This window comes from Caproicibacterium sp. XB2, from assembly GCF_044880635.1.
Classification (GTDB): domain Bacteria; phylum Bacillota; class Clostridia; order Oscillospirales; family Acutalibacteraceae; genus Caproicibacterium; species Caproicibacterium lactatifermentans.
Genome location: NZ_CP173227.1, coordinates 171,950 through 229,293, shown reverse-complemented (window position 1 = coordinate 229,293; position 57,344 = coordinate 171,950). Strand labels below are relative to the sequence as shown.

The following is a 57,344-nucleotide window of genomic DNA, read 5'->3' as shown; positions in this document are numbered from 1 at the left end:
ACCGCGATTATATGGAACAGTACTGGAACGACGGTGCCGAAAAAGCTGCCCGCATCGCCAACCGCACCCTGCAGAAAGTCATGAAAAAAGTCGGCTTTATTCCGCCGCATCGTTCATAATTCTCAAAAAGCAGCGCTCTGTGTCCACCACGGCACAGGGTGCTTTTTATATATACATACCTTTTCTGTTTCCTGCGCAGGATAAAAAGGCAGTCTTGTATATCTGGCCGGAATGCGGTATGATTATAGAAAATTGTCTGCCGTCTGGGCAGTTCCGCGGGAGTGTCCCGCTTATTTCTTTCCCCTATTACCTCTTGATTGGAGATATTATGAAACGTTTTTTCAGGGCCCTTCGAAAACACCTTTTTACCGTCATTGTTCTGGCCGTGACCATGGCCATTCTTTTATTTTCTCTTTTTAAAGAAGAAAGCATTTCACAGCTAGGCCATATTCTCAGTACGCTGGACCCATTTTGGATTCTGCTGGCTTTCGGCACACTGGTCGTCACATGGGTACTGGAAGGCCTGTGCAACTGGCTTTTGTGCCGTCATTTGTATCCAAGCTGGACTTATGGGCGCTCCTTCATGATTGGCATTACGGGCATTTTTTACTCCGCCATCACACCATTTTCCTCTGGCGGACAACCCATGCAGATTTACTATATGTCCAAAATGGGAATGAAGCCCGGTAAAAGCGCCGCTATTATCTCCTCTAAAACGATTACACATCAAACAACGGCGCTGACTTTTTCCCTGCTGCTGGTGGCGACCAAGCTTTCTTTTTTCGTAGAAAACGTAACACATCTGACAATGTTTACAATTTTCGGGCTTGTCACAAATATTATCTTCATTGCAGCAGTGGTTCTGGTTTCCGTAAACGCTGGCTTCATCTACCGGCTTCTGCACACCTGCTTGAAAGGGCTGAACAAAATTCATATCGTAAAAAATCCGGAAGAGCTGTACCAAACCATTATTAAACAGCTGGACTCTTTCCATGCCGGATTTAAAACCATGGGGAAAAACTGTGGCCGGCTGTATGTCCTTGTCTGCTCCATCACGATTGTACAGCTGATTTTTGGCAGCTTGGACACTTACTGCATTTACCGTGCTTTCCACCTGCACGGTGCCTCCGTATGGCTGATTATCGCAGCTGAGGTTTTCGCTGCAACCGTTGTCGCATTTGTTCCGCTGCCGGGTGGCTCCGGCGGCGCGGAAATTTCCTTTAAAGCGTTCTGCACCATCTTCTTCGGCTCTCTCACCACGCCTGCTATTCTGGTTTGGCGTCTGATTACCTATTACGGAACCATTCTGTTCGGTTATATATTGGTACTGCTGGGTTCCCGCCGGTACGTCGGCACCCGACCACCGGACGAACAGCTGATTGAAAAGAAAGCAGCCTAAAAATAATTCTGCACGCTAAAAAACGGAAGCCTCTAAAGGCTTCCGTTTTTTTATGGCTCCTGCCGGTTTATCTTATTTGGCAGCATTCTCCGGCGGCGCGCCGCATGTTTTTCCTGTACGCGTTTTAGTGCTTTTTCCAATTCCACCACTGTTATCGGCACAACCGACAGCAAAAGCGTCAGCAGCCACTGCAGCGGCGAAAGCACCGCGGTGCGGAAGATGACTGCCAGTGCAGGGACTGCCACAACCACCGCCATAGCCGCACCACAGGCAACTGTAGCCGCTATCAAACTGGGATTGCGCGGACGTCCCTTCTCAAACAGGGAATGCGTGTCGCTACGCATATTAAAGGCATGGGCAAGCTGTGATAAGCTCAGCACAGCAAAACCCATGGTACGCCCAATCACGGGATTCGCCGGATTGGCGTCAAAGAATACCCGCCCAATCGTATATGCCAGCAGGGACAAAGCACCAATTAAACAGCCTTCTACCAGAATGGACCAGCCCATGCCGCCCCCAAACATACTGCTGCCGCGTCGCACCGGCTTCTGCTTCATGACATCGCGGTCCACCGGCTCTGCGCCCAGCGCCAGCGCCGGAAATGAATCGGTAACCAAATTGACCCACAGCAGCTGAATGGCCGCCAGCGGCAGCGGCAGCCGCAGCAGGAAACTGACAAACACCGCCAAGAGTTCCCCGACATTGCAGGAAAGCAAAAAATGAATGGTCCGGCGGATATTGCTGTAAATGCCGCGTCCTTCCCGAACGGCCTCTACAATCGTGGCAAAATTGTCATCCGCCAAAATCATATCTGCCGCACCCTTTGCCACATCCGTTCCACTGCGTCCCATGGCACAGCCAATGTCTGCTGCCTTCAGCGCCGGTGCATCATTGACACCATCGCCGGTCATGGCCACTACTTCGCCGCGGCTTTGCAGTGCCTGCACAATGCGCACCTTGTGTGCCGGTGTCACGCGTGCAAAAATGGTATACCGATAAATATTGCAGGCTAGTTCTTCCTGTTTCATAGCATCCAGCTCCGGACCGGACAGCACACTTCCATCCCCCAAAATGCCCAGTTCCCGCCCGACGGCCGCCGCTGTTTCCACATGGTCGCCCGTAATCATCACTGGCCGTATGCCCGCCTGCTGGCACAAAGCAACCGCATCTTTCGCCTCCGGCCGCGGTGGGTCAGACATACCGATAAGGCCAATGAACTGCAAATTGCTTTCCAGCGACTGGTCGCTGACACCAGAAAATGACGAAACCTCTTTCTGTGCCACTGCCAGTACCCGCAGCGCCCGTGTGGCCATTTCATGGTTCTGTGCCAGCGCACAGCCGCCGCGGCACAGGGGGGCAAGTACATCTGGCGCGCCCTTTGTTATCACACGAAAACGTCCGCCCGGCAGGCGAACTACTACGGTCATACGCTTGCGGGCTGAAGAAAACGGCACTTCCCGCACACGGGGAAACTGCCGGTCCAGCACCGCTTTGTTTCCGGCCGCCTCACACAAGGCCGCCTCGGTTGCTTCCCCCGAGATATGGCTGCCGTCCACTGTGCAGTTGGTGCACAGTGCGGCATCGTCCAGCAATTCCCGCCGTCGTGTACTGTGTGCCGGCAGTAACCCAGAAGCGTCCCGCAGTTCGGTCACCGTCATATGGTCCCGCGTCAGTGTGCCGGTTTTGTCACTGCAAATGACACTGGCACTGCCCAGTGTTTCCACTGCCATCATATGGCGGACGATTGCCCGGTGCTCCGCCATATGACGCATCCCAGCTGCCAGAACGATGGTAACGACCGCCGGCAGTCCTTCTGGAATGGCAGCGACCGCCAGTGAAATAGAGGTTAGAAACATTTCCAGCGGCGGCGTTCCCTGCACAAGTCCCATAATAAAGATGATGCCGCACAGAACCAAAGCGCCTGTCCCTAATACTTTCCCAGTTACTTCCAACTTTTTTTGCAACGGTGTCTGCGGTGTTTTCTGCGTTGTCAGCATATGTGCAATATGCCCAACCTGTGTGTGCATTCCCGTTTCAACCACCAACCCGCGGCCATGTCCAGCCGTCACACTGGTAGAGGAAAAACACATATTGTGTCGGTCCCCCAACGGCGCTGTTTCCGAACACAGGATGTCTGCGTCTTTGCGGACCGCCCTGCTTTCTCCGGTTAGCGTACTTTCCTGCACCTGCAGTCCGGTGGTCTGCGTCAGGCGAATATCCGCCGGCACAAGGTCACCGGTTTCCAGCAAAACAACATCGCCCGGCACAAGGTCTTCCGCCGGAATATGTACCGTTCTGCCACCCCGCACAGCTTTTGCCTGCGGTGCCGCCATCTCCTGCAATGCGGCAAGCGCCTTTTCTGCGCGGCTTTCCTGCACAACGCCAATCACTGCGTTGACATTGACCACCAGCAGAATAATAATGGAATCAATATAATCCGTGCTGCCCTGCAGCCAGGAGGTAAAAAAGGATACACCAGCTGCCAGCAGCAGAATCAGCACCATGAAATCTTGAAACTGTGCTAAAAAGCGCCGGATAAGCGGCTGCCCATGTTGTCCTGCAAGGGCATTTTTCCCCCATGTGCGCCGCCGGTCCGCGGCCTGTGCCCGATTTAACCCCTCCGGTTTGCTGTTCAGTTTTTTTTCACATACGGCCACTGTCAAGTTGTGCCAGTTTGTCATAGGAAATCCCCCCTGCTGTTTTCACTTTATGCAATTCTTTAGGAAATCAGTACAAACTGTATTTGGATAAAATGGATTATTCTCCTGCTGGTGTGAAGCCAAATTATACAAAACTCTAATCTTGTGAAATCCAAGCTTACTTCTTTGCTCTCTTATTGCCTAAAGAATAAGCCCTTTTCTTGTTTTCGGGGTAATATATGGTACTTTTTGTTCATTCCTACTAAATACTCTACTTTTGCCCTTGAAAATCTAGGCGATAAAAGGTATTATAAGAATGACTTAACAAGTAAGCCATATGGAAGATTTGCCGGGCTTTTTGTTTTTGTTGAAAAAGACGCCGGTTTCTCCTATTTTTTTTGTTTATAAAAGGAGAGATGCGTTTTTCTTGTTGGCGATAGTGTGAACGATTGTCACAGCCTGTCAAGCAACGGAGAGTATTCAATTGAAACAGCAAAGGAGAGCGGAGAAAATGCAGATACGTAAGGAATTAATTGGAAAATCTACGACTGGAAGCAGCTGCCTACAGTATTATATCTATTATGATGGGGAGAGCTACGGCGTAGAAGTCGAGCAGGTGAAAACCCAGCTTGCCAGCGGAACCGTTTCGGACAGCCGCGGGCAGGCTGTCCACCTTGCACAGTCGCTGCTGCGCAATCAGGTCTTTCCCGATAACCTAACTGAAATTCTGGACGATTATCATTTTCTCGATTAAATTTTGCCATGTGGTGGTGATTCTTCTATAATATAGCAGAATCAGTTGGAAGGAGAAAACAAAATGCAGAAATACGTCTGTAACGTCTGCGGCTATGTCTATGACCCTGCCATAGGTGACCCGGACAATGGTATCCCCGCCGGAACGCCTTTTGAAAAGCTGCCGGACGACTGGAAATGTCCTCTGTGCGGCATAGACAAAAAAGAATTTTCCCCTGAAGAAGGCTAAAATCCGCATGACAAAAGATCCCGGCAGAGAGGCTGCGCGGGGTCTTTTTTGACTGTAATGCAAAGAAAAAGGTTCTCCGTAAAGGAGAACCTTTTTTCCTTCGTGCATAATATGAATGCCAAATTCCAGTCCCATTGCGTATATCTTTTTGGCCCACGTGCAAAGTCTACCTCCGCCTGCGGCTCCGACCACTGCACATCACATACAATGTACTCCCACCCAATTTTTTTGGGTGTGTCGCCATATAGGCGGCACCATGGCGGCCTTGTTTTTTTGCAGCATTGTTGTCCCGCCTGTTTGGTTGCTCCAGTGGTTTTTCGTAATCTGACACGGCTGAAGGCCTACCCCTATCCGTTTCACCTGCGTATGTCCTACCGCATGACAGGGCCTGCTTCCCTGGAAATGCGCTTTTCCACAACTAATATCGGTGCCTAGTCCATATCGTTCGTGGTGGGCGGTCATCCAGCTTTTCAGATGCCTGTCGGACAGGCTGCAGCACCACCACAGATGAAGATAACTGCTTTGAACACAAGCGTGGTATGACCATTCTGCCACCGAACGAAACCTCTGATTTTGCTTTTACTATCACTCTGCTTTAATTCTCTGTAAAAAAGATAAAAAGGGCGCTGCCGCAGGCTGGAACTTTTCCCGCCGCGGCAACAGCAAAGGCAAAAGGCTGTACAGCAAGGTCAGCACTGCCGCAAAAGAAAGCAAATTGACCACTGGATGATAAGAGTCAAGCCTCACGCCGATTCCTTCAGAATGCCATATTTCTGCTTTAAACGGTCCAGCTTTTCAAACATCGGCTGGGACACCAGCAGCAGCGTTAAAAAGGTTGCCAGCGCGTGTACGGCATTGGCCGGAACACCCGAAAGGTAAATGGCCCCTGCGCTCGCCGGTGTAATGGTATTGGTCATTAAAAACAGGGAACAGGTGTCCTGAAGCGGCCCAACAATAGCCATGACCAGCACCGCACCAAAAATGGACAGTGGTATCCGCCGGCGGCTAATCATCCCACTGCGGCAGAAAATACCCGCCAAAAATCCGGCCATACCAAAGGCAAGCATCTGCCACGGTGTCCATGGGCCCTGCCCAAAAAAGAAGTTCGAAACAAAGGCCGCCATGGCGCCGGTCATAAAACCGGCCTGCGGGCCCAGTGCCGCGCCGACAATGATAATAATAGCAGTCATCGGCTTAAAGTGCGGCGCCCAGATAAACAGCAGCCGTGCGGCCACCGCAATGGCACATAAAACCGCCAGTGTTACCAGCTCGCGGGCCTGTGGGCGGCGGTGCTCAAAGGAAAAGAAAAACGGCACCATTGCCAGCACAATCACCAGCAGGCTGGCCCCATAGGCATGTCCGTTGCCCATCGCCTTGCCGCCAAAAACCAGCAGCATTGCAATCCCTGCTAAGCAGGCTGTCATAACTAGAATGGACTTTTTGCTGTATGTTCTCTTTACAAATGATTCTTGTGGCATAATGTAATCACATCCTTACAGGTTACTGCATTGTTAAACTCATGGCGGCTCATACGATTGGCCGCGGTGGTATAAAAGCTGTTGTTGGAAAAAAACTGCGTTGGCGGGCTGGTCGTCAGTACACTGCCGTCAAAAAAAAGCGACACTTGGTCCGCATAGCGGGCACAGAATTCAATATCATGTGAAACCATAAGGATAGTCGTCTGCCGCTGTTTCAGCCGCTCAAAAACAGCGGCCAGCTGGGCCTTAAAGCCGCTGTCAATTCCCTTGGTCGGTTCGTCCAGCAGCAAAATCCGCGGCCGGCACAGCAGCACCTTCGCCAGCGCCGCTTTCTGCTGCTCGCCGCCGGAAAGGTCGTACGGGTGCGCGTCCAGCAGCTCGGTAATGTCACATTCGGCAATCACCTGCTGCAAAAGCGCTTCTCCCTCCTCTTTTGCGAGTTTTTGTGAGGAAAGCATCTCTTCCAGATCCTCCCGCACAGTCTTTTTCAGGAAAAGGCACTGCGGATCCTGCGGCAGCATGGCGAGGCACCCGTGAAATAATCTTTCTGTCTTCCAGCGGCGGATATTTTTCTGTAAAACCAGAACGCTCCCCCGATAGGGACGGCAAATGCCGCAGGCGGCTTTCAGCATCGTGGATTTTCCCGTGCCATTGCCACCCACCACGGCGGAAAGCTTCCCTTTCGGCAGCTTGAGTGAAACGCCTTTCAGGACATCCGGCGTGTCTTTTTCATAACGAAACCAGACATCTTTCAGTTCCAGCACTGTTTCCGCGTCCTCCTCCGGCTCAGCTGGGCGATTCAGTCGGCGAACAATGTTTTCTTTTCCTGCAAGCTCCTGTGTCAGCCAGTTGCGTCCCTCCCGCACCGTGACCGGGCAGGACTGACCGCCGCCGATACTGTAGTAAACCTGCATAGGTGCCGGCAGGGACGGTACCAGTTCTGGTTTGTCCTCAAAAATGCGGCGGCCTGCCCGACGCGGCACATCGTCCGCAAAGATACTGCCATTGTCCATCACAACCACTCTGTCCGCACAGGGGATGATTTCTTCCAGCCGATGTTCCGAAATAAGAACCGTTGTGCCCAATTCCCGATTCAGCTTACATACTGTATTGAGGAAATCAGAAGCGGCAACCGGGTCCAGCTGGCTGGTTGGCTCGTCCAGAATCAGCATTTCCGGCTGCATCGCCATAATGGACGCTAGATTTAGCAGCTGCTTCTGCCCGCCGGAAAGCGTGCTGACATCCCGGTAAAACCACGACTGTATGCCAAAATAACTGGCCATTTCCGCAACCCGCAGCCGCATGGTCCGCTGGTCCGTGCCCAGGCTTTCCAGCCCAAAGGCTAGCTCGTGCCACACCTTGTCTGTCACCGTTTGATTTTCCGGATTCTGCATCACATAGCCGATTTGGCTGCTTTGTTCCCGCAGGCTGACCTGCTGCAAAGGACGTCCCTTCCATAAAATTGTACCCTGCCGGGTGCCATGTGGTACTAGCACCGTTTTTAGGTGGCTCAGCAGTGTTGTTTTGCCGCTGCCGCTTTTTCCACACAGCGCAACATATTCCCCTGAACGGATTGAAAAATTTACTTTGTGCAATGCCTCTTTCGGTGCCGCTGGATAGGAAAAGCTAAAATCTTTGACCGAAAATAATTCCATAAAATATCCTCTTTAATATGTAGGAAGCTCGGGAACAGCAAAAGTGCCGCACTCCCCCCGAACGCCAGCCAAAACGCGGTCCCTGAACAGCTCCACTGGTAGCGCGGCGAAAAGGACACGGCCGCCAGTAAAAAACAGGCACCGAAAAACACCAGCGCGCCGCAGTCCGCCGCCCGAAAAGTATAGCGTGCAAAGGAAGTTCGCCGGCCGGTGCCGTAGCCGCGACTTTTCATAGAATCCGCTGTGGTCAGGGAACCCTCCAGTGCCCAGGATGTCAGTGCTGAAAGCCTGCCCACACTGTTCCGCAGCTTCTGCCGGGTATTCCCCGTGCCGGTGCAGCCAATACCTTTTTGTACCGCCGTTATCGTTTCAGCCTTTCGCCGCAGGGCAGGCACCATCTGAAATACCATAGACAGCATCAGTGAAGCGGCTGGTGCCAGCCCGCTGAAAAGATACAGCATTTTGTCGCTGTCCATCGTTTGCTGCCAGCAGGAGGCCCACATCATCACTGAAAAGAACATTCCGCCGGCCGTCACGCCGTACAGCAGTGCTTCCAGCGTATACGGGCGGCTAAAATAAGTGAACAACACCGTGCTGCCGCTGGTATTGAACAGCGGATTTAATGCTGCAAGCAGAGCGGAAAATCCAAGTATGGACATTAGAAAGCGTAGACCGCCAGAGCGCCGTAAGAGCAGCATATACAACGTGGATGCCGCCGCGTCCAGTGCCAAAAAGCATGGGTTTGTCAAAAACACGCTCAGCAGCAGGGCTGCCGCAAAGAATATAAAACAAACACTGGGGTTGCAGGCCGCAAATGGTTCCTTCATGGGATTCCCCCTGACAATATCTGTCGGCAAAAGTCCGTACAGTATAAAAGATTTGGCAATGTTTATTGTAGCACTGCCAAATCACTTTGTCTATTTTCCTTCTTTTTGTCTGTCCCCCTTTTGGGCTACCTCAACTCTTGACATGAAGCCAGCATAAAAAATGGTGGCCTGCATTGCAACTTGGTACAATGCAGGCCACCGGATGATTGGCTAGCCCACCCAGTGCATGGAGCAAAGGATGGACTTTTGGGTTTTTCAGCGAGGCGACAAGTTCTTATCGCGTGCTTTTCTTGATCGTCGCCACAAGCAGGCGGCTGCCATTGAGATAAATGCCGGACTGTGCGCCCGGTGCGCCGATTGCCGTGATTTTGTAATAGTAATCATTGCCGTTGTGTTTTACCAGCGTTGTTTGGAACACATTTGGGGTGCCGACTGCAAAATCTGGTACCTTTCCATATGTGTTCGTAATTTTGAAAGTATAAGCGCCATCGACAACAAGATTACATCTGGTATCACTCAAAGAATAATTTGGATTTTTTCTGACCGTCGCCACAAGCAGGCGGCTGCCATTGAGATAAATGCCGGACTGTGCGCCCGGTGCGCCGATTGCCGTGATTTTGTAATAGTAATCATTGCCGTTGTGTTTTACCAGCGTTGTTTGGAACACATTTGGGGTGCCGACTGCAAAATCTGGTACCTTTCCATATGTGTTCGTAATTTTGAAAGTATAAGCGCCATCGACAACAAGATTACATCTGGTATCACTCAAAGAATAATTTGGATTTTTTCCGACCGTCGCCACAAGCAGGCGGCTGCCATTGAGGTAAATGCCGGACTGTGCGCCCGGTGCGCCGATTGCCGTGATTTTGTAATAGTAATCATTGCCGTTGTGTTTTACCAGCGTCGTGCGGAACACACTCGGTGCGCCGACTGCAAAATCTGGTACCTTTCCATATGTGTTCGTAATTTTGAAGGTATAAGCGCCATCGACAACAAGATTGCATCTGGTGTCACTCAAAGAATAGTTTGAATCCTTTGGATTTTTTCCGACCGTCGCCACAAGCAGGCGTCCGCCGTTGAGGTTAATGTCGGACTGTGCGCCCGGTGCACCGATTGCCGTGATTTTGTAAAAATAATCATTGCCGCTGCGCTTTACCAGCGTTGTGCGGAACACACTCGGTGTGCCGACTGCAAAGTCTGGTGCCTTTCCATTTTTAGAGGTGATTTTGAAGGTATATGCGCCGTTAACATCAAAATCATCTGTTGTGTCGCTGATGTAAGCATTTCCATCAGAATCATCTGTTGCGTCGCCGGTTTGAGTATGGTCGGTAGGTGACGAGGCATTCGCAGCCAGGAGCACGCCGGAATATGCTGGAATCGTCATAGTGACAGCGCCGTTCTTTTTTGGCACAGCGGTATTCGTCATCATGTCAACCAGTGTGTCGCCCTTGACAGTGGAAGCGTCCAAGGTTACGGTTACATCCTGCCCACTGTTGTTTGCAGCAATCAAAAATTGATTTTTACTGTCCGCGCGCACATAAGCCATTACCTCATTCTTATCTGTTTTGAGCATAGAAATGCTTCCTGTGCGAAGGGCTGAGTTGCTGTTTCGGATGGAAATCAGCTTTGCGTACCACTGAAACAAATCCTGGTTGCTGCCGCTCCAGTCCATGGTACGGCGGTCATCCGGGTCGTCAGCACCGACCACGCCCACTTCATCACCATAGTAAATCGTGGGAGCGCCTGGGTAAGTTAGCTGCAGGAGGGCCGCCATATATTGCTTTTTCTTTGCGGCATCTGACGTTTGGGCATAAGTCGGGAAGGTATGCGCAATATCCTTTTGATTCCGGTCATCATCGATACCGTCAAGGTAGGAGAGGAGCCGCGTTGTATCGTGCGAATCCAGAAGATTCATCATTGCATAAAATGCCTCCGATGGATACCTCTCGCGCAGTTTTTCCAGATTTTTCGCACAATCCGCCGAACTTCCTCCTCTTGTGTAGGTAAGTATCGCATTGCGGAACTGATAATTCATGCACGAATCATACATATCGCCAAGCAGATATTTTGTTGCGTCAGCCCAGATTTCTCCGATAATGACATTGTCACTGCCAAGCGCTTTCACGGAGCTGCGGAATTTCTGCCATGTTTCATCCGAAACCTCATTTGCGCAGTCCAAGCGCCATCCATCGGAGCCTTTGCGGATCCAGTATTTCGTTACAGAATCGGGTCCGTCGACCAGCTCTTTTGCCCAGCTGGATGTCTGGTACTCCGAACCATTGGTAGCCTTGATGACAGGCATAGAGTCATAGCCCCACCAGCCTTCATAACCATAAACTTTTTTGCCATTTCGTCCGCCGATTGTATCTCGAATCGGTTGCTTTGTCGTCTGATCAAGGAGCGGGTCTCGTGTTACCGTAAACCACTTTGTGTAAGTGAAATCTCTCACGCTGTGGTGGTCTTTAAAATATGCTGTGGCAGCGGTCTCCGCTGCATCCTGCGCTGTGCCGGGATGGTCATCTATATAGTCGTAAACATATGCCCAGTACGGATAGGCGCCGACTTTCCCGTTTACCCCGACATATTTGTAGTACCGGTCAAAATAAATCGAGTCATCCGAAACATGATTATAAACGCCGTCGAGGATAACGTGCATCCCGTTTCTCTTGGCTGTTTGGCACAGTTCGGTGAAATCGCCTTCCGTGCCGAGGATGGGGTCGATTTTCTTGTAATCCGTTGTGTCGTACCTGTGGTTGGACACGGAAGAGAAAATTGGGTTAACGTAAATCACGTTCACCCCAAGTTTTTTCAGATAGTCGATTTTCTGCGTGATTCCCTTAATATCACCGCCATAGATTTCATTGCCCCATATGCCGTCCCCTTTGTAAGCCTGGGACGGATATTCACCTGCGTGCTGGCTCTCCTGTTCCGGATTTTCCGGATATTTGCTCCAGTCCTTTACGAACTCATAGTTGGTGGCCCCGCGTGCACCCTTTGGGGCAGCATCATCGTTCGCGGTATCACCATTATAGAAGCGGTCCGGGAATATCTGATAAATCACCGCATTCTTCATCCAGTCAGGTGTTTTGTAGCCCTCCTTATAAACCACTAGGTCGTAAGGAGAGATGCTGCCCGGGTCGGTCAGTTTTCCCGTTCCATAATATCCGTCGTCATCGCCGTACACCTTGAAATCACCGTAAGCATTCGCCAGCTCAAAGTAATACGTATACTGCCCAATCGTGGCAAAACTCTGCGTTGTGCTCCACATAATTTTTCCGTCGGCGGCGGAGCTCTTTGTCATCGTGATGCGTTTATTTTCAGGCCCTTTTATAAACAGATAAGCTTCTGACACATCATCGCCCGTCTGGATGGAAAAGGTGGTCCGCTTGTTCTGCTCCACTGCGCCGTAAGTGCTTTTGTATTTTCTGTCCTGTGTATTGTAGTAGACATTCTTCCCGTCAATTTTGCGGTCGGAAGCATTGGAGTAACACAGTTCAGTCAAAGGGTCAAAAGAAAAAGTGACATTCTTTTCCCCGGCAAGCGTAAACGGAGCGACATTACACGAAGCAGCCCTGCCCGACTTATTCTTCCAGTTAATTTTAAAGTCCGAATAGGTTCCGGCAGGCAGAGAAACAGTTACCTAATAAATGCCCGTGAGGCCGTCATCTGTCAGTTTTGTGCCGGATGGCACGCCTGTTCCGGAAAGGCTGGGGTCAACAAATAGATAGTTCAGCGATGTGACGGAAAGGTGAGTAATATCGTTGTAATAAACCGTGACATCCTGTTGATTGTTTACATCCAGGCTGAGATTGTCGCCGCCTGATTTGCCATGCATGCCATAGTTTTCATTCCATGTTCCGTCCACTGTAATTTTATACTGGTAGTTGTTCGCTGGCGGTACATCTTTAAAAGTATATGAGTAAAGGCCCTTCCCCTTATACGTCATCTTGTTGGAAGCAGGGTCCCACGACTTGCCAGGCAGTGTGCCCGGCACATAGACTGCCCGCCCTGTGAAAGCTGCGCGGGTGTAGTTGGAATAGTTTTCATTGTTATACGTGTAAGTATTTTCTGCAGAAGGGTCCAGGGTACGTGTGCCGTTTACCGTGTAAAAATAAATGTAATCCAGCGCCCCATCACCCAAAAATAGGTTGCCGCTTGTAAACGTGCCGCTGGCATCTTTTTCGGCAGAAAGCGAAATCGTTTTGGCCTTCTCGGGAGAAGATTTCGGCGCATACGTCAGAGAAATCTTGTCTGTCGGCGCCTCTTGAAAAACAAATTCCACCATCCCATTGGCATTGTCAATCACCTTTGCCGAAGCAAACTGATATCCGAGGGCTTCGGAAACGGCATTGAACTTGTTGACTGTATCAAAAAGCTTCTGGGAAGAGGCATCATAGAGGAAAACAACATTTGTGTCATCGCTGTCAACTTTGAAGCTGATGTTTTCTGCGATTTTGTCGTACTTGTATTTCTTGTCGAAAACGACTTTGTACTCGTAGGTACCCTTATCGAATGTTTTGCTGAATACGTAAAGATTCTTCGTAATCTGTGAAAAATCCCATCCAGCCGCGCTAGGGTCCCATGTGCCGCTGCTGCCGCGTACGGTCCCTATCAGCGAAACGGTCGTCGTAAAAGCAGGTTTGGAAAGATTGCTGCCCTCCGCATCTTTTTGATCAATATTGATGGCAGGTTCGCGGATAGAATCGGTGCATATCCCCTGTAGATAATCCGCAAAAATCGTAAAGGATGTGGAACCGGCAGGCACCTTCGTCTCAACGTTGCTTCCACACTCGCCATATCCCCATGCATGATTATAAGCGACTTTATAACTGATATTTACATCGCTTTTTGTCGCGGAAAATTTAAAAGTTTTAGAATAGCGTCCTCCGCCGAGATAGTCGAGGTCACCGTCTGTGTCATTCGGCACCCAGTCGCTGATGTTAAGCTCCGTGCCGATGGAGCCTAAAGCGCCTGTCAGCGTCGCCGAAGTTTTAAAGTGAACTGCGTTATTAATGGAATCCACCGTATTGTTTTTTGCCGCAGCATCGGAAGAGCCACGTGAATAATAACGTATGTAAACGTTCTCTTCTGCGGGTACATTTACCGAAACATCTGCAGCTTTTGCGCTCCCGTTTACTTTAACGGTATAAGTGTGTTTTCCGGCACTGAGCTTAACACATGATTCATATATGCCGCCTGCATAAAGGGACATCTGATTGTCTGTTTCTTTGTCTATAGCAAGCAATACCAGGTCAGTTACTTTCGGCCCGCCCGTGGCTTCCGCAGCAGATGCTTTCAAAGTGACACCTGTCAAGGCAGAGAGCCCGATAAGCAAGGACAGCACCAAGCTGAGACATTGCCTGCACACTTTTTTTACCATAATTTCCTCCCTTTTAACGACTTTCACCGCATACAGCAAGATCTGGTTTTCTCAGTTATGCAATCGGTTACATAACTGTCGATGCGTAAACCGAATTTCCAGCACGAAATGCTTTTATAGAAATTATTGCGCCAAATTTCCTGTTTTCACAACCCCTCCGTTTTTACAAAGTATCGTGTGTCCTTAGAGAATAATTGCATATCCCATTGGGAAAATAAATCCCAAATTATTACAAATGTCCCTAACTATATTTGTTAATTTTGCCATCTGCCAATCAAATTTATAAAATACATACGCGCATATGCATACGGCAGAAATAAAACTGGCCTCCTGCAGGGAACATCCGTCTGCTGAAGCCTGTCCCCTAGATGGTGTCAAGAGAAGTTTGCAATTTAATCTGTGTTTGTTAATAATGTGAACCAAGGAAATCAGCAAGAAGTTGAAGAGGGTTTTTCCATCCAAGCGTACGCATAGCCTTAGTGTTGCCCCAAGATAGATGGGATTCCAGTTTTTGGTTAAGCTCACATACGTTGGCAAATTTTTCCCAGTCGTAGAAATGCCTCTGGTCGTTAAGATGACTGCGTTCCACCTCGCCTTTGCGCCACGGTTTGCGCAACAGTGTGACCAGCCATACATCTACCGGAATGACAAACAGCGGCGCGCAGTATAACAGCCCTCCGATAAAATGAATCAGGTCACCGTATTGTAAATATAAAAGGTCCATCTGTACCGAGTTGGCAAGAGCACTACCATCCAGCGAATTTCCGTCCGGAAGCAGAAAAAGTACCATCAGCGTGGCCTGCACAATCAGCGCTGTTCATTGGGTCGCTTTTAAGTTTTGCATATCATTCTGGCTGTTGGCCATTGGGCAGACACTCCTCTTGGGCAAAAGCATATAAAATATTCATATAAAATATTATAGTATAACAAAAAACGTGCGTGCCCACAAGCAAAGCCACCGCCTGTTTCCGTGCCCGTCGAAAATAGATCGGTAGGCATAAAAAACGAAGGAAGTTTGCATCAAGTGGTATGGAGTGATTGGAAGACCTCGCGGCAGTCCGTTCAATGGATGTGAAACCCATTCTTGCACAGTTTGTACAAACCGAAAAAACGATCTTACTCTTTTATATAATAATAAAGTGCTTGGCAACCTGTACGTACATGTATATTATATATACAAAAGAAACTGTTATTGGAGAAAATTATGGCAAAGTTTTGTTTGATCTATCAGGATCTCAAGGCAAAAATCAACGAAGGCATTTATAGAACCAACGACTTGCTGCCAAGCGAAAGCGGCCTGTGCGATTTATATGACGCATCGCGTGATACCATTCGTAAGGCGCTGAGCCGACTGCGCGAGGAAGGTTACATTCAGTCGCAGAAAGGCAAGGGCTCTATCGTCATCAACCGCCAGCGGTATGTGTTTCCGGTATCCGATGTCATCAGCTACAAAGAATTGGCGACGCGCAGACACATAAGCACACATACCACCGTTATTAAGGATAAAATCACGAAACTTCCGATCAGCGATTTTGCATCGGTCGATCCGACTGCAAAAGCAATACCTGTCACAAAACTGGTGCGTGTTCGCGAGGTCAACGGTGAGCCGGTGATTATTGATATCGATTATGTATCAACGGATGTTGTGCCCGGCATTTCCCACGAGGTGGCCGCCGATTCAATTTATCGCTACTTTGAAGAGGAACTGCATTTATCGATCGCCTATGCCAAAAAGGAGATCACTGTTGAACCGGCTACAGATTCTGATCAAGAACTGCTCCATCTAAAAGCTGGAGATGTGGTTGTGGTGGTCAAAAGCGTAACGAGTTTGGAGGATACAACAACATTTCAGTACACAGAATCACGGCATCGGCCTGATCGGTTTCGATTTCAAGATTTTGCTAGACGTTTATGAGGCATTCGCACATTGGCCGAATGAATCCTCTGGATTTATCGCTTTGTGTCTGAATGTTTAAAGGAGGCACTATGAGTTTACAAAATAAAGTAATCTATCAACTTTACCCGAAGTCATTTTACGACAGTAACGGCGATGGAATCGGTGACCTGCGCGGAATTATTGAAAAAATCGATTACTTTAGGCGATTACATGTAGATATGATTTGGTTCAATCCGTTCTTTGTTTCGCCGCAAAATGACAATGGGTATGACGTGGCGGATTACCGCCGCATTGATCCGCGGTTCGGTACGATGGACGATTTTGATGAACTGATGCGGAAGCTGCAGGATATCGGCATTGACGTGATGCTGGACATGGTCTTAAACCACACCAGTACCCAGCACGAATGGTTTCAAAAGGCACTGGCGGGAGACCCCATGTATCAGGCTTACTACTACATCCGTGACCCAAAGCCAGATGGCACTGTTCCGACCAACTGGGAATCTAAATTTGGCGGTTCTGCGTGGGAAAAGTTTGGCAATATCGGCAAGTATTATTTGCACTTGTACGGCCCGACGCAGGCTGACTTGGATTGGCACAACCCGCAGGTTCGGAAAGAGGCAGCGGATATTGTAAACTTCTGGCGTCAAAAGGGCGTGCGTGGTTTCCGCTTTGATGTTCTGAATGTCATTGGGAAAGACAATCGGCTGGTCGATGCGCCGCCGGAAATCCAAAGCAAAACGCTTTATACTGACACACCTGTTGTGTCAAGCTATATCAAAGAAATTGCCGCCAGCAGCTTTGGCCAGGATGACAACAGCGTCACAGTCGGTGAAATGAGCTCGACCACGATTCCCAAGGCTATTGAGTATACCAATCCGGCCAACAAAGAGCTGAGTATGGTTTTTCAGTTTCACCACTTAAAAACAGATTACGTCAACGGCAAAAAGTGGACGAAAAAGCGCTATGATTTCAAGAAACTACGTGGCTTGCTCAATCAGTGGGGTGTCGGTATGTCCAAGGGCGGCGGCTGGCAAGCGCTGTTTTGGAACAATCATGACCAACCGCGTGCGCTGGACCGTTTCGGTGATGTCAAACACTATCGTGTCAAAAGTGCGCAGATGCTGGCCGCCAGCATTCACCTGAACCGCGGTACACCATATATTTATCAGGGTGAGGAAATTGGAATGAGCGATCCTGACTATACCAGCATGGAGGATTATGTCGATATTGAGGCTAAAAATGCCTATCGGGAATTGCTCAATGCTGGCAAGCCGGCAGATGAGGCATTTGCCATCGTTCACAGTAAAGCACGCGACAACTCACGCACACCGATGCAGTGGGACAGCAGTGCCAACGCCGGCTTTACCACCGGCACACCGTGGCTACGGCCGACCAACCAAAAATTGGTCAACGTGAAAGATGAACTAGACCACGGACAGATTTTTCCATTCTATCAAAAGCTGATTTATTTGCGCAAGACGGTACCCGTCATTGCGGCGGGTGACTATCAACCGTTCGGTACAAACATTGGCTGGCTCTATGGTTACCAAAGACACCTAAATCACGATGCGTTGCTGGTTTTAAATAATTTTGCAGACCACAGCATTCAAGTCCCACTGCCGGCTGAGTGGCAGCAGGGCAATATCTTAATTACCAATCAATCAGGTATTCAATTAACGGATGTGCTGACGCTTGAGCCGTTTACGACGCTGGCAATCCGCACTATAAGGGAGGAAAAGGTCCATGGGTAAAGTCTCAAAGTTATTTTCACCAGTCGATGGCCTGCTAATGCCAATCGATGAAGTCCCTGATTTGGTGTTCTCTAAGAAAGTCATGGGTGACGGATTCGGCGTTGAACCGACAAGCGGCCAAGTCGTCGCCCCCGCCAGTGGCCGTGTCAGCATACTGGCCGATACCAAGCACGCAATCGGCATTTGCACCGACGACGGTGCAGAATTGCTGATCCATCTGGGTATCGACACCGTTGAAATGAATGGTAAACCCTTTGAAATCGACACGAAGAAGGATGCCAAAGTCAAAGCGGGCGACATCATCGCTTCCATGGATTTGGACAAGATAAAAATAGCTGGCAAAAAGGCAACGGTTGTTGTGGCGATTACCAATACCGATGAGGTGGTTGACAAACTAGAAATTAAAGCCGTTGGCAAAGTTCACCGCGGCGACGAGGCGGCAACACTGACGCTGAAAGAAACACAGTCGGCCGCTGCCCCGAAAGGAAAAGCGCCGAAGAACGAAAACAAGGATGCCAAGACTGCACGGCTGATTTTACAGAAAGTCGGAGGCAGGCAAAACATCAAGAGTTTGATTCACTGTATCACTCGGTTGCGTTTCTACCTGAAAGACGACCAAATGCCAAACGACGATGCCGTCCGCAGCATTCCAGGTGTCATAGATGTTGCCCGCGCCGGCGGCCAATACCAGGTCGTCATTGGTCAGACTGTCGGGGATGTTTATGATGAAGCGATCAAACAGCTTAGTAACAGCTATGCTGATCCCGAAAAGGCCACGCAGGCAGTAGCAAAAACCACAACTGAGGCCAACAAAAGCTTGGGCTTCTGGGACAAAATTAAGCATGGTGCGTCCAGCCTGATTGGAATCATCACGGGTTCAATGATGCCGGTCATTGGTCTGCTGGCCGCCAGCGGCATGCTAAAGGGAATTATGACGATCCTCACCACTTGGGGCGGTGTGTCAACCACATCTCAGACTTATGTCATTATTAACGCGATGGGCGACGCTACATTTTACTTTTTGCCGATTTTGGTCGGTTTCACCGCCGCCCAGAAACTAGGATCCAATCCGGTTGTCGTTGCCATTATTGGATCGTTTTTGATTTATCCATCACTGGTCAGCATTTATGCTTCCGGCAAGTTTTCCTACTCGATCCTCGGTATGGGCATCAATTCGAATTTCTTGGGCATTCCTATCCACATTCCGCAGTACACCTACTCTATCTTCCCCATGATCTTTGCTGCATGGATGGCGTCAAAAATTGAACCCTGGATCAAAAAGTGGATGCCGGTTGTTCTTCGGATGATTTTCACTCCGCTGGTCGAGATCTTCCTGGTCGGCATAACCGTGCTGGTCATCGTTGGGCCAATCATCACCCTGATTTCTACTGGTATTTCCAACGCGTTGCAGTGGCTGCTAAATCTGAGTCTGCCGCTGTCCGGCATGATTATTGGCGGTCTGTATCAGGTCCTGGTCATCTTCGGGCTGCACTGGGCAGTCATTCCGATTATCTCTGCCCAGCTTTCTGTCCCCGGCGGCCACTCTGTTCTGAATGGGATTGTATCTGTTACCATGATTGCGCAGGGTGCCGGTGCACTGGTTGTATGGATGAAGACCCGCCACAATAAAAATCTGAAAGGTTTGTCCGCGTCCGCTGCAATTTCCGCATTCTGTGGGATCACCGAACCTGCCATGTATGGTGTCAATCTGAAATACGGTCGTGTCTTCCTCACTTCCAGTATCGGGGCGGCAATCGGCGGTTTAGTCAACGGTTTGCTGGGTGTTGATATGTACGGATTTACCGGCAGCCTGATTGGGTTCCCATCTTTCGCCAGCTCCTCTAACCCAAGCAACCTGCTGAATTTCTGGATCGTTTCTGCAGTCACAGTCGTTGCGGCATCCCTGCTGACCTACTTCTTCGGATATAAAGAAGAAGACAGTCTAAAAGCCAAGATGGCTCCGAAGAAACGGCATTTAGGATAAAAAACACAATTTACTGAATGGAATAGAAAATAGCTGACTCATAGAACCCCTCCCCCTAACGGCTGCGAAGTCACACTGTAAGAAGGGACTTTTATGGGTCATTTTTTAATAGGACGCTGTTTGACAGCGATACCACCCACTTTTTCACCCAAGCAACTGTATTTTAAAACCGATTTTTGGTGCAACCTGGAATAGGAACAATAGTTGTATATAGCTGTAAATCGAAAATGAGTTGACCCTTGCATTAAATTGATGTATAATATTACTAATTAGATTTTAATATTTGAGGTGAAAAGGTGATTAAATTTTCTTGCTAACCATAATTACGCATAGCAAAGATTGATAGGCATGATGTCCGTGCTGTTGTTTTTGTTGTGCATTTGCAAGGAAGTTTAATGCCAATTCACTCATATAAGCCTTGTTTTGCCGCATTTGTTTTGGCTTGACTTCGCTATAGGTATGGGGTGCAAGAAGCAACTTTCTTGCACCCCATTTTTTTGCGGAGGTTTTGATCCATGTCTTTAATCAATATAGTAAATTTAACTTTTTCTTATGAAGGAAGTTTTGACAACATTTTTGAAAATGTCAGTTTCCAGATTGATACAAATTGGAAGCTAGGCTTTACAGGTCGAAACGGCCGGGGTAAAACCACCTTTTTAAAGCTTCTTATGGGAAAATACGAATACAGCGGCACCATTTCCAGCAGTGTCTCCTTTGAGTATTTCCCCTATGATGTACCCACACCGGACTCCTTTGTCATCGATGTCATTCATGAGATCAGTCCAAATGCACAGGACTGGGAGATTATGCGCGAATTATCTCTGCTGAAGGTGTCGGATGATATATTGTATCGGCAGTATACTACGCTTTCAAAAGGTGAGCAGACAAAAGTCCTTCTTGCCGCTTTGTTTCTCAAAGAGAACAGTTTTTTGCTGATAGATGAACCTACCAATCACCTTGACACCATGGGAAGAAAAATTTTGAGCGATTATCTGAAAAGAAAGCACGGATTTATTCTGGTTTCACATGACCGGGTTTTCCTCGACAATTGTATTGATCATATTCTCGCTATAAACAAAACCAATATCGAGATACAAAAAGGAAATTTCTCCTCATGGTGGAGTAACAAAGAGATGCAGGACAGCTTTGAAATGGCTGAAAATGAGAAACGAAAAAAAGATATAGACCGATTAACGGCCGCTGCTCAAAGGACTTCCGGCTGGTCTGACCGAGTCGAGAAAAGCAAGAACGGCCCAACCAATTCGGGCAGCAAGCTCGACAAAGGCTTTGTGTCTCATAAAGCAGCTAAGATGATGAAGCGTTCAAAGAGTATCGAGACACGTCAGCAAACCTTGATCAGTGAAAAATCAAAATTGCTTAAAAACATTGAAATCAATGAAGCTTTAAAAATTTCTCCTCTTCGATATTATACCAATTGTTTGCTGGAACTTTCGGACATTTCGGTTATGTATGGCGATAATGTCGTCTGTTCGGGCATCAGTTTTACTGTGGAACAGGGTGACCGAATCGCATTGCAGGGAAAAAACGGATCCGGGAAATCCAGCATTTTGAAGCTGATTTGCGGAGAAGGCATCTCTTATCGGGGAACCATTAGAAAAAGCGGAAGGCTAAAAATTTCCTATGTTCCCCAAAGCACCTCAGATTTAAGCGGACCCTTGAGCGAATATATCAAGCACAATCTTCTTGATGAAAGCCTTTTTAAAGCCATCCTGCGGAAATTTGATTTCCCACGTGGACAGTTTAAAAAGAAACTTGACGAGTTTAGTGAAGGCCAAAAAAAGAAAGTGCTGCTCGCAAAAAGCCTTTGTGACCAAGCGCACCTGTATATCTGGGATGAACCGTTAAACTACATTGATGTCCTTTCCAGAATGCAAATTGAAAAACTGTTGCCCGAATACAGGCCCACGATTCTGTTCGTTGAACACGACAGCGCTTTCTGTGAAAATGTTGCAACAAAAACTATTCAATTATAGAAAAATAAAGCCGTCTTCACTTTGGATTTATATCCAGTGTGATGGTTGATACCAACGGATAGGCACGGAAATAAACGAGGCACTCTGCGAAATAACAACGTAGGGTGCCTTGACTTACTCAAAAAAATAGTTATTTATGTTCTCTAGTAATTTCCAGACATTATCCCCATAATTACTGACTAATACAACCATCAACTGATTCGGGATATTATAAGATGTGATAAAACTTACACCTGGGTCACAGCCCTGAAAATATGGCGCGAAACGGCCTTTTACTTTTCTTAGCCAGATTCCATAACCATAGCATTCATCTTTTCCGCTATGATTTGAAATCATATTTTTGGTCATAGATTCTGAAAGCAGTTTGTATGACAATAAGCAATCCCAAAATGATTTGATATCGGCTACTGTAGTAAATGCACCTCCAGCGCCAGTACCTTTAGCATCTACGCTGAAAATATTTGTTCTATAACCGCCACTTCTTTCATCGTAAATATAATTTACAGCACATTTTGCAGGTAGCATGTCAAGTTCATAATATCCAGTATTGAGCATCATTGAAGGTGTAAAAACATTGTCACTTAGATACTTGTCGAATTCTATTCCCGTTATTTTTTCAATAATCAGAGCCAACACAACAAATCCGGTGTTGTTATACTGAAACTTGGTGCCACGGGGATACATCATTGGTTTATCAACAAAGAGAGGCAATAAGTCCTGATTAGAACGTATTTTGTAGTTTGGAAAATCAATCCATAGATCTTCATACTCGCTCATAACAGATTCATCAAAATAGTCTGGTATTCCTGAGGTGTGAGTCAACAATTCTTCAATTGTTATGCCTCGATCTATTTGTTTAAGGTCAAAATCAAGAATTTCTCCAATTGTATCTTTGAAATTAATAAGATGCTTTTCAATTAGTTGTAATATTCCCACAGCAACAAACACTTTACCGGCTGAAGCTGTAGCAAACTTTGTATCGTAATCATTATCAACTTTATTGGGCAAATCAGCATAACCAAATGCTTTTTTTAATAACACCTTATTCTTTTCGGTGATTACGGCACAACCTCTAAAACTCTTGTCAAATACATTTTCTATACTCATTCGAATACTCCTTTTTACTCGCTCTCCCTGTTCCCACGCATACGTCAAAATCCAAAAAACATCCATCCTGTTCTCTCGCGAACGGAATCCGACCCGATAGATTGATTTCCTCGAACGGGTGAAATCACGCTTTGGATGTACAGTTTAAAAATCTCAAAATCACAGAAACGGCTTATTGAACTGCACCCCATTTGTTAGACAGTATGATATACTGAAAACAAATGGGGTGTTTTTATGCCAAAAGGTAAAGCAAAGAAACGATACACAGGAGAATTCAAACAGCAGGTTGTAGAAGCTATGCAAACAGAGAAACTCAGTTACAGTGAAGCAGCGCGGCAGTTTCACGTGTCTGACCATAAAAGCGTTGCTCAATGGGAACGAATTTATCTGGAAGAAGGACCAGAAGGGCTATATGTGGAACGCCGTGGTCGAGCCAGTGCTGCAAGCGGCACTCAGAAAGAACGCAACCCAAAGCTGAACAAAAAGGTAGAAGAAGATTTGATTGCAGAAAACCAACGGTTGCGTGCAGAGGTAGATTACTTAAAAAAATTGAATGCCTTGGTTTTGGAAGAGGAACGCCGCGACAAAAGGCGCAAGTGATCTGGGAACTAAGGCATAAACACAAGATTTCACTACTAATTGAAGTATCCGGTTTGCCGCGATCAACCTATTACTACTATGCCAAGCGTAGAATGCAACCGGATAAATACAGCGAAATCAAAGAACAGATCACTGAAATCTACCATGAAAACAAGGGGCGCTATGGTTATCGCCGTATCACAGATGTTCTGCACAGTAGAGGATACTGCATCAATCACAAAACCGTCCAGAGGTTAATGAAGCAGCCTGGACTCGTATGCCGAGTGAGAATGAAGAAATAAGGAGGTTGGGAAATGCGTATCAGTTATAACAAGTTATGGAAAATGCTTATTGATAAAGAAATGAATAAACAGGACTTAAAAGAGGCGGCTGGAATCAGTGCCGCCTCCATTGCAAAACTAGGTAAAGGTGGAAATATTACAACTGATGTTCTTCTGAAGATTTGTGAAACTCTAGATTGCAAATTAGAAGACATCATAGAAACGATAAAGGAGGAGTAATTATGTCTACATCAAGCGATCATTTTTTCCATAGAGATGAATTGATACAAACATTTGATGCCTGCCTAAATAGAACTTTAGGCGAGGTAGATAAAAGCCATGTTTTTAAAAGAACTATTTTAAATCCTAAGATTACTGGTATTGCGGGAGATGTTGTAGAACAATCTATATTAGGCTATCCTGCTGATACTAGGCAAGAGCCAGATTTAAATGTTGATGGCATCAAAACAGAATTGAAGACTACTGGAATAAGATATTCTAAAAAGGAACGTAATAAATATGAAGCAAAAGAGCCGATGTCTATTACAGCAGTATCTCCAGATAGAATTGTTGCGGAAGTTTTTGAGGATTCTAATTTTTGGCATAAATTAGAGCATCTTCTGTTTGTTTATTATCTTTATGCATCTGATAAAACAGTTCCCGCTGCTGAATATGCAAATTTTCCTATAAAAGGCTATCAATTTTATGAGTTCAGCGAAGATGATAAAACGACCTTAAAGAACGACTGGACAATTGTTCATGATTTCATTGTGGAATTACAAACTAATTATACTGACTACAAAAGTCAATATCCACGTTTGTCTTCAGAATTAAGGGATAAACTGCTCTTTATTGATACAGCTCCAAAGTGGCCGAATCCACCACGTTTTCGTTTGAAACGTGCCGTGATAACCAACATTGTCCAGGAGCACTTTGGCAGTGAGCTAGAGCAACTCCCAGGCAAATATACAAGCTATTCTGACATAGACCATAAGTGCCATGCACTTACTCAGCTTTATGCTGAACAAACAGTAAAACAGCTTGTGGACTATTTTTCTATTGATGGAAATATCGAGGATAAATCTATTAGTGAAAGAATAATTGTTAGAATGTTTGATGGACAGGCAAAGAAAATGCAAAAAATAGATTTATTTAACAAAATCGGATTGTTAGGAAAATCCGTTGTAGTTACCAAAGCCGGGCTACGCACTGAGGATATGAAACTGTTCTGCATTGATTTTGAAGAATTAACGAATCCAGACATCCAGTTTGAGGATTCTTCTTTTAGAGATTATTTTGCAAATAATCAAATGCTATGCATTGTTTTTGAGGAACCCAGCACCGATGCTCCGTTCAAGGATAATAAATTACTTGGATTCAAAAGATTAACCTTTGATGATAATTTTATAAATACACAAGTCAAGCCAATCTGGGATGATATCAGAAGACTAATTTTTAATAACAAACTTATCGATGTTATAAAGATCGATAAGAAAACAGGTCAGCCAAAAATCAACAAAGGAACTGGAACTATTCAATCTGCACCTAATTTTCCAAAATCCTCAGACGGTCTGATTTTTGTTCGTGGTAGTGGCTCAGACTCTACAAATAAGCCCGAAGAGGTTAATGGAATCAGAATGTATAGACAGTATATCTGGATAAAAGGTGTTTATATAGCGCATAGATTATCCGAAATAAACTTCTTATAATCTTGAGAAAATACTTGTTGATCTTTTGAATGTTTTTTGCTATAATAGATCAAGTTGAAAGGAGTTTTACGATGGATAAAACTATTTGTGAATTATTCGCCGGAGTCGGCGGTTTTCGATTAGGATTTGAGAGATTAGATACTGAATGGAGAACTGTTTGGTTTAGTCAATGGGAACCAAAAGCTGCCACTCAGTGGGCACACAAGTGCTATGTTCAGCATTTTGGCGAATCCGAAGATGTTAATGGCAACATCACTACAGGTAAAGATATTGCTGAGGTAGACAAAAATACTATACCAGACCACAATCTACTCGTTGGTGGCTTCCCTTGTCAAGACTACTCTGTTGCTCATGGTTTATCAACAGAACAAGGAATACATGGTAAAAAGGGTGTTCTTTGGTGGCAAATATACGAAACCATAACTGCAAAGCGCCCTGCATTTTGCTTATTTGAAAACGTGGATAGATTATTAAAGTCACCTTCGAAACAGCGTGGTCGTGATTTCGGTATAATGCTTACCTGTTTAAACGAACTTGGATATTCTGTTGAATGGCGTGTTGTAAATGCCGCCAAATATGGTGCTGCACAACGTAGGCGTAGAGTATTTATTTTTGCTTATAGAAATGATACCATGTTTGCATTAGGCGAAAATAATTTCTCAGCAGTCGATATAATATCAACCGAAGGATTCTTTGCTAGAACATTTCCAATTATCCCTATTACAGAAGTTAATTCAGTTCCTGTTGAGACTAATGTAATAATTGCATCTGATGAATTTAAATTTGATTTTTCTAATGCTGGATTAATGTCAAATGGTATCATTAACACTGCTGCTGTTTCTGAAATTGAAGAGCCTCCAATTACTCTAGGACAAATATTAGAGAGTAATGTTGATGAAAAATTCTACATCACAGATGAACGTATGGAAAAATGGCAATATTTAAAAGGTGCTAAAAAGATTCCTCGTGTAGCAGCAAATGGTCATGAATACATCTATTCAGAGGGGCCAGTTGCGTTCCCTGATGCTTGGGATAAACCTGGCAGAACTATGTTAACTAGCGAATCCACACTAAATAGGAGTACTCATGTGGTTGAAGATCCTGGAACACATCGTTTAAGGCTTATAACACCCATTGAAGCCGAACGTTTGCAAGGTTTTGATGATAATTGGACTAATTCTGGCATGACACAGAGAATGCGCTATTTTTGTATGGGGAATGCTTTAGTTGTTCCTATGATTACTCGTATGGGGCGCACTCTTGATCAAATAATCGCAAATGAACCATAATTCTTTATTTAAAAAATAGCCCACCAATTATCATCGGTTGGCTATTTTTTACAATATTATCTATAAAATATATATCAACATTTCTGTCTACTCAACCTCCCTATTTTAATCCTGTCAACTCAACCCTACAGCATTTCCATCGTGGATATGTTTGGTTCTGATTTATCCAATAAAAAATCCGAGAGCCAGAGTTTACACTCTAACCCTCGGAAAGTCCTTTATTTCAAGGCTTTTTAACCCTTTACCTATCTTTTCTTGTTATCAATACAACACTCTCCACGTGTGCGGTACGCGGGAAAAGGTCCACCGGCACTGCTGTCTGCAATTCGTATCCATCACCGGCAAACGTTTTAAGGTCGCGCGCCAGTGTTGCCGGGTCACAGGAAACATAGACAATGCGTTGCGGCGCCATGCCCGCCGCAATATGTGCCAGTGCTGCTCCGCAGCCTTTGCGCGGTGGGTCCAAAGCAATGACATCCGGGGCAAATCCCTGCTGCTGAAAATGGGCCGCGGCCTGTGCCGCGTCACCGCAGAAAAATTCCGCATTGGCAATACCGTTGGCTTCTGCGTTTCGGCGGGCATCCTCCACGGCGGCAGGAACGACTTCTACCCCAATCACTTTTTTGGCGTCTTTCGCCATGGATAAGCCAATCGTTCCCGTACCACAGTACAAATCCAACAGCGTTTCTTTTCCGGTCAGCGCGGCAAAGCGTCCCGCCAGGCGGTACAATACCTGTGCCTGGTCGTGATTGACCTGATAAAAGCTGTCCGGCGAAATGGAAAACTGCAGACCGCACAGCATATCCGTCAATGCCGGAACGCCCCACAGGGTGCGGTATCGGTCTCCCAAAACGACATTGGTGCGCTTCCGATTTTCGTTCAGCAGTACACCAGCAAGACCTGGAACCTGCTGCCGCAGCAGGTTTACCAGCAAGTCCTCCCGGGAAACCATGCGGCCATTGATGACCAAGCACACCAGCACCCCGCCGCCGGCCATCGCCTGCCGCAGATACAAATGCCGCAGCAAACCTTTTCCGGTGCGCTCTTCATAGACGCTGTCTTTTGCCTGCCTGTACCACTCCTGCACAGCGCGGACGGCTTTCGTAAAGGTTTCTGGCTGCAGCCGGCAGTCCATGCAGGGCACAATACGGTGACTATGCGGTGCATAAAAGCCTGCCTGCAGGGTGCCGTCCGGCGAAAGTCCCAGCGGGAACTGTGCTTTGTTCCGGTATCGCTCCGGGCAGGGCGCCGGAATCAGCGGCTGTACCATCTGCGGCGAAAGCCCTGCAATGCGCTCTATTGCATCACGCACACGCTGTTCCTTTGCGCGGCATTCCGCTTCATAGGAAATATGGCGGAACACACAGCCGCCGCACTGGGCGGCCTGCGGACAGTCAGATTTGATGCGGTCCGGTGACGGAGCGATGATTTCTTCTATTTTCCCATACGCATAGGTCTTTTCCGTCTTGAGAATGCGCACACGCAGCTGGTCCCCCGCTGCAGCGCCCGCTACAAAGACTGCCGCACCGTCGCAGTGTCCCACTCCGCTTCCCTGCGCCGTATATCCGGTAATTGTAAGCGACACAATATCGTTTTTTGCAAATGCCAGTGTCCTTTTCATATATGCCTCCGCTGCCCCGTAAAATGGGGCTTTTCTGTTTTTTTGATTGTATCACATTCTGCCCTGCACGGCAAAATCATGTGCCCGTTTCCCCGTAAATCATACCTGTAACTCTTTACGAAAACTCAGAACAAAATTCCCCTCTTTTATACAATAGGTAGATTCTGCTTTTATTGGCTTGGATTTGATTGACAGGAACCGTTTTCGTACCTATAATATAGCTGTACTTAAGAAAAACAGAGACCACCGCACAGAGCAATATCTGTTCTTTCTTTTTCCTTTGCATATAAGTTCACGCGGTCGGATGACCGCAAAACCTTTTCAATACAACTCCTCCCCAAAAGGCAAGGAACCGGGAAACCGGAACCTTGTCTTTTATTTTTTGATTGCTTCTGCTGCCCCTGCACTCGCTTTTACCGGCTTGTGCGGGGACTTTTTCCGGCATCCGGTATTGACCTGCTCCGTTTTTCAAAATATAATAGGTAAATGATATAAAAGTAAAGAGAAGGAAACAAAATGTTAAAACAACTGACAATACAGCAGCTTTTTGATTTATCTCATACAGCGGCAGCCCCGCTTCTTTCCGGCTGCACCTATCCGTGGGAGGCTCTGCCAAAAATTCACGACTTCATTTTACAACTTGGCCCTACTCTGCCGGCAGACCAGTATGAACAGCGTGGAGAGAATATCTGGATTGCCAAAAGTGCCGTCATCTACCCTAACAACTACATTGCCGGTCCCTGCATCATCGGGCCGGAAACGCAGGTTCGTCCCGGTGCTTTTATCCGCGGAAATGCGCTGGTTGGCACACACTGTGTCGTCGGCAACTCTACCGAGCTAAAGAATGTCATTCTTTTTGACAACGTTGAAGTTCCGCACTACAATTATGTTGGTGACTCCATTCTCGGTTTTCACGCACACATGGGTGCGGGCTCCATTACCAGCAACATCAAATCGGACCGACAGCTCGTTGTGATTCACGCGGAAGAGAACCTGCCCACCGGTCTAAAAAAAATCGGCGCCATTCTGGGCGATTATGTGGAAGTGGGCTGCAACAGTGTCCTGAACCCCGGTACCATTATTGGCCGCGGCTGCACCGTTTACCCCACCAGTTCCGTGCGTGGATTCATTCCTGAAAACTCCATTTATAAGGAAAAGGGAAACATCGTTAAGAAGGTGTAAAATAATGTATCAAGCCTGTATTTTTGACCTGGATGGTACCCTTGCAAACACACTCGGCTCCATTGCAGAGTTTTCCAACCGCGCACTGCACGACTGCGGCTATCCGGAAATTCCCGTGGACCGCTACCGCCATATCGTGGGAAACGGTGCGTCTGTACAGGTCCAGCGCATGATGCACATTGTCTGCCCACAGGGCTTTACAGAAGCGGAAATGCAGAAAGTGCGCCGCCTTTATGACCAGTACTATGCGGCCGAGCCGCTGAAAGGCATTGTTGGCTACCCCGGCATGCCGCAGCTGCTGGCCTCTCTGCGCCGCCTGAACAAAAAGTCCGGTGTCCTTTCCAACAAACCTGACAGCTGGGCGCAGTCCATTATTGCGGGGCTGTTTCCGGACGGTACATTTAACGCCGTCCACGGCCAGCGGGAAGGGATTCCCTGCAAACCCGCACCGCAGGGGGCGCTTCTGCTGGCACAGGAACTGGGAACAGCGCCGAGGAACTGCCTGTATATCGGCGACACCAACACAGATATGCAGACGGGCGCCGCCGCTGGCATGGATACTGTTGGCGTTCTGTGGGGATTTCGTGACCGGGCAGAACTGGGAAACGCACACGCGAACTATATTGTTTCGGACCCCGCACAGATTTTGGACATTCTGCGGCGCGGTCTGCCGGCGCCTGCATGAGGGGCGAACCCGCGCAGAAACTGCGCCGGCGCACACACCTCGGTTTTCGCATCATCAAAACCGGCATTGCCGTCACATTGTGTCTGGTACTGTATGACATACTGAACTTACCTCAGGCATTTGTTGCCGTTGTAACCACAATTATCAGCATGGGGCCCAATATTAACCACTCCATTCGTTCCGGAAAGGATTCCCTGTTGGCCGCCGTTATTGGGGCTGTGACTGGTGCCCTCATTTACCACGTTTCGCCGCAGAATCCTGGCCTGTGCGGGCTTGGTGTGATTGCCGTTATTTTTTTGTGTCAGTTTCTTCATCTGCGCCGTGGTACACTGATGGCATCATTTATGTTCGTCATGGCCATGCTGCAACCGGAAACCGCCGGTACGGTACAAACCGTAGGATGGTGTTTGCTGGCTGCGTTTCTAGGTATTGTTATTGCGCTGGCAGTCAACCTGTTTATTCTGCCGCCCAATTATGCGCAGAATATTTTACAGCTGGACCGGCAGATTTATGATATGCTCTGCTCCGCTGTAAAAGCCTGTGAGGACCGTTCTGCACCGCCTGACCTGGAGGCGGTGCAGGTACAGTTCCGCCGGCTGGAGCGTGATATACAGCTGTACACTTCCGAATGGAAACTGTTCCGCAACTGTGACAATGCTGTGTTTCAAACCGCGCGCAGGCTTTTCTCCTATCGGGAAGTGCTGGCGGACTTATGGGCCATCGACCGGCTGGACCGCACACTTTCCAGTGAAACAGCCACAGTGTACGCCTATCACCTGAACCGTGCCAACACACTGTTGGCTTCTCTTCATCCACAGCTGCCGGCACATCAGCCGCAGGATGAAAAATTTTGATAACAGAAATGCCGCTGAAAACAGGTTTTCCTGCTTCCAGCGGCTTTTTTAGTCCTCTTTTGTTTTTTGCAGGCACACCTGATATTGTTCTTCCAGCCAATCCATTGCCGCGTCATAACCGGCCGCGTCCTTGGAAAACTCCTTTTGCGCTTCCAGTTTGCTGCGCGCCATACACATTTTCCCGTACCAAACACTCATTTGAATCATATCTCCGGCAGCGTCCACGCGGTAATTCAGCGGCATGAGACTGCCCGTATAAAAATTGTTGTTCTCTGTAAAATAATCTGCTTTTGGAATACCAAACCGATTTGGCACAATTTTTCCCTCCTGTCCAAAAACGGTACCCATAGTGCCGGAACTGCTCTTTCGCGCATAAGATGAAGCGGAGGTGTTGAACACATGGAAACCAAGGTGTACAACTGCATGAACCCTAAGGAAAATCCCCTTCCCCCGTGGATGCGTCTAAGCAAAACCTCTGCGGGACCGGATGAAAAGGCAGCGGACCCGGTCGAAGCTTTTAAACGAGACCCAGATTCCTTTTTTCCCGACCTGAAAGAATGGATGGGAAAAGACGAGGACGACGAGGACTGACTGCCCGCCAGTCCCCCGCCGCCCGGAAAGTGGCACGGCTCCGCGAGATGAAAGCGGCGCTGTGCCTTTTTATTTTATTTTTGCAGCAGCTTCCGCAGACTTTCCTCGTAGGGTGCACGGACAATTCCCTTTTCCGTCACGATTGCAGTAATGTTTTCATGCGGCGTTACATCAAAGGCGGGGTTGTAAGTTTTTACGCCTTTGGGTGCCGTCCACACACCAAAACGGCAGGTAATCTCCTTTGAGTCACGCTCTTCAATCGGAATTTCTTTTCCGGAAGGCGTGTTCAAATCAATGCTCGGTGTAGGGGCCGCAATATACATGGGAATGCCAAAATATTTGGCCAAAATGGACACACTCATGGTGCCAATCTTGTTGGCCGTATCGCCGTTGGCGGCGATGCGGTCACAGCCGACAATAACAGCGTCTATTTTGCCCTGTGACATAACCATAGCCGCCATATTGTCCGTAATCACGGTAACATCAATACCCGCCTTAAAAAGTTCCAGCGCCGTCAAAGTGGAGCCCTGCAGGCGCGGACGCGTTTCATCAGAATAAATGTGCAGATGCCAGCCCTTTTCCTGTGCAAGGTACATGGGGGACGTAGCGGTTCCGTACTTAGAGGTTGCCAGTTGTCCCGCATTGCAGTGTGTCAGGATACCCATTCCATCATGCAGCAGCGGCATAAAATTCTCACCAATCTTTCGGCAGATATGAATATCGTCGCTGTGAATTTGCTTTGCTTTTTCCCGCAAAATGTGCTTAATCTCCGAAACCGGCTTTTCCCGAACGGAAAGCGCCGTTTCCTTCATCTGCTGCAGTGCCCAAGAAAGGTTCACTGCCGTTGGACGGGATGTATTTAGGTATGCTGCTTTCTCCTCCAGCACTTTCCAGAAAGCACTGAAGTTCTCCTCCGGTGCGTCTTTAATCCCGAAGTATAGTCCATAGGCCGCCGTTACACCAATCGCCGGCGCACCGCGCACCACCATGTCCTGAATGGCGTGCCACACACCTTCACAGGTATCATATTCGATATAGGTGATTTCATTCGGCAGCTTGGTCTGGTCCAGCAAGGATAGCTTATCCTCCGCATCTTTCCACGTAATTGCCAGCAGTCCCGCCATAAACAGGTCCCCCACCTTTCTGTTCTTTTATCTGCAGCTGATGATTATATGTTGTCAGGATACCGGTTTATCCGGCCTTCTCACGGCTCCCGACAAACGGTCGTCAAGCAAATTCTCATCGATAATCTCGAAATGGTCAGACATTGCCCGGCAGGCACCGCTGCGGTCCCTATTTTTCAGGCAGACAACCATATTTTCGTGGATGCGCTGCAACCGCCGCTTTTCCATGTCTGTACGGGAAATACTTTTGCGCATGTCCTTAATGAACAAATCCATGACATCGGAAAGGGCCTGCAAAATAGAAAAAATCAGCCGATTCCCGGAAGCCAGCGCTATGACATAGTGCATTTTTTTATCCAGAATGGCGTTTTCCTCTTCATCCTGGCTGGCAGCCATGGCAGAAACAATCGCTTCTAAAGAGCGCAGCTGCTGCGATGTAATATGGTCAGCGGCCAGGAAAATGGCCTCTTCCTCCAACCCGCGGCGCAGCTCACTCAGCTGACGGTAACTGACCTGCTGAAGCAGGAACATCAAAGAAAGGGACTGAAATAAGCTTCTTTGGAAATTCCCGGAAATGTAGTTGCCGGCGCCCTGTGCGCTGGTAACTGTACCCAGCATCTCTAAAATCCGCAGTGCCTCACGTACGGAATTCCGGCTGACGCCGAGCATATCAGCCAATTCCCGTTCCGGCGGCAGTTTGGAACCCTGCTGCAAATTCCCCGCCAGAATCTGCTGCTTAATGTACGCAATAACTCTTTCGTATGCCTTTCCTGACTGTTCTTCTTTATTGTCCGTTCTATCCATATCTTTCACTTTCGGTGGTTCCCCCTGAAGCGCCTCATTTTGCCGGTAAGCTTCCGGCAAGCACGGTCGAAACGCCGCGTTTTCTTTTTATCCTATCATAAAACGGCAGCCCATGCAATCCATAGATAGGCAAAATTCGACCTTCTCATCATAAGGATACAAAAAAGCTACGCAGAAATATGCGCAGCTTTTTCTCCTTTTTGGCCGTCTTCTCTTTTGTTCTGAAAAGGAAAAAGCAATTCCTTACAGGTTCTTTTCGCAAAAGGCCTTCAATTCTGCAGCATCTTTGGCCTCACTGGCGCCTTCCACAGAAAAGGTGATTTCGTCGTCTTTCTTAACACCAAGGCCCATAACCGCAAAAATACGCTTTGCGTCTGCACTGCGGCTCTTGGCAGCCATCTGTACGGAAGATGTACACCCCTGTGCGCATTTGACCAAAAGTCCTGCTGGACGAGCGTGAAGGCCCTGCGGGTCGGTAACGGTATAGGTGAATTTCTGCATATCAGTCACTCCTGTAAATATAAAATTTATTTATTTGAAAAGCAAGCCTATAGTCAGCTTGCTTTGCCTGCGAATTCTTTCTTCTGTTTCCTGCTTTTTAGGGCGATAACCATCAGCATGGAAACAACCGTGCCCACGCCAATCGTCAGCAGGAATAGCGGCAGACTGTTGGTTGCACCCAAGAAACCAACAATCGGACCGCCGTGCGGGACCACATCTGTAATGCCAAGGACCATGCCCAGTGCCGAGGCAACACTGCTGCCAACAACAATGCTGGGAATGGCACGCTTCGGGTCACAGGAAGCAAACGGAATGGCACCTTCGGTAATGCCGATAAGTCCCATCAGCAGTGCCGGAATGCCGGCAGCGCGTTCTTCTTCATCAAAGCATTTCTTGCCAACCAGCGTTGCCAGTCCCATTGCCAGCGGCGGCACTGGAATAGCACACGCAACCGCACCCATAATCTGCGGCGTACCCGCAACAATGGAGGCTGTACCAAATAGGAACGCGACCTTGTTGATTGGGCCGCCCATATCGACACCTATCATAGCACCAAGCAGCAGACCGAGTGGAATGGCTGTCGCCGGATTTTTAGACAGAAAAGTCAGTGCGTTGTTCAGGGCAGTCATCAGCCAGGAAATCGGCGCACCGAGGAACAGAATCAGTGCGGCCGAAACTGCCGCTGTGCCCAAAATCGGAATCACAAAAATCGGCATGACTGGCCGCAGGCTCTTCGATACCCTCCAGCTGTTCATCCATTTGACCAGATAACCGGCCAGGTAGCCGACCAAAATAGCGCCGAGGAATCCGGTGCCGGCGGATGTACCGAGAATTTCCTTGCTATTTGCAACCATAGCGGAAATCATGGCCGGTGCCAGTGCCGCACGACCAGAGATTGCATAAGCGATAAAGCCCGCCAGAATTGGAATCATCAGATTAAAGCCCATGCTGCCTATCTGGTTTACCTTACTCCAGAACCCCGGCGAAACAACCATGCCCTTTGCCGTGGGTGTACCACCGCAGGAAATGGACACAGCGATAAACAGGCCGCCGACAACGACGAACGGAATCATGTAGGAAACACCATTCATCAGCTGCTTCATGGCTGTTTTGCCTGCACTGACATCGCCAGATGATTCTTTCTTCTCCGCTTCGCCCTCCTCGGTGCCTTCCTCACTGCTGCTGTAAGTCTGTGCACGTGTTGGCAGCGACTGCAAAACCCCGCTGGCATCTTTGATAACATCTTTAATGGGCAAAACCAGCGTTTTTTTGCCGTTAAAACGTTCTTTTCCCTCAATGGCGACATCCGCGGCAACAATAACGTAATCCGCCGATGCAACATCTTCCGGTGTCAGTTTGTTTTCGGTTCCCTGTGCGCCCTGTGTTTCAATTTTCACTTCATACTGCAGTGCCTTTGCTGCTTTCTCCAGCTTTTCTGCTGCCAGATAGGTATGGGCGATACCAACAGGGCACTTGGTCACGCCAACGATTTTCACTTTAACTCTTCCCCCATCTGCTCAATAATATAGTTGTAAAGTGCCACCGCATCTGGTTCCGTAAGCAGACGGTTCAGGAACTCATCGTCCGCCAGCTTGCGGGAAAAGTGGGACAGCACCTCCAGATGTGTATTGTCTGTATCTACCGTAGGCATCACCAGTGCAATTGCCACCTGAACCGACTTACCATCAATAGAGTCCCAGTCCACCGGCTTCGAAAAGCGGACAATCGCAATAAATGGATTCGTGAGGTTGTCAATCTTTGCGTGTGGAATCGCTATGCCGCCGCCAAATCCTGTGGATTCAATCTTCTCCCTGCCGACAAAGTTTTTATACAGCGCACTTTCCTTGATTGTGCTGTAGTGCTCACCGCACAGTTTGCTGATTGCCTTCAGCGCCGACTTTTTACTGTGCCCGGGGTTAACATCGAAGTGGATGTTTTCCGGTTTCAGTAAATCTTTAATCATTTTCAGCTCCTCCTTCCGTACTTTCCTATATTTTGCGCTGCTCTGCGCCGCCGCAAAATACAGGGAGGCGGAGTTTTTCACTGTGTCAGATGGTTCATATAATCGGCAAATTCCTGCCGGTCTGTCATCTTTTTGACTTCGTTCAGCGTCTTTTCATCATCAATCAGTGCGGAAAGCACTTTGTAAAATTTCATCATCTGCGGCTTCATGTGCAGCAGGCTGTCCGGCTGAATTGCCAACAGGAAAACGAAGTCCGCCGTATCCTGCCTGTCCCAAGGAATGGAATTTTTTAGGACAGCTACCGCAATGATTGGGCGCACAACATAGCGGGTGGAACCGTGCGGAATGGCAATGCGGCGGCCGACCTGCGTAGAGGCGGCTTTTTCCCTCTGCAGAACCGATTCATTAAAGCCGGGCAGAACGTATCCCTTTTCTTCCAGGTCGCCACACATGGTTTGCAGCAAAGCTGTTTTTTCCGCATGGTCACAAAAATAAACAAAGCGGCTGTCAAACAAACGAATCTGCTGCAGGTCGGTGTTTTTTGTAATATGCTCCATTTTACGCTGCAGTACTTCGAACATCTTTTTTTGTATTTTCCGAATGTCATAGGGAATCAGAAAATTGTCCACCACAACAACATCTTTGCCGCCGAACGTATCACCGATATTTTCGGCGGTGATGACAAAGTCACAGCCGCTTCGGCGGACACAGTCCGGTTCCTGTACAGTGGCAATACGAATGACAGAAATGTTGGGAAGCAGCCGTTCAATCTGCTGTTTCAGCAGCTGAGAAACACCAACACCGTAACTGCACAGAATGCAGATTTTCACCTGTGCGCTGGCACGCTCTACTGCCCCAACAACATAAACGGTCAGATAGCCGACCTCATTTTCCGTCAGTTCTACCTGCAGGCTGTCTCCCAACAGCACGCTGGTGGTCCATACAACCGCATATACATTCGGGTATTCTCCTTTTACTTGGGCAAGCAGCGGATTGGGAATGTAAATGCCATAGCGCAGTTTTTCCACCGCGGAGCGCAGGTAAAGAAACAGGTCTTTTTCCAACGCGCTGTCTGCACGCAGGTCAAGCCCCAGCAAATCGCTTGTCAGTCTGACAAAGCGCTGTACCGTGGCCAGCGTCTGCGGCTCCTCCTGCTCACACATCTGCAGGGCCTTTGTGTCCTCAAATTCCTGTATTTCACAGGCACTGACACAAAAAAGAAGGTACTCCCTTTCCGCCGGCGGTATCCGGACACTGTACGAATGCTCCAGCTGCTGCACCAGGGCCGCCGTCACCCTTTGGCTGAATGCAGGCCGATTTTTCAAAGGACATTCGGCAAGGGGTGCCTTTGCCCTGCAGCGGAATAGGGCAAAGGAAATTAAGAAAAGGAGTGTCTGGCGGGCGTTATATGCAAAGTGAAATCCATATTCCTCTTCTGTATTCGCGGTGCTGGAAAGAACGCCAGAGGCGTCAAAGCCATTCAAAAAGCGCGATACATTTGTCAGGAATCCCTGGTCTGTGCCGATGCCGCTTTCGGAACGGTACAGCACAAACAGCTCCGCCGCCGTCATGCGGCGAACAAGTTCACTGCATTCGGTCAAAAATCCTCTGCCGCGTTTTTTCTGCAGACAAATGCCGCGCTCTTCCAACCACTGCCGTGCTTCCTCCAGTGCTTTTTCTGCACCGGAACGGCTTAAGTAAAGTTTTTTCTCCAGTTCCGCCATACCGACGGCACGATCCTGCAGCAGAAGTGCGCATACCGCATATTTCCGTTTTTCTTTTGGAATATCTCGTGCAGAGAAGCGAAGTAAACTTTGCAGCTTATCCCATTCCTCCGCTGTCATCAGAAGCCGGAATCCTTTTTTCGGCTTTGCGGTCAGTTCGCCCAGCTGGTTCTGCTGCAAAAAGGTGCGCACCTGCAAAAGGTCATTGCGTACAGTTTTCGGTGAAAAGTGAATTTGCTCCGCAATCTGGCGAATCGTAATATACTTCTCCTGCCCATGTAAAATCTTTAGGATTTTCTGCTGCCGCTCGGTCAGCATGGTGCATATAACTCCTTCCGCTTTTTCTATTATACTATAGAATATGGCAAAGTACTGTTGATTCTATTGACACGCTTTTGGCGAAAAGGAACTCTTTCTTACCACATTTTCGCTTCTATTGTATCTATTCCAAAGATGTCTGTCAATAATAGCGCATTTCATACAGCTCAACATAATTTTTTATATATGTTGATGCTATTTAAGCCTATAAAAGCGGACAGACAGCAGTTCCCTTCTGTCTGTCCGCTTTTTGATTTTTCTTTTATTTATCAAGCAGACAACTGCCGTCCCGGCCACTGACGCAGAAACAGGCAGCCAATACCGGCGCCCAAAATCAACCCACACAATACGTCACTGGGAAAATGGACGTACAAATACAGGCGGGAAAAGGCAATCAGCAATGCCAACGGTACTGCCGCCCGTTGGAAAGGGCTGTTGGTTCGGCGCAGCACGGCGGCACCGGCGGCGGAAGTCATGGCATGGCCAGAGGGAAACGAATACCCATGCGGTACAGGAATCAGCAGCGGAATATTTGGGTTCTGTATGCACGGCCGTGGACGGGCAACCAGCGGCTTCAAAAGCAGATTCCCCAGTAGCGCACACGCCCCAAGTGCCAGCAGCAGTGCCAGTCCTTGCCGGCGATGCTTTCTTTGCAGGAAGAGCACTGCTCCCGCCACAATCCAAAAAAAGGCGCCGTTTCCCAGCGCCGTAATCATAGGCATTAAAATATCTAGGAACTGACAGGAAAGGTTTTCGTGTATCCACCCGAGAACAGACCAGTCGAGTCCTGTAATGAATCCGCCCATTCGCTTCTCCTTATTCTATCCGTGAAAAAACAGTGCTCCTGCTCCATACGTGACAAAAGCAACAATGACACCCGCCGCAATTACACCCATTAGGATGGACGGGATTGCCTTTTTCATTGGCATTTCCAACATTGCCGCCACCAGCGCACCGGTCCACGCGCCAGTTCCCGGCAGCGGAATAGCAACCAGGATAAACAGGCCCCAAAACGCGTATTTTTGTACGGAATCCGATTTTTTCGCCGCCCGTGTTTCCAGCTTGTTGACTATTCTTTCAAAGCGCACACTTTTTTTGCGCAGCCATGAAAAAATACGCTTGATGAAAACAATGATAAATGGCACCGGCACCATATTGCCGATAATGGAAACCAAAATGGCGACCCACAGGTTTACACCATTTGCCACCGCAATGGGAATGGCTCCGCGCAGCTCCACAACGGGCACCATGGAGATAAGAAACGTCATTAAGATTTTCCCAAACATACTATTCCACATGAATTGCTGTTTGCTCCCTTCCTGCAGCAGGAAACTTTTTTCGTCTTTTTTATTATGCAAAATCAGTCTTTTTATTATTATAAGCGGTTTCCTGCAAAGTTGCAAGAAAAGACTGCTGCCGCTGTTCCACATTGTGGCACCCAGCAAAAATCCCATGAAAGGATTTGCCCATCCAAAGCATTCCCATAACGCAGTAAATCAATGACTTTTCCGCTTCTGAAACGGCGGCACCGCAGTTTTCTTTCATTGCCTGCTTATTCAGCGGTTTAATACGTTTATGCAACAGGTACAAATCTATGGGGAATTTTCCTTAAGCATTGCAGAAAGCACAACAATTTATGTGGAAAAAGGTTGCTTTTTCCCGTGAATCCCCTAATAATGAAGAAAACACATTTAAGGAGAGGAAACCAAATGAAAAAGTTTTTTGAGGAATTTCGGGAATTTGCCACACGCGGGAATGTCATCGATATGGCCGTCGGCGTCGTCATAGGCTCTGCTTTCAGTTCCATTGTCAACTCCCTTGTAAAGGATATTCTCATGCCATTCCTGGGCCTTTTGACCGGCAAAGTTAATTTTTCCGGTCTTTCCATTACGCTTGGCGGAAAAGCCGTACTGACCTACGGCGCATTTTTGCAGGCTGTTTTCAATTTTCTGCTGATAACCTTAGCGATCTTCTTCCTGGTTAAAACCGTTAATCGGCTGAACAGCCTGCGCGGTAAAAAAGAGGAAAAAGCCGAAGAAGCTGCCCCAACAAAAGAAGAGCTGCTGCTGACGGAAATTCGTGACCTTCTGAAAAAAGGAAACGAAGAACAACCAAATGACTGATTTGCCGCAGCCCCCTACTGGGAATTTGCCTTTCCCGCCGTTTTAAGCTGTTACCTGCAGCGCGCAGGGTCTGGACATTCTGGGTGCAGACGTTATAACCGCTTGGTCACAGAAGCCTGCCGAGCGGCCGAAAAGAAAGCCCAGCAGGACGCCACCCTTCTGTAACATCACCACTGCTTGGAGATATCATTCAAACTGACGGCCGTACGGTTCCCTGCAGCAGTTCAAACTGGTTTTTATGAAACTTGAGAACGCCTTCGTCCCTGAGCCTGGAAAGCTCCGCAGACATGGCGCTGCGTTCGACAGATAAATAATCCGCGAGTTCCTGCCGATTAAACGAAATGCAGAATCGACTGCACCCCACTCTTTTGGCCTCCGTCGAAAGAAAGGCCAGTAGTTTTTCACGCGTGGTGCGTTTGGATATGACTTCTATCTTTTTCGTCAGCGATATATTTTTCATGGATATGATACGCAGCATATTCTGAATGAGCTTGCTGTGAAAGCTGCATGCCCTGGTACAGGGAACAGCAAGCCTGTGACAGTCGATGAAAAGGAGATCGCTTGTGGTCGTTGTAATCACTCTGATTGGAAGCGTCTTTGTTTCCGCACAGGCAAAGGACTCCCCAAACAGATTCCCGATGTCAATTTGTCCAAGAATATTTCTGTTTCCATAATAATCGTCCTGCACAACCTGGACCTGCCCTGATAGGACAATACCGAACCGTTTGATATTTTCACCACCAGAAAATACGGTTTGCTCTTTTTCAAAATGAATCGGCTGTGCGGACAAGCATGATAAAAGCGGCTGTATGTTCTCTTCTTCAATTCCTTTGAATAATGGTACTGTTTTCAATACATCTAAATAATTTTTCATAAAATCCTCCTTCGTTGGAATTCCAACAGACTTATTCTCTTCAATATAGTAAACTTCGGGTGTAAAGTCAATAAGGACCTGAAAGGACACGCAAGGAGGTAAAAAATATGATTCGAAAAATCATCAAAATTGACGAGAAAAAATGCAATGGCTGCGGGCTGTGCGCAAACGCCTGCCATGAAGGGGCAATCGGCATAGTAAATGGAAAGGCCAAGCTCCTGCGTGACGACTACTGTGACGGACTCGGTGACTGCCTGCCGACCTGCCCAACGGGAGCCATCCGCTTTGAAGAACGCGAAGCGAAAGAATATGACAAAGCCGCCGTAATGAAAAGCAAGCAGAGTAAACAGCAAGGGACACTGCCCTGTGGATGTCCAGGCACACAGTCTAAAACCATTCATCGGGAATCCCAGTGCAAGACCACCTGTACCGAATCTTCTGAGAATAAAAGCCAGCTTATGCAGTGGCCCGTCCAGATTAAGCTTGTGCCGGTCCGCGCGCCGTATTTCTCGGATGCCAACCTGCTGGTCGCGGCCGACTGCACAGCCTATGCCTATGGCGATTTCCACAACAAGTTCATCCGAAACAGGGTGGCTCTGATTGGCTGTCCTAAACTGGACGAAGGGGATTACAGTGAAAAACTGACGGAAATCATCAAAAACAACAGCATCAAAAGCGTCACGGTCGTCAGAATGGAAGTTCCCTGCTGCGGTGGAATTGAAAATGCGGTGAAACGGGCGCTTCAAAACAGCGGCAAAATGATTCCCTGGCAGGTCGTGACGATTGCAACCGACGGAAATATCCTGGATTAATGGGAAAACCGCAAGAAACAATACTGTGGATAAGAATACACGCAAACGGATGGAAAATATAAAATATTTGCATATCAAAGGAGGAAACATGATGAGTATGTTTTGTTATCAGTGTCAAGAAACCGCGGGCGGCAAAGGCTGCACCGTACACGGCGTGTGTGGAAAGTCCGAAGAGGTCGCAAAGCTGCAAGACCTTTTGATTTACACGCTGAAAGGCATTTCCGAAATTGTGGTCAAAGGGAAAATCAATGTTAAAAGTCTTGGCCAGACAAACTACGAAGTCCTCAATAGTTTGTTCATGACCATCACCAACGCAAACTTCGACGCTGGCTCGATTGAAAAGCAGATTGTGAAAATGATTGCCGTCAGGGATAAGCTCCGGAATTCCACAGACTGTGCGGATTTGCATGACGCGGCGACCTTCACGGTCAGCTGCCGAGTGTCCATGCTGGGAAAAGCCGCTTCCATCGGCGTGCTGTCAACCGCGGACGAGGACGTACGTTCCCTCCGCGAAATGATTACGTACGGATTGAAAGGTATGGCCGCTTACACCGAGCACGCCAAAAACATCGGGAAAGAAGACCTGTCTATCAATGCCTTTCTCTATGAGGCGCTGGCGGCAACGCTGGACGATTCCCTCTCTGTCGACGATTTGGTAGCGCTGACGCTGAAAACCGGTGAATATGGCGTGAAGGCTATGGCACTTCTGGATGAAGCCAACACTTCACGGTTCGGCAATCCTGAAATCACCAAAGTGAATATCGGCGTCCGCAAAAACCCCGCAATCCTGATTTCCGGCCACGACCTAACCGACTTGGAACAGCTCTTGGAGCAGACCAAAGGCACCGGCGTGGATGTGTACACCCACAGCGAGATGCTTCCCGCCCACTATTATCCTGCTTTCAAAAAATATGAAAACTTTGCCGGGAATTATGGCAATGCGTGGTGGAAACAACTGAATGAGTTTGTATCCTTCCATGGCCCCATTCTCTTTACTACCAACTGCATCGTCCCACCCAGAAGTGAAGAGGTCCGGAACAGAATCTTTACCACGGGTTCCGCGGGATTCCCTGGCTGCAAACATATTGAAGCGGATAAAAACGGCAAAAAAGATTTTTCCGAAATTATTGCACTTGCCAAAACACTCCCTGCCCCCGACGAAATCGAAACCGGCAGCATTGTCGGCGGCTTCGCCCACAATCAGGTGTTCGCGCTGGCGGACAAAATCGTAGACGCTGTCAAATCCGGCGCAATCAAAAAATTCTTTGTCATGGCTGGCTGCGATGGACGTATGAAATCCCGGGAATATTACACTGAGTTTGCCAAAAAGCTCCCGAAGGATACGGTGATTCTCACCGCCGGCTGCGCGAAGTATCGCTACAATAAGCTCCAGCTGGGCGATATTGGCGGAATTCCGAGGGTTCTGGACGCCGGTCAATGTAACGACTCCTACTCTCTTGTCCTCATCGCACTTAAGCTCAAGGAAATTTTCGGGTTGGACGACATCAATGACCTGCCCATCGTTTACAATATCGCATGGTACGAGCAGAAGGCTGTCATTGTCCTGCTGGCACTTCTGTCCCTTGGCGTAAAAAACATTCACCTCGGCCCCACACTGCCCGGCTTTCTATCGCCCAACGTAGCCAAAGTGCTGGTTGAAAAATTCGGCATTGCGGGCGTGGGAACAGCAGACGATGACATTGAGCGGTTCATGAACGCCTGACACAAAACGCGACAGAGAATGCACTCTATTCCTGCAAATGATACACATTGGGACATGGACTACATGAAAGGGAAATTATGATGAAACATACTGAAATCATTGCGGACGATTGAAACAAAGACTCAGACAAGTATTATAGCAGAATCTATTCGCAGGACACCATCAACCGGCTTATCGCCGACCCGTTATGGGCTTTTCCGCCGGAAGTCAGGGGAATGCTGAATTCCGTATTTCCCGATTTGCACGGTAAGCATGTGCTTGTACCATCCAGCGGTGACAACGGAGCAGTGTTCGCGTTTTATCTGCTTGGCGCGAAAGTCACTTCAGCAGATCTTTCGGAGCGCCAGCTTTACAACGCAAAGAAGATTGCCGACACGCAGGGCTGGGATATCGAGTTTATGCACGATGACAGCATGATGCTTGAGCACATCAAAGACAGTGAATACGACCTCGTTTACACCTCAAACGGCGTACATGTGTGGATAAACGATCTCGCATCGATGTATGGCAGCTTTTTGCGGGTGCTTAAGCCGGGCGGGAGCTACATCATGTTTGAGACCCATCCTTTTGTCCGCCCGTTTAACAGTGATGCTGCCGACAGGATGCAGTTTGCAGTAGAAAAGCTCTACGAGAGCACCGGCCCGTTCGGAGAAATACCGACCTACGATTGGCGTATCATGGATTTTGTAAACGCCATGCTGGATGCGGGGCTTGTCATCCGGCATATGGAAGAATTTCATTCGCAACCGGGTTTCTTTGACTGCTGGTGGTACAAAACGCTTACGGAAGCCGAAGCGGATAACAATATGAAATTCAACTGGAAGAAAAATCCCTGGGCGGCACTTCCCCAGTGGATTGGCTTCCATGCACAGAAAGGAATGGGCATATAAGCATTATCAAAACGCATGATGTCACTTTGTACGGCGGAAACGATAAATATAAAATCGTTCTGAAACCGTTGTCGGACGAGTGCTTGCCTCTATTGTGCAGATGGAATGCCGACCCGGAGGTGTTGTACTAGATGGAAGGCGGTACGGCAGCTGCAGCTAAAGACCTTTCATATAGGCCGGACACTGTTCATCAAATTTACAGTGGCGTATCACAAAACGCTTTTTGTTTTCTGATAGAATGTGACGGAATACCTATCGGGGATTGCTGGCTGCGAAAGATGAATCTACCGGATGTCTTAAAAATGTATCCCCAATCGCTGGATGTCCGTCGAATCGACATGTCATCTGTGAGGATTATAATAACCGCAGCCGTCGTATGTGGGAAAAGTATGGATTTACTAAGATATTGGAAGAATCGATACCGGACTCATGGAAAGGAAAAATGCAATATCATTACCGTCTGACAAGGCAGGACTTTATTGAACGCAAAAAGTTGAAGGCGCCGGAAAATGATTCGAACCAAATTCGAGAAGAAATTTCGACCCGATTCCTGTTAAGCGTTTTCAGGGGAACAAAATTTTGATGACTGACGGGTATACCCGCGTCGTTGCCGCTTATCTTGCCGGATGGGATACTGTTCCGGTCTATTGGGATGCTGACGAGCTCGATATGCACACTTATGCGATAGACATTAATTGGTGTGACGAAGAACACATACATTGCCCTGCCGATCTCGCCGGACGTATTGTTCCACACAAAGACTATGAACGGCTTTGGCGTAAAAGGTGTATGGAAATGTAATTGCATTAGGATATTTGTTTTAGGGGCATTACGAAACTTCAAGCAAGGAAATCCTCATTCTCCCTGCTTACTCTTATTCTTTTGATTAAAATTGGGATACCCAAAATAAAGCACAAATCCGAACCCGTCTCCAATGGAGAATAGGTTCGGATTATTTGTGTTTGGTGCTAGTGTTCTTACGGCATTTATTCAAGAAAGTCAGTAATATCAAGGGTTTACGGGCAGTTAAGAAGCAGTATTTACCCCTAAAATTGAATAAATTCATCATATTTTAAGGACGTTCCATAAGCAGGAACGTCCTTAAATGATATGCAATTCGTCATTCAGCCGGTTTTTTCAGGTTTGAGAGGGGGTTTGGCCGAGAGCCACTTCGCCGCAAACCCGCATGAATACTGAGTTTCTTCCTTTTTGTTTTCACCTTCCCGAATAACGCATGTTCAACGAGTGGTACGCCCGCGATATCAGCAAGAAACGGCGTATCAGCAACAAGATCAAAGGAAACGCCGGGGAGCCGATGGGCCAACCGCCTTATGGCTATATTAAAGATTCTGAAAATCCAAAGCGCTGGGTAGTAGATGAGGAAGCTGCCACTGTAGTCCGCCGTATCTATCGAATGACGATAGACGGCTTTGGAACAGAACAAATTGCCGCCGCGCTGGAACAAGACAGCATTCTGACGCCAATGTCTTATTGGCAAGCACGAGGTGTCAACCGCCCCGGCAAGCATAAAGATGCCGCACCCACAAAGTGGAACAGTTCTACCGTCACAAAGATTCTTTCCTTGCAGGAGTATTGTGGAGATGTCCTGAATTTCAAGACGTACAGCAAATCCTATAAGAATAAGAAACGAATTGAGAACGACCGTGACAATTGGGTTATCTTTAAGGACGTGCATGATCCGGTTGTTGACCGTGCCATCTGGGAAAAGGTGCAGCAGAAGCGGGGTAAAATCCGTAAGCGGAAAACGAATGAAGGAGAAACCAATATGTTCTCCGGTCTGCTTGTCTGTGCCGACTGCGGACACAATCTGCATTACCACTTCAATCAAGGCAACCCGGACATCAAATATTTCAATTGTTCCAATTATAAGGGCAATCGGGGTACTTGCACCTCTACGCATTATATCCGTGTTGACTTTCTGGAACAGGTCGTGTTGGGAGAAATCCGCAGGCTCACAAAATTCGCAAGCAAATATGAGGATGAATTTGTCAAAGCGGTTATGGGGCATTCCCAGCAGACAATGGAACTTGAGCTTCAAAGAAAGAAAAAGGAATACAATTCTCTGTTGGCCCGCGACAAGGAGATCGACCGACTGTTTGATCGAATGTATGAGGATAACGTGTCCGGTAAAATTTCCGACGAACGGTTTTCAAAGATGACCAAGCAGTATGAGGATGAACAGAGTGGATTAGCAGGGCAGATAAAAGTGCTCAGAACCGAGCTTGACAAGGAAAGCCGTCGGACGGTAGGCACGGATATGTTCGTTTCTACCGTGCGCAAATATACCAGAGCGAGAAAGCTAACGCCGTGCATGCTGAATGAGCTGATCGACCACATTGAAGTTCATCAGGCCGAAAAGGTGAACGGCGTATACGTCCAGAAGCTGACCATTCACTACAACTGCATTGGCTCCATTGAAATACCGGATGTTTCATCCCTGCCGGAACCGGATATTCTTATACAAACGAGAAAAGGAGTAGCCGTAAGCTACTCCTCAGCGCAGATGGCAGGATAAACATATAAAAAAGCGAGTGTCCTTACAGCATTTTCAAATACTATAAGAACACTCGGCATGGTGCGGATGACAGGACTTGAATTGCAACTCATACCATTTTGACTATACAGCCCAATTAAATAATGGCTTATCTATGCGGTTCGTCAACTTCCATATACAACAATAGTCAATACTTTTTTGGGGTACAGATTTTTAATTGGGGTACAAATTGGGGTATAAAAGCTACATTTCTTTTTGTCGGATTGTGTGATATAATGGCAATGCTGTTCTTCCTCTATGCCTAGCAGCAGAGGGGAGGTGTCGAGCGTGAATATTGTTATCACTTTTTTACTTTCGGTCACGGCTGGTGTACTCGTACATGTTATCAGCAAATGGTTAGACCGAAACCACAAGAACAGCTAGCCTAAAATGAACCCCCGGAAGCCGTCACTTCTGGGGGTTCGCTTTTGGTGCTAAGCATGACTATGCTATCACTTTTTTCACTCTGTATTATATCCCGACCTTATGGCTTTGTCAAGCGCTCAATCCTTTTTTGGATTGGGTGTTTTTTTATTTATCAGGCTTTCCGCAAACTGCTGCATTCGCTGGGCATTGCGTTGCTGCATCTGCTCTGTGCTGTGGACATAGGTGTCCAGCGTAAATGCCGCTGAGTAGTGGCCGAGGGCACTCTGTACGCTCTTTACATCTGCCCCACTTTCCAGACTGTACACCGCGAAAGTGTGCCGTAAATCATGGAAACGGAAGTCCGGCAGGCCGACAGCAGCAGCAGCTTTTTTCAAGTGCCGATAAACATTGCAGTGTGTGAGGTGCCCGCCAAGTTCATTGGTAAATACAAGGTTGTCCTCATTGCTCCAATAGCGTCCTGCTACTGCTTTCCATTTATTCTGGATAGTTTGCTGTTCCCGTAAAGAGTCGAACACAAAGGGCGCAGGAGCCACTACACGCGATTTACCGTTTTTCGTGGGTGCAATTATCCAGCCTGTTTTCTGCTTCTGTAACTGCTGTTTAACTGTGATAGTTCCGGCTTTAAAGTCCACAGCAGACCAAGGAAGCCCCAATATCTCACCAAGGCGCAGCCCTGTAAACATATCTATCTGCATGAGTAATTCATACCGGTTGCCCTTTATCGCGTCCAGAAAGGCGGGGACGGTACTTTCTGGCAGCGGTTGTATTTCTGCCCGCTCTATGCGCGGCAGTTCTGCACAGTCGGCGGGGTTAGTTGGTATTGCACCGATGCGCACGGCCACAGCCAAGGCTTTGTGCAGAATTCCATGCATATTTTTAATGGTTTTCGGTGACAGGGCTTTTTTACTGGCATTCCTATTCCCCACCTTGCCCGGCTTTACTGGCGGCGGTTTCAGTTGGCCTTTCAGAGCGTTATTGTAAAACTTCTGTATCATGGGAGCGGTCAACTTTTTCAGCTTCACCGCGCCGAGGTTTGGCTTTATTCGGTTCTCTATTGTGGCCTTATACAGTTCTAGTGTGCGCGGTTTTACGTTTAGGCAGTAATCATTCGCCCACAGGTCAAGCCATTGGCTGACAGTCAATTCAGAGGGTTCCTGATAGGTTCCGGCATCCACGGCGCGCGTGGCATCCGCAAGTTTCTTCCTTACTTCCTGCTGGGTACTTCCATAAACAGATTTGCGGATCAGCTTGCCTGTACCCGGGTCACGTCCTGCACAGAAGCGCGCTTCCCACAGGTGCGGCCGCTTCTGCCGTATAGAACCCTCATTATTCGCCCGGCGTTTTGGCATTGGAACCACCTGCCTTTTTGGGCTCACCCTTTTCAAGTTTTCTTCCAGGATTTTCACCAACATTATGCAACCGCATTTTTTCTAATTCAGCAATTATTTTTTCCTGCATAGCTTTCAAAATCATATCTGGCGCATAAATTCGCCCAAGCCCCTTGTCTTTGTCTTTTCCTGGCTTACTCACAACTAGTGTACCGTTTTCCCCGACTATAAAGGCTCCATCTTGCGGTTGAGTATTTATATATTGGCACAACAACATCATTAACGTTTCGTTTTCCAAAATGTCCGAGAGTGCAAGTGTTACGAATGGGTTATGATGTGCACTGTGGATAAAATCACAAGCGTCCATAGAAAGTCCTGTACATTCGTGAATTTCTTTTACTTTTGGAAGATTGTTATACTCTGCTTCAAATTCAAGGTTGGCAGCTGAACCTATAAACAAGTCCACAGAAACATGCAGCGCGTTGGCTATTTTTTGAAGTGCACCAAAATCAGGACTTCTCTTCCCAGATTCATATCTTGAAATGCTGTTTAATGACATGTTAGAAGCTTTTGCAAGTTCTGATTGGGTTAACCCAACTTTTTTTCTAGCTTCCCTTATAACTTTTCCAAAGTCCATTTTTGACACTTCCTTTCAAACTAAGAATAGCACATTAAACCATCTGGGTAAATGTTTTTTTTAATGTGGTTGACAATTAACCTATATGGGATTATACTGTGTTTATTCATTAACCCGATTGGGTTAAATGCAAGGAGGTGAAACACAATGCAAGACGAAACAATACAAGTTGTAACATACAATGGCAAACCCTTAGTTCCTCCCAAAGACCTGTATAAAATGCTGGGCGGTGCTATCAGTCTGCCGAACATTTACGACCTTTGCCACCGTGAGGGCTTCCCTTGCCTGCACATTGGTAAAAAGTTGCTCGTGCCAGTTCAAGCCGCTTATGAGTGGTTTCAACAGCAGAAGAACTAAATGTCCGAAAATGGAAGGAGGAAATGAAAAATGACAAATACTCTTGTAAAATTTTCAATTAGGACGGTGACAAATAACGGAACAGACAGTGGATAATGCAGAAGATGGTTCCAACATCATCGGAATGCCGGAACCGAAAATAGATGAAATCCTTAGCTTACTGACTCTAAGAAATGTAGTAAGCAATGAAACTTTTTCGGTTCTCTGCATGACAGACAATGAACTTTTAAAAGAACAGCGGATGCAGAAGTTGAAAATTCGGGCCGCACAGTTAGGCATAAAGTCAACAGTTTTTGATTCATTTCGCAAAGCCTTTGAAAGAGATCAGAAAGCCGCCGCATTGAAAGAAAAGGCCAAGCGAGATAAAGAAGATAGCTACATAAATATGGGTGCAGCACCTTACATGGATGGCAAAGAGATCATGGACAAGATTTTCTATGATTATTTTGCCGAGGGGCATGAAGAAATACACTGCATCCATGGCAAGTTTTATGGTACCAGCGGCAGCATAGAGCGAAAGGCGATAGAAGCGGAAGTGCAAGAAGAAATAGCACCATTTTACATGAAAAATACCGCGCGAAAAGCAAAGAATCTTACTGACTTCATTGAAAATGCCTGTTATATGCAGCCGCAAAAGCCGGAGCGACACACGATTCACGTTAAAAATGGTTGTATTGAAATTGACAAACAGTATAGCCGACTGTTTTTGCCTGGGGTTCGTTTCTGCTTGAATCGAATTAACGCAAGCTATGAGCCAACAGCACCAAAGCCCGAAAAGTGGCTGCAATTTCTTGATGACCTGCTAGAACCAGAAGACCAAGTAACATTGCAAGAATATTTAGGTTATTGCTTACTTCCGACAACTAAAGCACAGAAGATGCTAATTATTATCGGCAATGGTGGTGAGGGAAAAAGCGTTATAGGAGCAGTTATGAAAGAACTTTTCGGGCTGTCTAACATTGCCACCGGCAAATTGAACAGTCTGGAGGAAAACCGCTTTCAAGTTGCCAACCTTGAAAACAAACTGCTTTTTATTGATGATGACTTGTGCACCGCGGCCTGTGAAGAATCAGCAGTAGTGAAAGAAATTGTTACCTGTGACGGCACCATGAGCATGGAGCAGAAAGGCAAACAATCCTATCAAGGAAATATGTACTGCCGACTCTTAGCATTCGGTAACCAGTCCATTAATACCCTGCACGACCATTCAGAGGGCGCATATCGCCGCCGGATAATCTTGACGGTTAAGCCGAAACCACCGAACAGAGTAGACGACAAGGACCTGAAAGAGAAGTTACTAAAAGAAAGGTCCGGCATTTTGAATTGGATGCTGGACGGACTGCGAACGCTGCAACTATGTGGCTATGAGTTTTCAATCAGCGAAAAGGCAAAGGCAAACCTTGAACAGTCAAAGCGTGACAGCTTCAATGTTATTGCCTTTCTGGAAGATGACAGCGTCATTCAGTTGGGTGGTGAGGGTGTAACAGCACAGTGCAGTGCCATTTATACAGCGTACCAGTTATGGTGCACTGACAACGCAGAATATCCGGTAACGCAGAAGACGCTCATTAACTACATGGAACAACACGCGAACACGCTTAAGATTCGATACAGCACGCATATACACAAGTACAATCACCGTGCGCGGGGCTTCTTTGGTGTGGAAATCGTTGGAACTGTTAATCGTGATTCGAGTGAGCACGCATAAGCGCACGCTTAAAGCACGCATAGACGCACGCGAAAAATCGCATAGACAAGCCATTGGCACGCATAGCACGCTTAATTTACACTTCAATTATAAAAAAATAGAATATGCAAATACATAGATATTTTATATTTTATTTTTTGTTTTATATATAAAGGTGTACCCCCCTGTGCGTGCGTGCCAAGCGTGCCAAGCGTGCCAAACTGAAAAGAGCTGATGCAAATGAATTAAAAATCGTTGGAACTGTTAATCGTGATTCGAGTGAGCACGCATAAGCGCACGCTTAAAGCACGCATAGACGCACGCGAAAAATCGCATAGACAAGCCATTGGCACGCATAGCACGCTTAATTTACACTTCAATTATAAAAAAATAGAATATGCAAATACATAGATATTTTATATTTTATTTTTTGTTTTATATATAAAGGTGTACCCCCCTGTGCGTGCGTGCCAAGCGTGCCAAGCGTGCCAAACTGAAAAGAGCTGATGCAAATGAATTAAAAATCGTTGTCAGCTGATTGATTTTCTTGACCACAAAATTTAGGAGGTATTTTAATATGGAACGTTCAAAATTTTGTCCTTTTCGTGCCGCTGATTGCAGTGACCGGTGCGGGTTTTTTGATTCCCACCGCACACAGTGCAGCGTTGTCTCCATTGCAAACAGTTTAAATGACATAGCAGTGAGTACGGACGGTATGGAATGTCACATAGAAAATATACCAGACAAGCTTGACAACGTATGCGCATGCCTTGACAAAATTCATGATGCAGTTTAAGGAGGCTTTCTTATGACAAGGCAAAAAAACACCCCGGCAGCAGCAACTGCACAGGGGAAAACAAACGAACTTCAAAATTATTATAACAATACCGTGGACGGTTTGCAAGCAAAAATTGTGGACAAACTCAATCGGATTACCGACATTCACGCTCTGAGCCGCATTTATGATTACGTTTACCGGCAATTTTTGAAAGCAGGTACAGAAACCACAAGGGACTTTACATCCGTGACCTTGCAAATTGAGGACGGCATTACAATGCTTGAGGCTGCAACAGATGCATATGGGGTACTCTCCGAGGCATTGGAAGACGAATTCGAATTTAAACCGAATAATCCAGCCGAGGAAGCTTATCTAAACCGGTTGAACATGTATTTCTCTGCTTTTTCACTGTTTCAAAGCAAGCTGCAAGATGCATTGGGTGAATTGCAGGTGGGCAAAGATGAACTTCTGAGCATAAAAAAGGCAGGTGCAGACCATGACTGAAACAATCGGCTTGCTTTTAGCCTGTGCGTCCGCAGGACTGCTTATTTACACAACGGAAGCAAACTACCAGTATCAGCAGGACAAGACGTCACAGAGCCGCACAGAACGCATAAACCAGAACCGCCGCGAACTGGCGGCAGCATTACACTAATTTTTGGAGGTATTTATTTATGTTTAATTTCAGAAAGATTCTTGCCATTACATTCGACCGCATTTCCGGGGAAGCAACCGCCGCTTATTACAACATTATTGGGGCACAGCTTGACTCTGATAGCGGCACCTATGACGAAACCCCGGATGGGGCCAATATGTTTGAAATTGACCTTGAGCCAGTAGATGATGAGCTGGACAAGCCAATTTCCGGGCTGACAATCGTTGTTGGGAATTCCGGCGACTGGGCGCATGTGCAGCGTGGCCTTGACCCGAAAGCCGAACACGAAGTAGAGCCGGGGCACTTTGAACTGGATATGGTGGATTCCACCTATTCCGAGCAGGAAGGCACGGCGTTTTACGAATCTGTCATTGAACCACTCGCGGCGCAGATGGCGCAGGAATTCACGGCAAAGATCTTCACGCCGATTGAGCAGCAGGCTGGGAACCGGATTCTGTTTGAAGGCGATTCGATGGAATACGCGAGCTACGGAACCCGCATTTCCACATTGAAGGAAAGCATTCCCTACGGCCTCTTCACTGTGGACGAAGCGAGGCAAATTCTCAACATGAAGCCTATCGGCGGCGAAGAGGGCAAAAAGCGGCTTCAAACACTAAATGTAGTACAGGCAGATAAGGCCAACCAGTATCAGGGGGTGCAGAAGAAATGAAGGAAACCCGTATCTGCGAAATCCGGGCGGCCGAACCCGAAAACGGAAAAATGCGGTTGACCGGCAAGGCAATCGTTTTTGATACGCCGACCGTTATCAACGACCCGAAGGGCCGATACACTGAAATTATTCGCTCCGGGGCTCTGGCAGGAGCCGACCTGAGCGATTCGCGCCTGCTGGTGGGACACGACGCAAGCCGCCTTCCTCTGGCGCGCACACCAAAAACTCTACAGCTTTCAATAAGCCCGGCAGGGCTAAACTTTGCTGCGGAGTTGCCGGACACCGAGGAAGGCCGTTCCGCCTATACGGCAGTTAGGCGAGGCGACTTGACGGGTGTTTCATTCGCTTTTGTCGTGCCGGCAGGCGGCGACGAATACGACCCGGCAACGAATACGCGGACAATTAACAAAATCTCCAAGGTGCTGGAAATCAGCCTTGTCAATTTCCCCGCGTATCCTACTACATCAGTCGAAGCCCGGAGCGCGGCAGACGCCCGCCGGGCGGCAAAAATCAGAATCAACCAGATTTTGAAAAGGAGTATGTGATTATGACTTTTAAAGATAAAGACGCAGCGTTCAACCATTACCGCACGGCATCCGCCGAAGATATTGAAACCCGCGCGTCGGAAATCGGGAAGCTTATCGACAAGGACCCGAACGCCGATATTACCGCTCTGAACATTGAGCTGGACGGACTGAAGATGGCGAAGGACAATCTGGAAGCCCGTTCCGCGGCCCAGGGGAAGCTGACCGGCTTTAATCCGATTACCGGGAAGAACTATTCCCACAAGGAAGAGAAGCGTGACGACGACATCTTCTCCTCTGCGGAATACCGGACGGCATTCTACAAAAAGATGCTCGGCAAGCCCATGACCGATGCGGACCGGAACGTATTCAGCCGCGCGCAGGAGCAGGCCGTCACCGAGCGCAGAGCGGCTCTGACAACCGGGACCAATCAGGCAGTAATTCCCTCAACAACCCTGAATGAGGTTGTTCAGAAAGCAACCACACAGGGGGACATTCTCCAGTATGTCCGGCAGTTCCGCATTCCGGCCAATCTGTCCGTACCGGTTGCGACACCGGAAGATGCAGCAGAATGGCACGCCGAGGGAGCTTCCGTTGAGCCGTCCGCCAAGACGCCGACCAGCGTAACCTTTAACGCCTACGAGCTGCTGAAGGTGTTCTCCCTGAGCGTGGCAGCGAACACCATTTCCGTCCCGGCATTTGAATCCTACCTGTCTACCGAGCTTACCAGGACCATCGGCGCGGCGCTGAACGCTGGAGTATTCTCCGGCACAGGTTCCGGACAGGCGCTGGGGATTCTGCCGGGCGTGACGTGGGACACGACCAACAGCGCGACCTATGCGGCGGGCGGTCTGAAGTATGCCGACGTGCTGAAGCTGGCTTCCCTGCTGAAGGCCGGGTACTCCGCGGGTGCGGTGTTCGCGTGCAGCAACGCGACCCTGTTCAACCGCCTCATGGCTGTGGAAGACACGGCCGGCCGGCCTATCTTCACGAACCCCATTGACGGCGGGGCCGGGCGTATGCTGGGCCATCAGGTAGTAGTGGACGACTACATTCCCGCTGACACCATCCTGTACGGCAACTTCCAGTATTACGGCGTCAACCTGTCGCAGGATATTCTGCTGGAAGTCTCCAGAGAATCCAGCTTCAAGCAGGGCCTGATTGACTACCGGGCGATGGCAGTGGGCGACGGCAAGGTTATTGTACCGGAAGCGTTTGCTAAACTGACCGCGGCGGAAGCCTGAACATAATGCAGATGAGGGGTTGCGCTTATCGCAGCCCCTTTTTGTTAGGAGTGATTATCATGGCATTACTTACGATAGATGAGGTGCGGCAAGCGCTGAGGCTGGACGGCACGGAAAACGACCCCATCATTCAGTCCATGCTGGACAGTCTGCCGGATTATCTGGAAGTAACCACAGGCAGCAGATGGGAAGACGGTACAGCGCCTGGCTACCAGCTCGCCAAGCAGTGCGCAAAGTTCATCCTTCAGCTGTGGTACGACCCGGGAGCGAGCGAAGCGGCGCGGCTGTCGAACGCTGTTGACAGTATGCTGGGCACGCTGAAGCTGTGGGCGCCGATAAAATGAAACCATATGCTGAACGATTCTATAAGTCCAGGACATGGGAGAAGTGCAGGTACGCATTCCTCTGTTCCAAGAACTGGACATGTGAGCGGTGCGGCAGGCTGGCTGTGATAGCGCACCACAAAACGTACATCACGCCGCAGAACATCAACGACCCAAACGTGACGCTGAACTGGGATAACCTGGAAGCATTATGTGAAGTCTGCCACAACCGGGAACATTTCGGAAGCGGCGCATGTGCGGACGGACTGAAGTTTGACGCAAACGGAAATCTTGTCAAGACACCCCCCCGGGTGCATTAACACTTTAGCGCATTAATAGACCGGTGGGTGCAGTTCAAATTTCCTCTCCATGAGTTTTTTATATGCAAATGGGAAGCATTCGCATTTATAGAACGCTGGAATATTTTAGGAGTGATTTTTATGGCAATGGCAAAAATCAGAAAACTAATAACCATTATCGATGATGACCGAAAACCTATCGCGGAAAAGCTGATGCAGGAAATGACGTTCATGGACGCGACGCTTTCCAAACTGAAGGCGGGAATCCGGAAAGACGGCGCCGTGGTGGAAGGCCGGGACGGGCTGAAACAGAATCCGGCGATGCAGGCCTATAACACGACCATTCAGCGCTATGCACTGCTGAACAAACAGCTGATTGACCTTCTCCCGCCCGCGGCGAAACCGGAAGCAAAGGATGAGCTGGCAGAGTTTCTGAAGAAAGGCAAGAGCGCCTGATGAATCCGATTCTGGAATACCGCGACGGCATCCGCGCCGGGAAATACGTCGTCTCCCGGAAGGTCTAGAGGCTCTATGAGAAGCTGGGCCATGAGATTGAGCACCAGGCGGGGCGATACATTTTCGATGAGGAGAAGGCAAACCGGCCGATAGAGTTTATCGAACGGTTCTGCCGGCACTCAAAGGGCGAGTGGGCCGGGCAGACCGTAAAGCTGGGGCTGTTCCAGAAGGCGTTTATCGCGGCTCTGTTTGGCTTTGTGGACGCTGAAACCGGCCTGCGGAAGTACCGGGAAAGTCTGTTTCTTGTGGGCAGGAAGAACGGCAAGTCCACAATGGCCGCAGGCATCGCGCTGTACTGCATGATAGCGGACAATGAGCCGGGGGCGGAGATATACTCCACCGCGACGAAATACGCGCAGGCCAAGCTCCTGTTCGACGAGGCGCGGAACATGGTGAAACAGTCTCCCGAGCTTTCGCGGTACATCAGGAAGCGGAAGCAGGACATGTACTGCGACGCGCTGATGGCGAAGTTCCAGCCCCTGGGGCACAATTCGGACACGCTGGACGGCTTGAACGCTTCGCTCGTCGTCATGGACGAGCTGCACGGCGTGCGGGACAGGAACCTTTACGAAGTGATGAAGCAGTCGCAGAGTGCCCGGCGGCAGCCGCTTTTACTGATGATTACGACGGCGGGGACCGTGA

General features: G+C 48.0%; 58 protein-coding genes (2 of these 58 running past the window's edge). 36 read left to right on the top strand and 22 right to left on the bottom strand.

The features are described 5' to 3' along the window. Together trpS and ACIHKT_RS01040 are read left to right on the top strand one after the other, a co-directional pair. Positions 1–119 carry the end of a tryptophan--tRNA ligase gene (gene trpS / locus ACIHKT_RS01045; protein WP_404352575.1) on the top strand. It extends 901 nt beyond the left edge of the window, so 119 of the gene's 1,020 nt are visible here — the last part of the coding sequence; its start codon lies off the left edge, out of view; it ends in the stop codon at positions 117–119. A gap of 209 nt (positions 120–328) precedes the next feature. Continuing rightward, positions 329–1,399 (top strand): lysylphosphatidylglycerol synthase transmembrane domain-containing protein, encoded by a 1,071-nt coding sequence (locus ACIHKT_RS01040; RefSeq protein WP_174193532.1) that lies wholly within the window; start codon positions 329–331, stop codon positions 1,397–1,399. Positions 1,400–1,449: 50 nt separating this feature from the next. Here the strand turns inward: ACIHKT_RS01040 and ACIHKT_RS01035 are convergent, their stop codons facing one another. Next, entirely contained in the window at positions 1,450–4,080 is a 2,631-nt protein-coding gene (locus tag ACIHKT_RS01035; protein ID WP_174403063.1) for a cation-translocating P-type ATPase, read from the bottom strand. A gap of 469 nt (positions 4,081–4,549) precedes the next feature. On the opposite strand from ACIHKT_RS01035, the gene ACIHKT_RS01030 reads away from it, so the two are divergent. The 3 genes from ACIHKT_RS01030 (at position 4,550) to ACIHKT_RS01020 (ending at position 5,455) form a co-directional block, all read left to right on the top strand. Continuing rightward, on the top strand, positions 4,550–4,792 hold the full coding sequence (locus ACIHKT_RS01030) for a DUF6514 family protein (protein WP_086035079.1): 243 nt from the start codon (positions 4,550–4,552) through the stop codon (positions 4,790–4,792). Positions 4,793–4,855: 63 nt separating this feature from the next. Next, positions 4,856–5,020 (top strand): rubredoxin, encoded by a 165-nt coding sequence (gene rd / locus ACIHKT_RS01025; RefSeq protein ID WP_086035078.1) that lies wholly within the window; start codon positions 4,856–4,858, stop codon positions 5,018–5,020. Positions 5,021–5,293: 273 nt separating this feature from the next. Next, positions 5,294–5,455 carry a hypothetical protein gene (locus tag ACIHKT_RS01020; protein ID WP_174403064.1) on the top strand — a complete coding sequence of 54 codons (162 nt, stop codon included), beginning with the start codon at positions 5,294–5,296 and terminating at the stop codon, positions 5,453–5,455. A 308-nt stretch (positions 5,456–5,763) separates the two neighbouring features. On the opposite strand, the gene ACIHKT_RS01015 is transcribed toward ACIHKT_RS01020, so the two are convergent. The 6 genes from ACIHKT_RS01015 to ACIHKT_RS00990 form a co-directional block, all read right to left on the bottom strand. After that, positions 5,764–6,498 (bottom strand): ECF transporter S component, encoded by a 735-nt coding sequence (locus ACIHKT_RS01015; RefSeq protein WP_086035076.1) that lies wholly within the window; start codon positions 6,496–6,498, stop codon positions 5,764–5,766. Beyond that, complete coding sequence (locus ACIHKT_RS01010; protein WP_086035075.1) at positions 6,477–8,153, bottom strand: ABC transporter ATP-binding protein; 1,677 nt, start codon at positions 8,151–8,153, stop codon at positions 6,477–6,479. Before ACIHKT_RS01010 ends, ACIHKT_RS01015 begins: the two co-directional genes overlap by 22 nt. After that, positions 8,081–8,980: an energy-coupling factor transporter transmembrane component T gene (locus ACIHKT_RS01005; RefSeq protein ID WP_157658884.1), complete on the bottom strand. Its 900-nt coding sequence runs from the start codon at positions 8,978–8,980 to the stop codon at positions 8,081–8,083. The genes ACIHKT_RS01010 and ACIHKT_RS01005 overlap by 73 nt, the downstream gene beginning before the upstream one ends. 274 nt (positions 8,981–9,254) lie before the next feature. Beyond that, positions 9,255–12,482: a glycoside hydrolase family 13 protein gene (locus ACIHKT_RS01000; RefSeq protein WP_404352571.1), complete on the bottom strand. Its 3,228-nt coding sequence runs from the start codon at positions 12,480–12,482 to the stop codon at positions 9,255–9,257. Positions 12,483–12,620: 138 nt separating this feature from the next. Beyond that, complete coding sequence (locus ACIHKT_RS00995; protein WP_404352570.1) at positions 12,621–14,360, bottom strand: hypothetical protein; 1,740 nt, start codon at positions 14,358–14,360, stop codon at positions 12,621–12,623. A 406-nt stretch (positions 14,361–14,766) separates the two neighbouring features. Then, on the bottom strand, positions 14,767–15,150 hold the full coding sequence (locus tag ACIHKT_RS00990) for a hypothetical protein (protein WP_086035072.1): 384 nt from the start codon (positions 15,148–15,150) through the stop codon (positions 14,767–14,769). 414 nt (positions 15,151–15,564) lie between these two features. On the opposite strand from ACIHKT_RS00990, the gene treR reads away from it, so the two are divergent. The 4 genes from treR (at position 15,565) to ACIHKT_RS00970 (ending at position 21,989) form a co-directional block, all read left to right on the top strand. Further along, positions 15,565–16,275 carry a trehalose operon repressor gene (treR, locus tag ACIHKT_RS00985; RefSeq protein WP_086035071.1) on the top strand — a complete coding sequence of 237 codons (711 nt, stop codon included), beginning with the start codon at positions 15,565–15,567 and terminating at the stop codon, positions 16,273–16,275. 71 nt (positions 16,276–16,346) lie between these two features. Beyond that, on the top strand, positions 16,347–18,011 hold the full coding sequence (treC, locus tag ACIHKT_RS00980) for an alpha,alpha-phosphotrehalase (RefSeq protein ID WP_086035070.1): 1,665 nt from the start codon (positions 16,347–16,349) through the stop codon (positions 18,009–18,011). After that, a complete protein-coding gene (locus ACIHKT_RS00975) occupies positions 18,004–19,995 on the top strand; it encodes a glucose PTS transporter subunit IIA (protein WP_086035069.1) in 1,992 nt (663 codons plus the stop codon). Before treC ends, ACIHKT_RS00975 begins: the two co-directional genes overlap by 8 nt. Before the next feature lie 515 nt (positions 19,996–20,510). Beyond that, on the top strand, positions 20,511–21,989 hold the full coding sequence (locus ACIHKT_RS00970) for an Lsa family ABC-F type ribosomal protection protein (protein ID WP_174403067.1): 1,479 nt from the start codon (positions 20,511–20,513) through the stop codon (positions 21,987–21,989). Between the two features lie 114 nt (positions 21,990–22,103). Here the strand turns inward: ACIHKT_RS00970 and ACIHKT_RS00965 are convergent, their stop codons facing one another. Beyond that, a complete protein-coding gene (locus tag ACIHKT_RS00965; RefSeq protein WP_086035067.1) occupies positions 22,104–23,096 on the bottom strand; it encodes a serine hydrolase domain-containing protein in 993 nt (330 codons plus the stop codon). Between the two features lie 234 nt (positions 23,097–23,330). Between ACIHKT_RS00965 and ACIHKT_RS00960 the strand changes: the two genes are divergently transcribed. From ACIHKT_RS00960 to dcm, 5 genes are all read left to right on the top strand, one after another. Continuing rightward, complete coding sequence (locus ACIHKT_RS00960; protein ID WP_086035182.1) at positions 23,331–23,696, top strand: helix-turn-helix domain-containing protein; 366 nt, start codon at positions 23,331–23,333, stop codon at positions 23,694–23,696. 92 nt (positions 23,697–23,788) lie between these two features. Continuing rightward, positions 23,789–23,977 carry an IS3 family transposase gene (locus ACIHKT_RS00955; RefSeq protein ID WP_404352901.1) on the top strand — a complete coding sequence of 63 codons (189 nt, stop codon included), beginning with the start codon at positions 23,789–23,791 and terminating at the stop codon, positions 23,975–23,977. Between the two features lie 12 nt (positions 23,978–23,989). After that, positions 23,990–24,196, top strand: a complete 207-nt coding sequence (locus tag ACIHKT_RS00950; protein WP_174193548.1) for a helix-turn-helix transcriptional regulator — start codon at positions 23,990–23,992, stop codon at positions 24,194–24,196. A 2-nt stretch (positions 24,197–24,198) separates the two neighbouring features. After that, the gene (locus ACIHKT_RS00945; protein ID WP_174193550.1) at positions 24,199–25,665 is read left to right on the top strand and encodes a MutH/Sau3AI family endonuclease; all 1,467 of its coding nucleotides are present in this window, start codon (positions 24,199–24,201) and stop codon (positions 25,663–25,665) included. Positions 25,666–25,736: 71 nt separating this feature from the next. Next, positions 25,737–26,954 (top strand): DNA (cytosine-5-)-methyltransferase, encoded by a 1,218-nt coding sequence (dcm, locus tag ACIHKT_RS00940; RefSeq protein ID WP_174193552.1) that lies wholly within the window; start codon positions 25,737–25,739, stop codon positions 26,952–26,954. Positions 26,955–27,195: 241 nt separating this feature from the next. Here dcm and rlmD read toward each other — a convergent pair whose 3' ends face one another. Next, entirely contained in the window at positions 27,196–28,575 is a 1,380-nt protein-coding gene (gene rlmD, locus ACIHKT_RS00935; RefSeq protein WP_404352565.1) for a 23S rRNA (uracil(1939)-C(5))-methyltransferase RlmD, read from the bottom strand. Between the two features lie 516 nt (positions 28,576–29,091). Between rlmD and ACIHKT_RS00930 the strand changes: the two genes are divergently transcribed. The 3 genes from ACIHKT_RS00930 to ACIHKT_RS00920 are packed head-to-tail and all read left to right on the top strand — an operon-like array spanning position 29,092 to position 31,296. After that, complete coding sequence (locus ACIHKT_RS00930) at positions 29,092–29,757, top strand: UDP-N-acetylglucosamine pyrophosphorylase (RefSeq protein WP_086034982.1); 666 nt, start codon at positions 29,092–29,094, stop codon at positions 29,755–29,757. A 4-nt stretch (positions 29,758–29,761) separates the two neighbouring features. Continuing rightward, positions 29,762–30,442, top strand: a complete 681-nt coding sequence (locus tag ACIHKT_RS00925; RefSeq protein WP_404352563.1) for an HAD family hydrolase — start codon at positions 29,762–29,764, stop codon at positions 30,440–30,442. Next, positions 30,439–31,296 (top strand): aromatic acid exporter family protein, encoded by an 858-nt coding sequence (locus ACIHKT_RS00920; protein ID WP_086034980.1) that lies wholly within the window; start codon positions 30,439–30,441, stop codon positions 31,294–31,296. The genes ACIHKT_RS00925 and ACIHKT_RS00920 overlap by 4 nt, the downstream gene beginning before the upstream one ends. Positions 31,297–31,344: 48 nt before the next feature. On the opposite strand, the gene ACIHKT_RS00915 is transcribed toward ACIHKT_RS00920, so the two are convergent. Further along, positions 31,345–31,611, bottom strand: a complete 267-nt coding sequence (locus ACIHKT_RS00915; RefSeq protein ID WP_157658877.1) for a hypothetical protein — start codon at positions 31,609–31,611, stop codon at positions 31,345–31,347. Between the two features lie 84 nt (positions 31,612–31,695). Here ACIHKT_RS00915 and ACIHKT_RS00910 point away from each other — a divergent pair, with 84 nt between their 5' ends. After that, positions 31,696–31,887 carry a hypothetical protein gene (locus ACIHKT_RS00910; RefSeq protein ID WP_086034978.1) on the top strand — a complete coding sequence of 64 codons (192 nt, stop codon included), beginning with the start codon at positions 31,696–31,698 and terminating at the stop codon, positions 31,885–31,887. 74 nt (positions 31,888–31,961) lie between these two features. On the opposite strand, the gene mtnA is transcribed toward ACIHKT_RS00910, so the two are convergent. The 9 genes from mtnA to ACIHKT_RS00865 form a co-directional block, all read right to left on the bottom strand. Beyond that, on the bottom strand, positions 31,962–33,011 hold the full coding sequence (gene mtnA, locus ACIHKT_RS00905; RefSeq protein WP_086034977.1) for an S-methyl-5-thioribose-1-phosphate isomerase: 1,050 nt from the start codon (positions 33,009–33,011) through the stop codon (positions 31,962–31,964). A gap of 54 nt (positions 33,012–33,065) precedes the next feature. Beyond that, positions 33,066–33,815, bottom strand: a complete 750-nt coding sequence (locus ACIHKT_RS00900) for a FadR/GntR family transcriptional regulator (RefSeq protein WP_236849762.1) — start codon at positions 33,813–33,815, stop codon at positions 33,066–33,068. 243 nt (positions 33,816–34,058) lie between these two features. After that, the gene (locus ACIHKT_RS00895) at positions 34,059–34,316 is read right to left on the bottom strand and encodes an HPr family phosphocarrier protein (RefSeq protein WP_086034975.1); all 258 of its coding nucleotides are present in this window, start codon (positions 34,314–34,316) and stop codon (positions 34,059–34,061) included. A 53-nt stretch (positions 34,317–34,369) separates the two neighbouring features. Then, positions 34,370–35,812 (bottom strand): PTS fructose transporter subunit IIC, encoded by a 1,443-nt coding sequence (locus tag ACIHKT_RS00890; protein WP_086034974.1) that lies wholly within the window; start codon positions 35,810–35,812, stop codon positions 34,370–34,372. Continuing rightward, positions 35,809–36,279 carry a PTS sugar transporter subunit IIA gene (locus tag ACIHKT_RS00885; protein ID WP_157658876.1) on the bottom strand — a complete coding sequence of 157 codons (471 nt, stop codon included), beginning with the start codon at positions 36,277–36,279 and terminating at the stop codon, positions 35,809–35,811. The genes ACIHKT_RS00890 and ACIHKT_RS00885 overlap by 4 nt, the downstream gene beginning before the upstream one ends. 77 nt (positions 36,280–36,356) lie before the next feature. Next, the gene (locus ACIHKT_RS00880) at positions 36,357–38,321 is read right to left on the bottom strand and encodes a transcription antiterminator (RefSeq protein ID WP_174192671.1); all 1,965 of its coding nucleotides are present in this window, start codon (positions 38,319–38,321) and stop codon (positions 36,357–36,359) included. A 269-nt stretch (positions 38,322–38,590) separates the two neighbouring features. Beyond that, positions 38,591–39,127: a phosphatase PAP2 family protein gene (locus ACIHKT_RS00875; RefSeq protein ID WP_086034971.1), complete on the bottom strand. Its 537-nt coding sequence runs from the start codon at positions 39,125–39,127 to the stop codon at positions 38,591–38,593. Positions 39,128–39,142: 15 nt separating this feature from the next. Continuing rightward, positions 39,143–39,619, bottom strand: coding sequence for a small multi-drug export protein (locus ACIHKT_RS00870; RefSeq protein ID WP_236849701.1), 477 nt, complete (start codon positions 39,617–39,619; stop codon positions 39,143–39,145). A 52-nt stretch (positions 39,620–39,671) separates the two neighbouring features. Further along, positions 39,672–39,911: a hypothetical protein gene (locus ACIHKT_RS00865; RefSeq protein ID WP_404352558.1), complete on the bottom strand. Its 240-nt coding sequence runs from the start codon at positions 39,909–39,911 to the stop codon at positions 39,672–39,674. A gap of 119 nt (positions 39,912–40,030) precedes the next feature. Between ACIHKT_RS00865 and mscL the strand changes: the two genes are divergently transcribed. Further along, positions 40,031–40,444 (top strand): large-conductance mechanosensitive channel protein MscL, encoded by a 414-nt coding sequence (mscL, locus tag ACIHKT_RS00860; protein WP_086034969.1) that lies wholly within the window; start codon positions 40,031–40,033, stop codon positions 40,442–40,444. A 190-nt stretch (positions 40,445–40,634) separates the two neighbouring features. Here mscL and ACIHKT_RS00855 read toward each other — a convergent pair whose 3' ends face one another. Next, complete coding sequence (locus ACIHKT_RS00855) at positions 40,635–41,318, bottom strand: Crp/Fnr family transcriptional regulator (RefSeq protein ID WP_404352556.1); 684 nt, start codon at positions 41,316–41,318, stop codon at positions 40,635–40,637. A 107-nt stretch (positions 41,319–41,425) separates the two neighbouring features. On the opposite strand from ACIHKT_RS00855, the gene ACIHKT_RS00850 reads away from it, so the two are divergent. From ACIHKT_RS00850 to ACIHKT_RS00830, 5 genes are all read left to right on the top strand, one after another. Next, on the top strand, positions 41,426–42,130 hold the full coding sequence (locus ACIHKT_RS00850; RefSeq protein ID WP_086034967.1) for a 4Fe-4S binding protein: 705 nt from the start codon (positions 41,426–41,428) through the stop codon (positions 42,128–42,130). 91 nt (positions 42,131–42,221) lie between these two features. Continuing rightward, positions 42,222–43,853, top strand: coding sequence for a hydroxylamine reductase (gene hcp / locus ACIHKT_RS00845; RefSeq protein WP_174403083.1), 1,632 nt, complete (start codon positions 42,222–42,224; stop codon positions 43,851–43,853). A gap of 215 nt (positions 43,854–44,068) precedes the next feature. Beyond that, complete coding sequence (locus ACIHKT_RS00840; RefSeq protein ID WP_236849700.1) at positions 44,069–44,743, top strand: class I SAM-dependent methyltransferase; 675 nt, start codon at positions 44,069–44,071, stop codon at positions 44,741–44,743. Between the two features lie 582 nt (positions 44,744–45,325). After that, positions 45,326–45,544: a hypothetical protein gene (locus ACIHKT_RS00835; RefSeq protein ID WP_174192665.1), complete on the top strand. Its 219-nt coding sequence runs from the start codon at positions 45,326–45,328 to the stop codon at positions 45,542–45,544. Between the two features lie 514 nt (positions 45,545–46,058). Continuing rightward, a complete protein-coding gene (locus tag ACIHKT_RS00830; RefSeq protein WP_236858955.1) occupies positions 46,059–47,279 on the top strand; it encodes a DUF4368 domain-containing protein in 1,221 nt (406 codons plus the stop codon). 521 nt (positions 47,280–47,800) lie between these two features. On the opposite strand, the gene ACIHKT_RS00825 is transcribed toward ACIHKT_RS00830, so the two are convergent. Both ACIHKT_RS00825 and ACIHKT_RS00820 read right to left on the bottom strand, forming a co-directional pair. After that, complete coding sequence (locus tag ACIHKT_RS00825) at positions 47,801–49,033, bottom strand: site-specific integrase (protein WP_174192661.1); 1,233 nt, start codon at positions 49,031–49,033, stop codon at positions 47,801–47,803. Continuing rightward, complete coding sequence (locus tag ACIHKT_RS00820) at positions 49,011–49,649, bottom strand: helix-turn-helix domain-containing protein (protein ID WP_174192659.1); 639 nt, start codon at positions 49,647–49,649, stop codon at positions 49,011–49,013. The genes ACIHKT_RS00825 and ACIHKT_RS00820 overlap by 23 nt, the downstream gene beginning before the upstream one ends. A gap of 147 nt (positions 49,650–49,796) precedes the next feature. On the opposite strand from ACIHKT_RS00820, the gene ACIHKT_RS00815 reads away from it, so the two are divergent. From ACIHKT_RS00815 to ACIHKT_RS00760, 12 genes are all read left to right on the top strand, one after another. Further along, a complete protein-coding gene (locus tag ACIHKT_RS00815; RefSeq protein WP_174192657.1) occupies positions 49,797–50,006 on the top strand; it encodes a helix-turn-helix domain-containing protein in 210 nt (69 codons plus the stop codon). A gap of 88 nt (positions 50,007–50,094) precedes the next feature. Further along, positions 50,095–51,714, top strand: a complete 1,620-nt coding sequence (locus tag ACIHKT_RS00810; RefSeq protein ID WP_404352551.1) for a phage/plasmid primase, P4 family — start codon at positions 50,095–50,097, stop codon at positions 51,712–51,714. Between the two features lie 556 nt (positions 51,715–52,270). After that, positions 52,271–52,489: a hypothetical protein gene (locus ACIHKT_RS00805; RefSeq protein WP_404352549.1), complete on the top strand. Its 219-nt coding sequence runs from the start codon at positions 52,271–52,273 to the stop codon at positions 52,487–52,489. A 12-nt stretch (positions 52,490–52,501) separates the two neighbouring features. After that, on the top strand, positions 52,502–52,975 hold the full coding sequence (locus ACIHKT_RS00800; protein ID WP_404352547.1) for a hypothetical protein: 474 nt from the start codon (positions 52,502–52,504) through the stop codon (positions 52,973–52,975). Beyond that, positions 52,968–53,126, top strand: coding sequence for a hypothetical protein (locus ACIHKT_RS00795; RefSeq protein ID WP_174192650.1), 159 nt, complete (start codon positions 52,968–52,970; stop codon positions 53,124–53,126). Before ACIHKT_RS00800 ends, ACIHKT_RS00795 begins: the two co-directional genes overlap by 8 nt. A gap of 19 nt (positions 53,127–53,145) precedes the next feature. After that, complete coding sequence (locus ACIHKT_RS00790) at positions 53,146–53,796, top strand: phage portal protein (RefSeq protein ID WP_404352545.1); 651 nt, start codon at positions 53,146–53,148, stop codon at positions 53,794–53,796. Continuing rightward, complete coding sequence (locus ACIHKT_RS00785) at positions 53,793–54,341, top strand: HK97 family phage prohead protease (protein WP_174192642.1); 549 nt, start codon at positions 53,793–53,795, stop codon at positions 54,339–54,341. The genes ACIHKT_RS00790 and ACIHKT_RS00785 overlap by 4 nt, the downstream gene beginning before the upstream one ends. Positions 54,342–54,343: 2 nt before the next feature. Beyond that, complete coding sequence (locus ACIHKT_RS00780) at positions 54,344–55,564, top strand: phage major capsid protein (protein ID WP_404352543.1); 1,221 nt, start codon at positions 54,344–54,346, stop codon at positions 55,562–55,564. Positions 55,565–55,623: 59 nt separating this feature from the next. Continuing rightward, positions 55,624–55,908, top strand: coding sequence for a head-tail connector protein (locus tag ACIHKT_RS00775; protein ID WP_404352541.1), 285 nt, complete (start codon positions 55,624–55,626; stop codon positions 55,906–55,908). Further along, positions 55,905–56,207 carry an HNH endonuclease gene (locus ACIHKT_RS00770; protein WP_404352539.1) on the top strand — a complete coding sequence of 101 codons (303 nt, stop codon included), beginning with the start codon at positions 55,905–55,907 and terminating at the stop codon, positions 56,205–56,207. The genes ACIHKT_RS00775 and ACIHKT_RS00770 overlap by 4 nt, the downstream gene beginning before the upstream one ends. A gap of 120 nt (positions 56,208–56,327) precedes the next feature. Beyond that, positions 56,328–56,642 carry a hypothetical protein gene (locus tag ACIHKT_RS00765; RefSeq protein ID WP_174192627.1) on the top strand — a complete coding sequence of 105 codons (315 nt, stop codon included), beginning with the start codon at positions 56,328–56,330 and terminating at the stop codon, positions 56,640–56,642. 83 nt (positions 56,643–56,725) lie between these two features. Further along, on the top strand, positions 56,726–57,344 hold the start of the coding sequence (locus ACIHKT_RS00760; RefSeq protein WP_404352899.1) for a terminase large subunit. 938 nt of this gene lie beyond the right edge of the window; only the first 619 of its 1,557 coding nucleotides appear in the window; the start codon lies at positions 56,726–56,728; its stop codon lies beyond the right edge, outside the window.

Coding starts and splice junctions, on each gene's coding strand:
- ACIHKT_RS01040 (WP_174193532.1), top strand. CDS start 329: ATGAAACGTTTTTTCAGGGCCCTTCGAAAACACCTTTTTACCGTCATT.
- ACIHKT_RS01035 (WP_174403063.1), bottom strand. CDS start 4,080: ATGACAAACTGGCACAACTTGACAGTGGCCGTATGTGAAAAAAAACTG.
- ACIHKT_RS01030 (WP_086035079.1), top strand. CDS start 4,550: ATGCAGATACGTAAGGAATTAATTGGAAAATCTACGACTGGAAGCAGC.
- rd (WP_086035078.1), top strand. CDS start 4,856: ATGCAGAAATACGTCTGTAACGTCTGCGGCTATGTCTATGACCCTGCC.
- ACIHKT_RS01015 (WP_086035076.1), bottom strand. CDS start 6,498: ATGCCACAAGAATCATTTGTAAAGAGAACATACAGCAAAAAGTCCATT.
- ACIHKT_RS01010 (WP_086035075.1), bottom strand. CDS start 8,153: ATGGAATTATTTTCGGTCAAAGATTTTAGCTTTTCCTATCCAGCGGCA.
- ACIHKT_RS01005 (WP_157658884.1), bottom strand. CDS start 8,980: ATGAAGGAACCATTTGCGGCCTGCAACCCCAGTGTTTGTTTTATATTC.
- ACIHKT_RS00995 (WP_404352570.1), bottom strand. CDS start 14,360: ATGGTAAAAAAAGTGTGCAGGCAATGTCTCAGCTTGGTGCTGTCCTTG.
- ACIHKT_RS00990 (WP_086035072.1), bottom strand. CDS start 15,150: ATGGTACTTTTTCTGCTTCCGGACGGAAATTCGCTGGATGGTAGTGCT.
- treR (WP_086035071.1), top strand. CDS start 15,565: ATGGCAAAGTTTTGTTTGATCTATCAGGATCTCAAGGCAAAAATCAAC.
- treC (WP_086035070.1), top strand. CDS start 16,347: ATGAGTTTACAAAATAAAGTAATCTATCAACTTTACCCGAAGTCATTT.
- ACIHKT_RS00975 (WP_086035069.1), top strand. CDS start 18,004: ATGGGTAAAGTCTCAAAGTTATTTTCACCAGTCGATGGCCTGCTAATG.
- ACIHKT_RS00970 (WP_174403067.1), top strand. CDS start 20,511: ATGTCTTTAATCAATATAGTAAATTTAACTTTTTCTTATGAAGGAAGT.
- ACIHKT_RS00965 (WP_086035067.1), bottom strand. CDS start 23,096: ATGAGTATAGAAAATGTATTTGACAAGAGTTTTAGAGGTTGTGCCGTA.
- ACIHKT_RS00960 (WP_086035182.1), top strand. CDS start 23,331: ATGCCAAAAGGTAAAGCAAAGAAACGATACACAGGAGAATTCAAACAG.
- ACIHKT_RS00955 (WP_404352901.1), top strand. CDS start 23,789: ATGCAACCGGATAAATACAGCGAAATCAAAGAACAGATCACTGAAATC.
- ACIHKT_RS00950 (WP_174193548.1), top strand. CDS start 23,990: ATGCGTATCAGTTATAACAAGTTATGGAAAATGCTTATTGATAAAGAA.
- ACIHKT_RS00945 (WP_174193550.1), top strand. CDS start 24,199: ATGTCTACATCAAGCGATCATTTTTTCCATAGAGATGAATTGATACAA.
- dcm (WP_174193552.1), top strand. CDS start 25,737: ATGGATAAAACTATTTGTGAATTATTCGCCGGAGTCGGCGGTTTTCGA.
- rlmD (WP_404352565.1), bottom strand. CDS start 28,575: ATGAAAAGGACACTGGCATTTGCAAAAAACGATATTGTGTCGCTTACA.
- ACIHKT_RS00930 (WP_086034982.1), top strand. CDS start 29,092: ATGTTAAAACAACTGACAATACAGCAGCTTTTTGATTTATCTCATACA.
- ACIHKT_RS00925 (WP_404352563.1), top strand. CDS start 29,762: ATGTATCAAGCCTGTATTTTTGACCTGGATGGTACCCTTGCAAACACA.
- ACIHKT_RS00920 (WP_086034980.1), top strand. CDS start 30,439: ATGAGGGGCGAACCCGCGCAGAAACTGCGCCGGCGCACACACCTCGGT.
- ACIHKT_RS00910 (WP_086034978.1), top strand. CDS start 31,696: ATGGAAACCAAGGTGTACAACTGCATGAACCCTAAGGAAAATCCCCTT.
- mtnA (WP_086034977.1), bottom strand. CDS start 33,011: ATGGCGGGACTGCTGGCAATTACGTGGAAAGATGCGGAGGATAAGCTA.
- ACIHKT_RS00900 (WP_236849762.1), bottom strand. CDS start 33,815: ATGGATAGAACGGACAATAAAGAAGAACAGTCAGGAAAGGCATACGAA.
- ACIHKT_RS00895 (WP_086034975.1), bottom strand. CDS start 34,316: ATGCAGAAATTCACCTATACCGTTACCGACCCGCAGGGCCTTCACGCT.
- ACIHKT_RS00885 (WP_157658876.1), bottom strand. CDS start 36,279: ATGATTAAAGATTTACTGAAACCGGAAAACATCCACTTCGATGTTAAC.
- ACIHKT_RS00880 (WP_174192671.1), bottom strand. CDS start 38,321: ATGCTGACCGAGCGGCAGCAGAAAATCCTAAAGATTTTACATGGGCAG.
- ACIHKT_RS00875 (WP_086034971.1), bottom strand. CDS start 39,127: ATGGGCGGATTCATTACAGGACTCGACTGGTCTGTTCTCGGGTGGATA.
- ACIHKT_RS00870 (WP_236849701.1), bottom strand. CDS start 39,619: ATGTGGAATAGTATGTTTGGGAAAATCTTAATGACGTTTCTTATCTCC.
- mscL (WP_086034969.1), top strand. CDS start 40,031: ATGAAAAAGTTTTTTGAGGAATTTCGGGAATTTGCCACACGCGGGAAT.
- ACIHKT_RS00855 (WP_404352556.1), bottom strand. CDS start 41,318: ATGAAAAATTATTTAGATGTATTGAAAACAGTACCATTATTCAAAGGA.
- ACIHKT_RS00850 (WP_086034967.1), top strand. CDS start 41,426: ATGATTCGAAAAATCATCAAAATTGACGAGAAAAAATGCAATGGCTGC.
- hcp (WP_174403083.1), top strand. CDS start 42,222: ATGAGTATGTTTTGTTATCAGTGTCAAGAAACCGCGGGCGGCAAAGGC.
- ACIHKT_RS00840 (WP_236849700.1), top strand. CDS start 44,069: ATGCTGAATTCCGTATTTCCCGATTTGCACGGTAAGCATGTGCTTGTA.
- ACIHKT_RS00835 (WP_174192665.1), top strand. CDS start 45,326: ATGACTGACGGGTATACCCGCGTCGTTGCCGCTTATCTTGCCGGATGG.
- ACIHKT_RS00830 (WP_236858955.1), top strand. CDS start 46,059: ATGGGCCAACCGCCTTATGGCTATATTAAAGATTCTGAAAATCCAAAG.
- ACIHKT_RS00825 (WP_174192661.1), bottom strand. CDS start 49,033: ATGCCAAAACGCCGGGCGAATAATGAGGGTTCTATACGGCAGAAGCGG.
- ACIHKT_RS00820 (WP_174192659.1), bottom strand. CDS start 49,649: ATGGACTTTGGAAAAGTTATAAGGGAAGCTAGAAAAAAAGTTGGGTTA.
- ACIHKT_RS00815 (WP_174192657.1), top strand. CDS start 49,797: ATGCAAGACGAAACAATACAAGTTGTAACATACAATGGCAAACCCTTA.
- ACIHKT_RS00805 (WP_404352549.1), top strand. CDS start 52,271: ATGGAACGTTCAAAATTTTGTCCTTTTCGTGCCGCTGATTGCAGTGAC.
- ACIHKT_RS00800 (WP_404352547.1), top strand. CDS start 52,502: ATGACAAGGCAAAAAAACACCCCGGCAGCAGCAACTGCACAGGGGAAA.
- ACIHKT_RS00795 (WP_174192650.1), top strand. CDS start 52,968: ATGACTGAAACAATCGGCTTGCTTTTAGCCTGTGCGTCCGCAGGACTG.
- ACIHKT_RS00790 (WP_404352545.1), top strand. CDS start 53,146: ATGTTTAATTTCAGAAAGATTCTTGCCATTACATTCGACCGCATTTCC.
- ACIHKT_RS00785 (WP_174192642.1), top strand. CDS start 53,793: ATGAAGGAAACCCGTATCTGCGAAATCCGGGCGGCCGAACCCGAAAAC.
- ACIHKT_RS00780 (WP_404352543.1), top strand. CDS start 54,344: ATGACTTTTAAAGATAAAGACGCAGCGTTCAACCATTACCGCACGGCA.
- ACIHKT_RS00775 (WP_404352541.1), top strand. CDS start 55,624: ATGGCATTACTTACGATAGATGAGGTGCGGCAAGCGCTGAGGCTGGAC.
- ACIHKT_RS00770 (WP_404352539.1), top strand. CDS start 55,905: ATGAAACCATATGCTGAACGATTCTATAAGTCCAGGACATGGGAGAAG.
- ACIHKT_RS00765 (WP_174192627.1), top strand. CDS start 56,328: ATGGCAATGGCAAAAATCAGAAAACTAATAACCATTATCGATGATGAC.